Source organism: Thermoactinomyces sp. DSM 45892 (assembly GCF_900107305.1).
In the GTDB taxonomy this organism is placed as follows: Bacteria; Bacillota; Bacilli; order Thermoactinomycetales; family Thermoactinomycetaceae; genus Baia.
Window position 1 is genome coordinate 1 of record NZ_FNPL01000012.1, and the last position, 57,671, is coordinate 57,671.

A 57,671-nucleotide genomic window follows, 5' to 3' on the forward strand; every position below is an offset into this window, starting at 1 on the left:
ATCGAGCCATTATTAATGAAGTTCAAGGACTGTGTAGCTGTACAACAGCAGGATACAGGTCATTATCTTGCTTCGATGCAATTGGCGGGAAAGATTGATTGTCCGAGTGGGAAAGCGGAAGAAAATCCTTGGATAGATAAACCAGTGAGTGGCCAACTAAAATATGATTCTCAAGGTCAAAGGATATTGACTACAAATGAATTTAAAAAATTTAGGGATGAAATGGCAAAGCAGGACATAAAGGTTGTCGTTGATACGAAAGAAAAACGATTACCCAAAAATGTTGCAGCAGGATTTGATTTCGAAACAAAAGAAATTATATTAAGGCCAGATGCAACCAAAGTAAGTGCTATACATGAGTCGTATCATGTGAAGCAATACATGGAGATTGGAAAAGAAAAGTATAAACAACTACCGGCGATAGAACGGGAGGAGTATGTTTATAACGAGATTATGAAGAATAAGGGTCAATTTAATTCTGCTGAAATCCACGAATCTCAAAGAGTTATTTTTAAATATCGCAATGGATACTGGCCAACAGAAAACTGGAAAGGCTTTGGTGAATAATGAAAGAAGACATGAGCATACATGAATCAACTTCGAATGAGATCACAAAAACCTATCTAGAGAAACATGAAGTGTTTGTTGTTATGGATAAACACTCAGTGGATGAAGAATTTAACACAGTCTTAACAGCTAAACAAGCATGGAAAATTGCAAAAGATTATCAGGAAAAGTATAATCTTTCAGGAAGCATACATGATGATTTTACAAAATCTGTGATGCTTTATCAGGGATTCCCTTTAATAAAAGGGTATGCATGGTTGGTCACAGCGGAGCTTCCGCCTAATTCATTTGAAGGACTTACTGAGATGACTTATGTCATTTCAGATTGTAAAGGGACAGTTAATCATACATTGGATCATCATGGAACCCCATATTATGCACACCTCCCAAATAAAAGATAAAATAATGATTTACCCAAGTCTCTGTAATACAGGGGCTTTTTTTTTTATCTACAGAAAGCTTTGTATGCGTGATAGTAACGTAAAAAGAATCCAAAACATAACCGGCAAACAGGTGCATTCTTATATGTACAGATCGAGACACTTTGTTCATGCTGTTTGGAAGGATTGTACATAGAAACATACCAATTAACATGGGTCTTGCATCTTAAAATCTTGCGGTAGGTGACTACCGTGTCGGTTCGAGCCTCAATTTCCAGATAAATTAGATGTTAGATAGAGCAGAAGAAATTAGTTGTTTGTCAGAGGATTTCATGGTTTCATAAATTCATGGATAAAGTTTTTTATGTTGATGTACAATTAAAAAGCACATTTGCAAACAAACTGCAAACGCGTTTTAATTATGCATTCACACCTTTAAGACAAAAAGACGGCTTCAAAAAGGTTTTTAAAAGTGTTATAGATGGTATAATACGCATGAACATATTAAATATGGTTATGATTAAACCGTTACCTGATTAGAAAGGAGCAAACATAATGGCATTTAAAATGCATGAAATTCGCGAACTTATTCGATTGATAGATGAATCTCAAATCGAAGAATTTGAAATCCAAAATGAAGAAACCACAATTAAGATGAAAAAAAATAATGGGGTTACGGTACCCACTACCAGCCTTCCTGTTATAACGCAACCAGTGGTTCAACATGTGGAACAATCAACTCCAGTCGTAAGTCCTGTCACACCTGTTGCGACTGAGGTGACAAGTACAGCACCGGTAGTAGAAGCAAATCCTGCTGCAGTAGCACCAGGTGTGGAGGATGCTACTTTACATAAAATCGTCTCCCCTATGGTAGGTACGTTCTATCGCGCACCTTCCCCAGACTCTCAGCCTTATGTAAAAGAAGGCGATCAGGTTCAAAACGAAACGATCGTATGTATCGTAGAAGCAATGAAGCTGATGAATGAAATTGATGCGGATGTAAATGGTACGATTGTAAAAGTGTTAGTGGAAAATGGCCAGCTAGTAGAATATGGACAACCATTGTTCTTGGTAAAAACGTCCTGATCGTTCAGGAGGGGAACTGTGAATGTTTAAGAAGGTACTAATTGCAAATCGCGGCGAAATCGCTGTTCGAATCATCCGAGCTTGTCGTGAGCTAGGAGTTGCCACTGTAGCGGTTTACTCCGAAGCGGATCGTGAGGCATTGCATGTGAGTTTGGCGGACGAGGCTTTTTGTATCGGTCCAGCTCTATCACGTGAAAGTTATCTAAATATGACAAACCTGCTAAGTGTAGCAACGTTGGTCGGGGTAGATGCGATCCACCCTGGGTATGGATTTTTATCGGAAAATGCCGATTTCGCCGAGCTTTGTACGGCTTGTGGTATTACCTTTATCGGTCCGTCACCAGAAGCCATCTTAAAGATGGGAGATAAGACCACGGCTCGTGAAACGATGAAAGAAGCAGGAGTTCCGGTCGTTCCGGGAACGCAAGGTGTCATTGAAGATATCGATGAAGCTGAACAGATCGCTACTTCTATTGGTTATCCAGTTATCGTAAAAGCAACAGCTGGTGGCGGCGGAAAAGGAATGCGGATCGTACATAGTTCAGAAGAATTGCGCCATGCTGTTACACTAGCGCAGAAGGAAGCCGAAGCTAATTTTGGTAATCCAGGTGTGTATCTAGAAAAGTTCCTTGTAGAGCCTCGTCATATCGAAATTCAAGTATTAGCTGATTCCCATGGAAATGTCGTTCATTTAGGTGAACGGGATTGCTCGATTCAACGTCGATACCAAAAACTGATTGAAGAAGCCCCATCTCCAGCACTAGATCCAGAGTTGCGTGAGCGAATGGGTCAAGCGGCGATCGCTGCCGCACGCTCAGTCGATTATCAAGGAGTAGGTACAGTGGAGCTTCTCCTTGATCGCGATCGTAATTTCTACTTTATGGAGATGAATACTCGAATTCAGGTTGAACATCCTGTTACAGAGATGATTACAGGGATTGATCTGGTGAAAGAACAGATTCGGGTAGCTGCTGGAGAACGACTCTTAGTGAATCAAGAAGACATCGCCATCAACGGCTGGTCGATCGAATGTCGGATTAATGCGGAGCGGCCTGATAAAAACTTTATGCCATCACCTGGCACGATTAATACGTACTTAGCCCCTGGTGGTATGGGAGTTCGAGTAGATAGTGCTTGTTATCAGGGCTATCGCATTCCGCCATTTTATGATTCAATGGTAGCGAAATTAATTGTTTGGGGGAAAGATCGTGAGGAAGCACTTGATCGCATGAATCGTGCATTACATGAATTTGCGATTGATGGTGTTCATACTACGATTCCTTTCCATCAACGCATGATCCAACATCCAAAATTTCGCTCCGGTGACTTTCATATTCAGTTTTTGGAAACGACTAATATATACGAGGAGGGAACCTAAGCTAATATGGAACATCAACCAACGCAAAATAGTAACCTTGGCAAAGTAGAGATTGCACCCGAAGTATTGCAAGTGATTTCGGGTCTAGCTGCCACTCAGGTCAAAGGGGTTATCGGTCTAAGTGGTAGTGTTGTCGAGAACTTTAATCAGTTGATTGGTCGGAAAAACCTGCGCCAAGGTATTACAGTAAACTTAGATGAGTCCACTACGATTGAGGCATCGCTTGTGGTGGAATATGGGGTGTCGATCCCGGAAGTAGGAAAGCAAGTACAAGAAAGTATCAAATCGGCTGTGGAAACGATGACGGGTATAGAGGTAGATCAAATTGTGGTTCGTGTCGAAGGAATCAAATTTCCACAACCTGAAAAAACAAAAGATGGGGAATCTAACTCAAAAGTAAGGTAAGATAGGTAGTAAGAAGTTACATTGAAACCGGGCCGAAGAAGGTGGCTCGGGTTTCTTTTTGGAGGATTTTAAATGAGTCGGAGATTATCAAGAGAGATAGCGATTCAATCTTTATATCAGCAAGATGTGCATCCTGAAGCAGATCTCCAAATGATTCGTGAATTGGAGAAAAAGGTTCAAGGGGATGATTTGGATTTTTATCGCTTTCTCGTGCAAGGTGTGAAAGAACATCATCCTCAGATTGACCCTATTTTAGAACGGTATGTAAAAGAGGGTTGGAAACTGAGTCGTCTTTCTGCCGTGGATCGAGCTGTGCTACGTGTAGCTACGTTGGAATTGCTCTATCAACCAGAAACACCATCTGGTGCGGTGCTAAATGAAGCAGTAGAGCTTTCTAAAGCATTTAGTGGAATGGAAACAAGCCGCTTTATTAATGGGATTTTAGGTAAATTAGCGAAAGATCTCGATCAATTACGAGAAGAATTACAAAAGTAGGGGAGTAGAAGCGAATGTTGCTTCGCTCTCTTTTTGTATTGTTCGGATTATACTTTACAGCTTTCGTAGAAACGAATAAACTAAGATGATAATATGTGGTTCACATATCTAAAAACTACGTTCTATAAGGGTGATGACAAATGGCACAATTAATCGATGGAAAACAAATCGCTAGTGATATTCGTCAAGAGTTAAAAGAAGAAGTCACACAATTACAGAAAGCAGGAATTCGTCCGGGTTTGATGGTGATATTTGTTGGTGATAATCCAGCTTCCCAGTCATATATACGTGGGAAAGTTCGTGCTGCTACGGAAGTGGGAATTGCATCAGAAGTGCTTCGGATGGGTGCAGACATAACGGAAAACCAGCTTCTTAATAGAATTGAAGAATTGAACCAAGATGAAGCGGTTCATGGAATTTTAGTGCAATTACCTTTGCCGAAGCATATTGACGAGTTAAAAGTGATTGAAGCGATTTCACCAGAGAAAGATGTGGACGGTTTTACCCCGATTAATGTAGGTAAAATGATGACTGGATTGGAATGTTATCTACCTTGTACGCCATTTGGAATTATGCAACTTTTAGAACGTTCTAATGTTACAATAGATGGAAAGCATGTAGTTGTGATTGGAAGAAGTAACATTGTAGGGAAGCCGGTTTCGATGTTACTGCAACGTGCGAATGCAACGGTTACGATGTGCCATTCTCGTACTCCGGATTTAGCCACTTTTACCCGACAGGCTGATATTATTGTGAGTGCTGTAGGAAGAGTCGGGTTGATTACAGCTGACCATATTAAAGAGGGTGCGGTTGTGATTGATGTGGCGATGAATCGGAATGAGGAAGGCAAATTAGTGGGTGATGTGGTGTTTGATGAAGTGTTTGATAAGGCATCAGCTATTACGCCTGTGCCGGGTGGTGTAGGGCCGATGACGATTGCCATGCTGATGCATAATACGATTGAGGCGGCGAAACGTGGGAGTGAATGATTAGATAGAATTGCTAGGATTAGCATGTAGTTGTGTTTGTGTTTGGCTGTTTGAATAATCGAGGGCTAGTGGATTGATGGATTACTTTGTGGATGATCTAGGGTAGGATGTCCCGGGGCAATGTATCTGGCCACAGCTCAAAGCCAAACCCAAACTTCAACCCAAAACTTATACATATAGAGATAGCGAGGAACCAACATGCCCCATCGCAAAGAGCGCGAAATCTGGAGTGTATCGGAACTTGTTTCTCACCTCTCAGGATTAGTAGATCGAGATGAGCGCAGTAAAGCGGTCTGGATTCAAGGTGAGATTACGAATTTTGTTCATCACACTTCCAGTGGACACATGTATTTCTCCATCAAAGATCAGTCTGCTAAGATGAAAGCTGTTATGTTTAAATGGTCGAGTCGTTTTATTCTTTTTAAACCTAAGAATGGAGATCAAGTAACGATTCGTGGTGAGTTATACGTCTATGAAAAAGACGGACAAGTTCAGCTAAAAGTCTTAGAGATGAAAAATAGCGGACAGGGTGATCTATATAGTAAATATTTGCAACTGAAAGAATGTCTAGAGCTAGAAGGATTATTTACGCGTCCTAAGCGACCAATCCCCACTTATCCACGTCGTGTGGGGGTTATTACCTCCGCGCAAGGAGCAGTAGTCAGAGATATTATTACGACGATGAAAAGACGTTATCCACTTACACAGATCGTGGTGCTACCTGTGGCTGTCCAAGGGATGCATGCTGCACGGGAGATATCAGAGGCGATTTTGGAGATGAATCGACTGGCAGATGTTGATGTATTAATTGTCGGCCGGGGTGGTGGTTCATTAGAGGAGCTGTGGGCTTTTAACGAAGAAGTAGTGGTTCGCTCGATCGCTGAATCCCTCATCCCCATTATCTCGGCAGTAGGACATGAGACGGATCACACACTGAGTGATTATGCGGCAGATCTCAGGGCGGCTACTCCAACGGCGGCTGCGGAGATGGTGGTGCCTGATTTTCAAGAGATCACACAACGGTTTCAATCTCTTGATACTCGACTTCATCACGCTTCAACCAAGGTGCTTGAGAGGAAACGGAGTAAATTAGGTTCAATCTTGGAACGTCCGATTTTCCGAAATCCGGGTGAACGTTTAGAGCAATATTCGCAACGGCTTGACTATCTAGAACGGGATCTTCGTAATCATGCACAGTCTAAGATGGCTAAACATGCGTTGAAAGTGGAACAGCTATCTTCACGACTAGATCGTCTCCGTCCCCATCAGTCGATTGCGTTATATCAAGAGCAATTATCTCGATTATGCCAGAATCAACTTAGAGCGATGAAGGTTACGATGGAGCGAGAGGGAAATCGTTTGGAACGAAATGTAGAAAAATTAGATGTCCTTAGTCCATTAAAAGTATTGAAACGGGGCTATTCGGTAGTGTATCGTTTTCATCAATCAGATTTAATCACGTCTACTTCTCAAATCAAGCTAGGTGATTTATTAAAGATACGCATGCAGGACGGGGTATTAAAATGCCAAGTATTTGGAACGGAGGAACAGGGTGATGAGTAATAGCCAAAGTGTACAACCACCTGAACCCACTTCATTTGAAGAAGCAATGGAGCGTTTGGAAGAAGTGGTGAAACAATTGGAGCAAGGGGAGGTTCCGCTAGATCAAGCGATTCGTTTATTTGCTGAAGGAAACCAATTAGCTTTTTTTTGCCGAGAAAAGTTAGATTGGGCGGAGCAACAAGTGGAGATGTTAGTTCAAGAAAATGGGGAGTGGAAAAAGAAACCTTTCCAGAATGAGGAGGAGCTATAGCCGGTGGCGATGATTCGGGATTACATACAACAAAAAGCACAGCTCGTGCATGAAGAGCTTGATACATATACAAGAATGCTTACGGGTATTCCGCAACCGCTGTTAGATTCCATGCGTTATTCGTTATTAGCAGGAGGCAAACGGATCAGGCCGGTTCTTGCCATCGCAACGGCAGAAGCGTTTGGGGCTGAAGAAGATCGGGTACTTCCATTTGCGTGTGCTGTGGAGATGATTCACACTTATTCACTGATCCACGATGATTTGCCAAGTATGGATGATGATGATTATCGTCGTGGCAAATTGACTAACCATAAGGTGTATGGGGAAGCGATGGCAATCTTAGCAGGAGATGCGTTGCTGACAGAAGCATTTGGATTGTTGGCTGATGGAGCTACCAGGGCTCATTTGCCAGTGCATACTGCGATGGCGATCGTGAGAGAGGGAGCGAATTTAGCAGGTGCAAGGGGAATGGTTGGAGGACAAGTAAGTGATCTCTTAGCTGAGGATCGACAAATCCCTCTGGAAGACCTCCAATCCATTCATAAACGGAAGACAGGCGACTTGATTGCGTACTCGGTTCGCATGGGGGCTCGTGTTGCTGGGGTATCGCCCGGATCGATGAGCTTTTTAAGTCAATTTGCTTATGGGATTGGATTGGCCTTCCAGATTCAAGATGATATCCTAGATGTAATCGGTGACCAAGAGAAGATTGGGAAACGTGTGGGCAGTGATGAAGCGAATCATAAATCCACCTATCCGTCATTACTAGGGCTGGAAGAATCAAAGAAGAAATTACATCACTGTATCTCACAAGCAAAGGTAGCGCTTATGAATATTCCCGATTGCAACCCGGGGAGACTAGTGGAGATAGCGGATTACCTAATGTCGCGTGATCGTTAGATTATGGTATAATAACAATTACGTTTAAAAGCATGATATGTACATACATAGGGAATTGAGGTCGTTACCGGTTCGAACAAAGATTCGTGACCGGCGTTTTTCTGATATGATCATCTCAACCAATAAAAAAGATCAATTTAAAAATGCTATACTTTGTGTATAAAGAAACTAGAAAGAGAGGCGATCGCGATGCTCTTGGAGCAGATGCAATCACCAGACGACCTGAAAAAACTACCAGTAGAAGATTTACCTAAATTAGCGGAGGAAATTCGTCAGTTTTTAATCGAAAGTTTATCTAAAACGGGCGGGCATCTTGCCTCTAATCTCGGTGTGGTAGAATTGACCATTGCCCTACATTATTTATTTGATAGTCCAAAGGATAAGTTTTTATGGGATGTAGGCCATCAAGCTTATGTACATAAATTATTGACAGGTCGTATGGATCTTTTTCCAACGCTTCGTCAATACAAAGGCTTATGCGGTTTTCCAAAGATGAGCGAAAGTGAACATGATGTATGGGAAACGGGGCATAGTAGTACATCTTTATCGGGTGCGATGGGAATGGCGGCTGCACGTGATTTAAAAGGCGAAGATAATAAAGTGGTTGCCATCATCGGAGACGGAGCTTTAACCGGTGGTATGGCTCTTGAAGCACTTAACCATATAGGGGAAGAGAAAAAAGACCTCATTGTCGTACTAAATGATAATGAAATGTCAATTAGTCCAAATGTGGGGGCGCTTCATAATTATTTAGGACGTTTACGCACGAATAAAACGTACTCGAAAACCAAGCATGATGTGGAAGCACTCATTAAAAAAATCCCTTCCGTGGGTACTCCGTTTGCCCATCTAATTGAACGTATCAAAGATAGCTTGAAATTCTTAGTTGTAGATGGCGTTTTATTTGAAACGTTAGGCTTTACCTATCTAGGCCCGATAGATGGTCATAATTTAACGGATCTAATGGAGTGTTTACGTCAAGCGGCGCATACTAAAGGGCCTGTACTAGTACACATTGTGACTCGTAAAGGGAATGGATATCAACCTGCAGAAGATGATCAAGTGAATTATCACGGGGTAGGAACGTATAAGATTGAATCCGGAGCATTTGCCAAGAAGGTAGGCGGTCCTGTAGCCTATCCAGCTGTTTTTGGAGAGACGATGATCAAGCTGGCAGAAGAGAATCCAAAGATTGTAGCGATTTCTCCAGCGATGTTAACAGGGTCAAAACTGGAGAAGTTTCAGAGGCGTTTCCCAGATCGGACATTTGATGTCGGGATCGCGGAACAACATGCAGGTACTTTTGCAGCGGGTATTGCGACTCAAGGAATTATCCCAGTCTTTTCGATCTATTCGACGTTTTTACAACGTGCGTATGATCAAGTCGTCCATGATATTTGTCGGCAAAACGTACATGTTGTGTTCGCGATTGATCGTGCTGGGTTTGTGGGAGAGGACGGTGAGACTCACCAAGGGATTTATGATATCGGCTTTATGCGTTCCCAACCGAACATGGTTATGATGATGCCAAAAGATGAAAATGAACTTCAGCACATGCTCTACACAGCAACCCAATATGGCAAAGGGCCGATTGCGGTTCGTTATTCAAAAGCAAACGGTACAGGGGTACAGATGGATGAGGAGTTTAAGCTTATTCCTATTGGGAAATCCGAAATCGTGCAAGATGGGGAAGACGTAGCCTTAGTAGCATTTGGATCAATGGTTCAACCTGCTATTCAGGCAGCAGAACTACTCCAAAAGCAAGGAATTAGCGCTAAGGTAGTAAATGCTCGGTTCGTGAAGCCGTTGGATGAAGAAATGCTCTTATCCCTTTATCAAGACAATATGCCAATCGTCACACTGGAAGAAGGAGCCTTGCAAGGTGGCTTCGGAAGTGCAGTGTTAGAGTTTTTTGCTCAGAAGGAGATTTATGATGCCAAGGTAAAGTTACTTGCGATTCCAGACTACTTCGTGGAACATGGAAGTATGGCTCAGCAGATGGAGGAAGTAGGGCTAACACCCCCTCAAATTGCTGAGCAAGTAACCGGATTTGTAAAGAAAAAACAGGAAGTATAAGAGGATGCGTAGTGAAAGAGCGAATTGATGTGTTACTCGTACAACAAGGCTTTTATGAAAGTCGTCAGCAAGCCCAACGTGCCATTATGGCTGGGCTTGTCTTGGTTGAGCAGGAGCGAATTGATAAGCCTGGGACCAAGGTGCCAGTTGATAAGACGATTACGATTAAAGGACAAGTTTCTCCTTATGTGAGCAGAGGTGGATTGAAGCTTGAGAAAGCACTGCAAGTCTTTCCTACTTCTATTCGAGATCAAGTTGTGCTCGATATCGGTGCTTCTACAGGTGGATTTACAGATTGTGCCCTGCAAAATGGTGCAAAACAAGTGTATGCGATCGATGTTGGGTATGGGCAACTAGCGTGGAAGATTCGTGAAGATTCCCGGGTGATTGTCATGGAACGGACCAATTTTCGATATTTAGAAAAAAAGCAACTGACGGGTGAACCCCCTACCTATGCTACGATAGATGTGTCGTTTATCTCCCTTTCGCACATTTTTCCTGTTCTAACGCAGCTCCTGCCGATTGGTGGGCAAACCATTGCTTTGGTAAAACCACAATTTGAAGCGGGAAGAGAGCAGATTGGGAAAAAAGGGATTGTAAAAGATCCTAAAATTCATGAGCAAGTATTATTGAAATTTGTGTTTACAGCCAATTCCAATGGCTTTTCAGTAAAAGGAATTTCCGGTTCTCCCATCACAGGAGGCGAAGGAAATATTGAATTTATCACCCTCCTTGAAAAGCAAGAGGTACCTGTTCAAGAAGATTGGGCATCTCAGATTCCAAAAATCGTACAGGAAGTACATCAACGTTTTTCTTAAGAATAAAAGGTTTCTTTTTCATGACTCCGAATTAGTAGGGGAAGGGGGAGGTGCGTATGACACGTTCCGGAGATCCGATCGTCTTATTCCTATTAGTTGGAGTCATCTTCTACTTTTTCCTCAGAAAATGGTTTTCGTTTGCTTCAATGAAAGATTGGATTTTTAATACTCGTCCTGATCCTGAACCGCTCAGGGGAGAAATTCCTGCCATTTTACAGGAGCATGGGTATGAGGCTTATGCGGAAAAGCAGAAGATCGCCCTCCACATTAAGGTCGGGGAAGAAGGCTTTGAGAGCCGGATGTTTATCGATGTGTTTGCAATGGACGAATATGGGAACCATTATGCTGTGATCACTTCAAGGCGAAGAAGACCGCTCAAAAAAGTAGGGGCATCGTTACGAGATTCTTTTTTTGCTTCTTACTTACTAGCGAAACCGATGGGTTTGCTTTATGTGGATGTAGAGGCACGTAGTGTGGAGGAAATCACGTTTCAATATGAATTCCCCACCCATAAACGATCCCCTTTTCCGTGGAGTTATATTGTCGTGTTTGTACTGGGAATGCTTGTAGCATGGTCGATAACCAAATAGAAATGGGGTAGGAGTTGTGAAGCGAATCGGCATTATGATGAATGCCAGCAAGCCACATGCTTTGCAGGTTGCGAAGGAATTAATGCAACTCCTCTGTGAGAAAAATGCTTTTGTGTTATTAGAGCAGGACTTAGCAAGTGTGTTGGGACGAGATGATAGGGGCATTCCACTGAAAGATTTTCCCAATCGTGTGGAAATCGTATTTGTTTTAGGAGGAGATGGTACACTTTTAGGTGTGGGCCGTGAGTTAGCTGGAGCAAAGTTGCCCATACTAGGGATAAACACAGGAAACTTAGGCTTTTTGTCTGAGGCAGAACCAGAAAATCTAGGAAGTGCAGTCGATCGCGTTCTAAACAATGATTTTTGTATTGAAGAGAGGATGATGATTGATGCAGAATGTATCCGGAATGGAGAAATTGTTCACAAAGGAACTGCCTTTAATGATGTAGGGATCGCCAAAGGTTCATTTGGCAGAATCGTAAACTGTTCTGTTAGTATGGATGGGATGTTTCTAGGCAGTTACTCAGGCGATGGGATTATTGTCTCTACTCCAACGGGCTCTACGGCATATTCATTATCTTGCGGAGGCCCGATTGTGTGGCCAGGCTTTCAAGCGATTTTACTAACCCCGATCTGCCCACATACCCTTACTTCTCGCCCGATGGTGTTACCAGCAGAGAGTGAATTAGAAGTAAGAGTCTCAGCCACGCACCATGAGATGGGGATGACAATCGATGGACAAATTGGTTTTGAGATTCTGGAGGGAGATTTGATACGGATTAGAAGATCGCAAAATCAAACCTATTTAGTAAAGTGGAAAGAACGCTCTTTCTTTGAAGTAGTGCGTAAAAAGCTTCATGGCGACGAGAAGGGGTAACGACAGGAGGCAAACAACGGTGAAGGCGCAAAGGCACATCAAGATCCGGGATATTATCACTCACTGTGATATCGAAACACAAGACGAACTGGTAGAGGAGTTAAAGAAAGGTGGTTATAATGTCACGCAAGCAACCGTATCCCGTGATATTAAAGAGTTGCATCTGGTAAAAGTTCCTACCAATAGTGGTACGTATAAATACTCCCTTCCGCTCGATAACCGCTTTAATCCCAACCAAAAATTAAAGAGAATGTTACAAGAAACATTTGTGGGAATTGATCATGCAGAAAATTTAATTGTCATGAAAACCCTACCAGGAAACGCTCAGGCGATTGGAGCCTTAATGGATAATTTAGAGTGGGACGAGGTAATTGGCACCATTGCGGGTGATGATACCATCATGTTGATTGTACGTCACAAGGAACTCGTACCCGTTATCGTTCAACGATTTTTAGATATGCTTTAGGAGACGATGAACATGATTCGGCAGTTATCAATTCGTCACTTTGCCATCATCGAAGAATTACATATTGATTTCTCTCATGGATTTCATGCGTTGACAGGAGAGACAGGCGCTGGAAAGTCCATCTTAATCGATGCTCTTGGGCTAGTGGTGGGTGGTCGGGCTTCTGCTGATTTCGTCCGTCATGGGAAGGAAAAAGCCGAGATTGAGGCTGTATTTGATTGTGAGCCTAATGAGCAACTATCAACCTTGTTTGAGGAGCAGGGACTTGAATTAGAAGAGGGCAGCTTATGGATTCGCCGAGAAGTGTTGGCAAATGGCAAAAGTAGTTGCCGTGTAAATGGCAGGTTGGTTACGCTGGGGATTCTCAAACAGATTGGCACTCATCTCATTAATATTCACGGTCAGCATGAATCACAAAAATTAAATCAAATTGATATGCATCTTGAGTGGATTGACCAATATGGAGGCACGGAGCTTCTTACCATACGGACAGATTACCAAGAAAATTATGAAAAATATACCCAAATAGAGCGTAAATTAGCAAAGTTAAATCAGGATGAACGGGAGCTGGTCCAACGGATTGATCTCTTAGAGTACCAATTACAAGAGATCCAAGATACTCAGCTCGTTTTAGGTGAAGATGAAGAATTAGAAACAGAGTGTAGGAAACTAGCGAATACAGAAAAATTGATGGCTCATGTAAACCGTTCATACCAGTGCCTATATGGGGAGCAACGAGGGTTGGATTTTCTTCATCAAGCTTCGTCCGAGCTTGCGAGTGTAGCAGATCTAGACCCGAAACTGCAAGTACTACAGGAGCAATTGCTTAGCGTGACAGATCACTTGGATGACATAATTCGAGATGTAAGCCATTACCAAGATACATTATATTTCGATCCGAAGCGATTAGCAGAGGCTCAAGAGAGAGCTCACCATATCAGACAGCTAAAGCGTAAGTACGGGGAAACGATCCCAGATATCTTAAAGTATCAGGAAATGATTTCATCAGAGCTATCAGAGCTATTGGACCGAGACATGCGTCGGGATGACTTAGAAAAAAGTCGAGATCAGTATAAGGAACGTCTAGCTGTACTTGCCTCGCACATCACACATCTTCGAAAGAAGGCTGCGCGTAACTTAGAAGTGGAGATGGAGCGTGAATTAGCAGACTTGCATATGGGGACCACTTTATTTCGTGTACATTTTCACGATGGAGACGATTCACAGAAACGGCTAACCCGTACAGGACAGGATGAAGTCGAATTTCAAATCGCACCCAATCTTGGAGAGCCACTTCGTCCATTAGCAAAAGTCGCTTCAGGTGGTGAGATGTCTCGTATCATGCTGGCGCTCACCTGTATCTTTGCCGATATCACCCAAGTTGATACACTTATTTTTGATGAAGTGGATACGGGAGTAAGCGGACGGGCAGCGCAGGCCATCGCAGAGAAAATAGCCTATATTGCGAGACGTTGCCAAGTGTTATGTGTAACTCACTTACCTCAAGTGGCCTGTATGGCAGATGATCATTATGGTATCTCCAAACAGAGTTCCGATTCTGTTACTCGAACTAAAGTGGACCGCCTAGATCACTCTGCCCGTGTTTTAGAGCTGGCGAGAATGTTAGGTGGAGCTGAGGTTACAAATAAAACCAAAGACCACGCCACCGAGATGATTCGTTTGGCAAATATGGTAAAAGAAAAGATAAAACAGACGGCTGGAAGCTTTTGATTAACATAAACAGGGTCCGTTAAGGTTACTTTAAACGTATGGTACAAGTAGTTGCTTGGGCTGGTGGTTTGGCGGGAAGCTCAGGAGAGTGATTCATACGTGCGTAAAGACAGACAACGAATCAAATGTTTAGGTGTTCTCCTGGTGCTTCTCCTCGTAATGGGAAGTACATCTTCTTTTTTTCAACAGTATTTCTCCTTTCCTCGAAATCATAACTTGATTCAGGGAAGGGAAGGTCTCGTATTTTTGTCAATTCCGATTACGGCTACAGTAAGTCCCGCTGCTCGAAGTGCTCTGCATAGGAGTGGTAGGACTTCTGTACAGACGATGGCAGGGCTCCAAAAAAGTGGAGATGATGCCAAACAGCATCCAAATCTACAGGTGATCCCTGGTGGGCAATCCATTGGAGTAAAGCTAAAATCGTCGGGGATCTTGGTGGTGGGGCATCACTTGGTTTCAACCAAAGAGGGTGATAAATCTCCGGGTGAGCAGGCGGACATTCATGTTGGAGATTACTTGGTTGAAATAAATGGTCAACAAGTGAGAAGTACACAAGATGTAGCCAAGATTGTCAAAGATGCAGGAAATACCACAAAGTCGCTACAAATCGTGCTGAGACGTGACGACAAGCAGTACAAAGTAGTCCTTCCGCTAGCGCTTGATGAGAAGGATCAACAGTACCGAATGGGCCTATTTATTCGTGATTCTGCCGCGGGTGTAGGAACGCTTACGTTTTATGATCCACAAAGGAAAGTGTATGGTGCACTCGGCCATGTTATTTCTGATTTGGATACAGGACAGCCGATTCAAGTTGGAGATGGGAAGATCGTCCATTCCAATGTGACTTCGATTCAAAAGGGTGCTTCTGGCAAGCCTGGAGAGAAGAGAGCCATTTTTTTTAACGAAGATCAGGTGCTAGGAAACATAAAAAGAAATACGCCTTTTGGCATCTTTGGCAACATGGGTGAGAAGCTTCAAAATCAAGGTGATCCGATTCCAGTCGGTTTTTCTGATGAAGTAAAGGAAGGTCCTGCGAAGATCTATACCGTTGTAGAGGGACAGAAGGTGGAGGAATTTGATATTCAAATTACTCACGCCATGAAACAGAAGTTTGCTACCACGAAAGGACTTATCATTAAAGTGACAGATCCTCGTCTCCTTGCCAAAACGGGGGGTATTGTTCAAGGAATGAGCGGGAGTCCGATTATTCAAGATGGAAAGCTAGTGGGAGCTGTTACTCACGTTTTTGTAAATGATCCAAGCTCTGGATATGGAACTTATATCGAATGGATGCTAAAAGATGCTGGAGCATTAGAAAACCAATCAGCGGAGACCTTAACAGGTAGCCGCTTTTTATTTCGTCATCAAAAAATGGAAAAGTTAGGGAATTAAATATAAATAGAAGGAATGATTTGGTAAGTTGTCGAAAATGTACTTTATCCAGTTCTCGGGACAGGACCAACGAGGGGAGAAAGGTTATGAATCAAATACGAGTTGTATTAGCAGATGATAATCGAGAATTTACTGAGCTTGTAAAGGAACATCTATCATCACAACCGGATCTAGAAGTGGTTGGTGTAGCTTATAATGGTGGAGAAGTCATTGAAATTTTAAAAAAAGAGGTACCTGACGTACTTGTCTTAGATATTATCATGCCTCACTTAGATGGATTAGGTGTATTAGAACAAATCCAAGAATTACAACTTCAACCGATGCCAAAGATTATTATGTTAACAGCGTTTGGACAAGAAGAAGTGACTCAACGAGCTGTTTCGTTGGGGGCATCTTACTATATCTTGAAGCCATTTGATATGGATGTACTTACAGAGCGGATCAGGCAGATGAAAGGAGTAGGCAGTGTCATCAGACCGCGTACCAATACGATGACTACTTCGTCGGTATCATCTCGCCCTAATCATCTCGATGCTAGCATCACCAGTGTGATCCACGAAATAGGCGTACCAGCTCATATCAAAGGGTATCTCTATTTACGAGAAGCGATTACAATGGTATATAATGAAGTCGATCTTCTAGGTGCGATTACGAAAACTCTATACCCCCGGATTGCAGAGAAGTTTAAAACAACCCCTAGCCGAGTAGAGCGTGCGATTCGCCACGCGATTGAAGTAGCTTGGAGTAGAGGAAACATGGATTCGATCCGCACTTTGTTTGGTTATACCATCAATGTAAACAAAGCAAAACCAACGAATAGTGAGTTTATCGCTATGGTTGCGGATAAATTACGAATTGAACATAAAGTGGGGTAAGTTATTCAACTTTAAAACACACTTAAATCCAAAGTGATTGGATTTAAGTGTGTTTTGGCTTAGTATAAAAAAATTCATAAATTAAATGTATTGCTAACCGAAATGGAGTATGATACATTCAAAATAACAACTTTATACGATCAAATGGGAGCCTGGAGATAGCCAAGCTGAGAGGGTGGAGAACTCTGCCACCGACCAATAACCTGATCTGGATAATGCCAGCGTAGGGATGGACAAGATTCGCTTTTACTTTTTAGCGAAACTTTTCTGATCTTGTAGACTTCTAATACTCGAAATTAGGAAGTCGTGCGCTACTGGCGTGCGGCTTTTTTTATGCCTATTCAACTGGAATTCTGGGCTCTAGCTTGCGTATATGAGTTGATTTGGATGGATGAGAGGAGAAATGGACGTGAATGCATACCCATTTCCAGCTAGTACGAAAGTTTATTTGCAAGGGTCTAAGTCGGACCTTCGTGTCCCGATGCGTCAGATCGCATTATCACCTACTAACGATTGGCGAGGTGAAACGGAGAATGAGCCTGTTCAAGTTTATGACACCAGCGGTCCTTATACAGATCCAGAAATAGTGATTGATATTAACAAAGGCTTATTTCCACTTCGGCGCAACTGGATTTTAGAACGGAATGATGTCGAAGAATATGAAGGACGAGAAATACTCCCAATCGACAATGGTTACCGTTCTGAAGAAAAAGCAAATCAAGCTATTTTTCCCTCGAATCATATTCACCCATTACGTGCCAAACCAGGTCGAAATGTAACCCAGATGCACTATGCTAGACAAGGAATCGTCACGCCTGAGATGGAGTTTATTGCGATACGTGAAAAAATGAGTCCTGAGTTTGTAAGGGAAGAAGTAGCAGCTGGACGAGCTATTATTCCGGCTAATATCAATCATCCTGAGCTAGAACCCATGATTATCGGAAAAAACTTCCACGTTAAGATTAATGCCAATATTGGGAACTCAGCGGTTAGTTCATCCATTGAAGAAGAAGTAGAGAAAATGACATGGGCTACACATTGGGGAGCAGATACGATCATGGATCTGTCTACTGGGAAGAACATTCATACCACTCGTGAATGGATCATCCGAAATTCGCCTGTACCGGTAGGCACGGTTCCCATCTATCAAGCACTGGAGAAAGTAAACGGAAAACCTGAAGAACTCACTTGGGAAGTTTATCGGGATACATTGATTGAGCAGGCAGAGCAAGGTGTGGATTATTTCACCATTCATGCAGGCGTAAAGATTGCTTATATTCCTCTTACTGCGAAGAGAGTAACCGGAATCGTTTCTAGGGGCGGCTCGATCATGGCAGCATGGTGTCTAGCTCATCACCGTGAGAGCTTCCTCTATACCCATTTTCGTGAAATCTGCGAGATTCTAAAAGAGTATGATATATCAATCTCGCTTGGGGATGGACTTCGCCCGGGTTCGATCGCAGATGCGAATGATGAAGCTCAATTTGCTGAATTAGATACGCTTGGAGAATTGACCAAGATTGCTTGGGAATACGATGTGCAGGTGCTCATTGAAGGGCCCGGCCATGTTCCGATGCATAAGATCAAGGAAAATGTAGATATACAGCAGGCAGTTTGCCAGGAAGCACCCTTTTATACACTAGGGCCTCTTACCACTGATATTGCTCCTGGATACGATCATATTACTTCAGCGATCGGTGCCGCGATGATTGGATGGTTTGGGACAGCCATGCTTTGCTATGTAACACCGAAGGAGCATTTAGGATTACCCAATAAAAACGATGTGAAAGAAGGGGTTATCGCTTATAAGATCGCGGCCCACGCTGCTGATCTTGCAAAAGGGCATCCCGGAGCACAAGTGAGAGATGATGCGCTATCCAAGGCTCGTTTTGAGTTCCGTTGGGTAGATCAATTTAATCTTTCGTTAGACCCAGAGCGAGCTCATCAATTCCATGATGAGACATTACCTGCCGAACCAGCAAAAACGGCTCATTTCTGTTCGATGTGTGGTCCGAAGTTTTGTAGCATGAGAATTACACAAGACATTAGGCAGTATGCGGAGCAGAAGGGACTTAGTTTAGAGGATGCGATGCGGGAAGGGATGAAAGAAAAAGCAGAGGATTTCCAAGAGAGTGGCGGCAAAATTTATAGTTAACAGGGTTAGGAGTGATCGAGATGAGGTTGCATTTAATTACACCTGAGAACAGTTCATTTCAAACTTTGATTACGACGATACCGCCCATACAGGATGCTTTTGATATGCTTCACTTGCGTCTCCATACTTTTTCTGATCAGAAACTATTTTCCCTTGTAAGGGAGCTTCGAAATCAATCCTTTCCAGACTCTAAATTCATTCTTCATGACCGTCCGCATCTGGTTGCAGAACTGGGGCTTTCTCATGTACAAATCGGCTTTCGAAGTCCGCGATTTGAAGTGGTGAAGAAACGTTATCCTTTTTTGAAAATCGGTGTCTCCGTACATTCACCCATGGAGATGGAGCAGGCAAAAGAAGCAGATTTCTTCATGCTAGGTCACATTTATCCGACCGCTTCGAAGCCAGATAAACAGCCACTAGGCGAAAAAGAAGCAGAGAAAATCATGAAAACCATCAATCAACCCGTTATAGCGATTGGTGGGATACAGCCTGCTCATATCGCTACCCTACATCAGATTGGCTTCCACGGAGTTGCGGTAATGGGTGGAGTTCTAAATGCGGACAAGCCTATCGAAGCACTCGCCTCTTACAATCGAGCAAGGAGGGAGCTGGATGTATGATGTGATCATCGTGGGTGGTGGGGTCATCGGAGCTTCGATCGCGTACCATCTGTCACTATTTCAGAAACGAATCCTTGTGATCGAACGAGATAAAATCGGTTCCCATGCTTCATCCGCAGCTGCAGGCATGTTAGGGGCACAAGTGGAATTGAAGCCGGATCATCCGCTATTACATCTAGCAACAGAGAGTCAGCTTCGTTTTGTGGATTTGGTTAGGGAATTAGAGAATGCGACCTACGAAAAGCTTCACTTAAACCAAAATGGCATCATCCGCCTCGCTCGTACAGAAGAAGAGTTGATGGAGTTAGCTGAACTGCATCAGGCTCAGTTGGCAATCGGACTTTCAAGCAAGTTCCTCACCTATGACCAAATTTGTGATCGGGTAGAAGGGATCTCTCCTATAGTAAAAGGTGGAATCCATGTTTCAGATGGGCAATTAGAAGCATCTCGCCTTGCGCCATCCTTAATGAAAGTGGCAGTGGGTCAAGGAGTCGAAGTGTATGAGGATACAACGGTCTTGTCGCTAGAAATTCACCAACAAGAAGTTCGAGGTGTCCATACGACGAATGGGACGTATTATGCTGAAACGGTGGTACTAGCAGGAGGTGCTTGGACAAACGAACTATTGCCTGAGGATTATCACGTTCCGCTCTATCCTGTAAAGGGAGACGCCTTTTCCCTTCGACTCTCAGAAACGAATCTGATGTATTCCTTGTATACCCACGATTGTTACATCGTTCCTAAATCAGGAAACCGTTTGCTAGTAGGTGCAACAGAATCCCCATATGAATGGGAGCCTCACGTGAAGATGGAAGGATTATTTCAACTATTCCACAAAGCAGCTAAGATGTATCCGGCGATTCTGGATGGAGAGCTTGAGAAGACTTGGTCAGGAATCCGTCCGCAAACCAAAGACGGACTTCCTTATCTAGGATTGGACCCCGATCTCCCCGGACTCATTTATGCAACCGGACACTATCGAAATGGAATTTTACTTAGTGCCATCACGGGTGAAATCGTAGCGGACCTCATTGTACACAGGAAGAGTTCGTTTGATCTACAGCCTTTTGCACCAGAGAGATGGAGGAATAAACATGCTATATCTGAATGATTCTTTACGAGAACTTACCCCGATGCCAGAAACAATCGAACAGCTTCTCATCCAGTTAAGTCTAGAAAAAAAGAGGCTCATCATTGAACATAATGGTACCGTTATTTCACCTGAAAAATATGACGTTACATTCCTTACAGATCGAGATCGAATTGAAATTATTCATTTTGTGGGAGGTGGCTAACATGTTACAAATCGGACCTTATTCCTTTCAATCACGTTTATTATTGGGAACAGGTAAGTTTCCGGATGCTCAAATACAGAATCAAGCGATTGAGATATCAGAATCGGAAATTTTAACCTTTGCTGTCCGTAAATTGCCGTTAGATAATCCAGATATGCCTAACTTCTTAGAAACCATTGATTTAGAGAGATTTCATTTGCTTCCGAATACGGCTGGGGCCAAAACAGCGGAAGAAGCGGTTCGAATCGCTAGATTGGCTCGTCAATCAGGATTATGTCATATGATCAAAGTAGAAGTGATTGGCGACGATCGTACCTTGTTGCCAGATCCGTTTGAAACCCTGCGTGCCTGTGAGCAATTGTTGGAAGACGGGATGATCGTGCTACCGTATACTTCCGATGATGTAGTACTAGCCCGTAGACTTCAAGAACTCGGGGTACATGCCATTATGCCAGCTGGAAGTCCGATTGGTTCTGGAATGGGGTTACTTAATCCGCTTCATCTTTCCTTTATTATCGAACAGGCTACCGTTCCTGTTATTATCGATGCGGGGATTGGTAGCCCAGCAGATGCTACGTTAGCGATGGAGCTAGGAGCAGATGGAGTGTTATTAAACACAGCCGTATCAGGTGCACAAGATCCTGTTAAGATGGCACTTGCCATGAAATATGCGGTTATGTCTGGTAGGCTTGGCTATGAAGCAGGACGGATTTGTAAGCGCCCTTATGCCACAGCAAGTAGTCCTGAGAGTGGAATTCCTGTATGATAACCGAAAGGTATTCGAGGCAGGAGAGATTCGGGCCCATTGGTATTCATGGACAAGCTATATTGAAAAAAAAGCATGTTCTCATCATCGGGATGGGGGCTTTAGGAAGTTCTCTGTCTGAGATGCTTACTCGTTCTGGGGTTGGAACGATTACAATTGTAGATCGGGATTATGTGGAGTTGAGTAATTTACAACGCCAAACTTTGTATACAGAGCAGGATGTAGCAGAAAGGTTGCCTAAAGTGATTGCTGCAAAAAATCGGTTGAAGCAGATGAATTCAGAAGTGATGATTTATGCCTATGTTAGCGATGTTACGGCTGATAATATCTTCTCTTTTGTGGAGCATGTGGATCTCATCTTCGATGCAACCGATAACTTCGAGACTCGGTTTCTAATCAATGATGTATCTCAAAAGAAGCAGATCCCATGGATTTATGGAGCTTGTGTAGGGAGCTACGGAGTTACTTATAGCATTCTTCCCAGGATTACTCCTTGCTTACGTTGTTTGTTAGAAGACGAACCAATCGCAAGTGAAACATGTGATACAGCAGGTATTATCGCGCCAGCAGTACAGAGGGTTGTGGCGGAACAAGTCACAGAAGCATTCAAAATATTACTCGGTCACACCAAACATTTACGCCAAAAGCTTTATTCTTTCGACGTTTGGAAGAATGAGGTTTCTGCTGTTCCAGTCGGGCATTTAAAACGGAAAGACTGCCCATCTTGTGGCCCAGATGCAACGTATCCAACTCTTCAAACAGAAAATAAAGCTAAAATAACCGCCCTTTGCGGGAGGGATACTGTTCAAATTCGATCTCTCAATCATCAAGTCTTCGATCTTACTCGTTTACAGCAACTGCTTCAGAAAGAAGTAGAGCATTTTCACTCAAATGACTACTTGCTAACTTTTAAAGTACATCAATACCGATTTGTCGTATTCCGAGATGGCCGTGTGTTAATCCACGGTATTCATGATACGAAAGTAGCAAACAATTTATATCAAAAATATATTGCTGTCTATAAATAAAGAAGCCAATAAAGGAACAGGCCTGTAAGAGGGGATTGTTCCTTATTGGTTTAGAATACAAATGATCATGATCAAAAGATCTTCTTCTTACCCCGCTCATCTTTCAGGATATCCACCGCCTCTCGGAAACGTTGGGAGTGGACGATTTCTCTTTCTCTTAAAAACTTCAAGGAGTCATTCAAATCAGGGTCATCCGATTGATCGATAATCCACTGATAAGTAGCCCGGGCCTTCTCCTCTGCAGCGATATCCTCATACAAGTCTGCAATGGGGTCGCCTTTGGCTTGTATATAGGCAGCTGTAAAGGGAACACCCGCAGAATTACTGTAAAATAAGGCACTGTCATGGGCTACATAATGTGAATCCAGGCCTGCGGCTTTTAACTGTTCGGGTGTAGCGTCTTTTGTAAGTTTATAAATCATTGTGGCAATCATTTCAAGATGAGCGAATTCTTCTGTGCCGATATCGGTTAATAGGCCGACTACTTTATCGGGAATGGTATACCGCTGATTGAGATAGCGGAGTGCTGCGGCGAGTTCACCATCTGCCCCGCCGTATTGTTCAACGAGTAGTTTGGCTAGGTAAGGGTTGCATGTACTTACTTTTACGGGATATTGCAGTTTTTTCTCATATACCCACATGGACCGGGAACCTCCTTTTTATACTTGCCAAGGCCAAGGAGGCTTGCCCCAAGACCAATTTTCATCGGAGTAACTACGACCGAATTGTAAGAGGGGACCATATCGTGCTTCGTATTCTTGGGCTATTTTTTTTCGTTTTTTGGCTAGTCCGTTAAATTGTCGAATGGAGTCTATGTCTTTTGGGTGGGTATCAAGGTAAAGGGTTAGCTCTACTAAGGCAAAGTCAACAGCTTGTAATTCTTCCAACAGTTTGTAATATTCTGGTGGGAGGGGTGAGTTCATCGTAGTCCTCCCCCTTTTTTATATGGATTTTCGTAAGGGTCATATAACGCTCTCCATAGGGTTCCGCGGAATAGAGCTTCTCGAATGGGGAATTGCTCTAAACAACGTGGCTGAAAACCCATATAGAGATGAGGAGGAGTGGAGTAGTATTTATGCCCAATGGGTGGGCAGGGGTCAAAAGGGCCATGGTATACGCTATATGTTTTCATGGATGTATGATGGCAATGATCTTTTTGATTCAAAAAAATCCCTCCTTGTTGAGAATGATTATTTAGAATTTATGATAAGATTATATTTGATATTCGAATAATATTACTATTTCAGTCTTTTATTATTTAAAATAGAAATGTACTGTTTAAATAAGGAATGGAAGTCGCTTTATTTAGGAGGTTATCTCATGAAAGCCAGAGCGTTAAAGCTGGGAGATACAATTGGGATTATCGCGCCTGCAAGTCCGACGAATTATGAGGAGCAAGAGCAAGCGTTGGAGATCTTTTCTGAGTTTGGTTTTCATCTTAAGTTAGGAGATTCACTCTGGGAACAGCACGGATATTTGGCGGGACATGACTGGAACAGGGCGAAGGATTTGAACCGGATGTTTGCAGACCCTGAAGTAGATGCGATATTTTGCATGAGGGGTGGTTATGGGACGCCCCGTATTCTTGATCTAATTGATTATAGAGGCATTAGGAAAAACCCGAAAATATTTGTAGGTTATAGTGATATTACAGCATTGCATCTAGCAATTCACCGTTTTACGGGTTTGGTTACGTTTCATGGGCCTATGATTACGGAGCTCGCGAGGAAGCCAAATTTTCATTCATGGTCTACTCTATTTCAACACTTAACCAGCCATGTTCCAGTTGCTAGATATGAAGAACCTATAGAGAAACATTGCATTGTAGTAGGAGCAGGGAGAGGGCCATTAATTGGTGGTAATTTATCATTGCTTGTTTCAACACTTGGAACTCCATTTGAGATTGATACAACTGGAAGAATTTTGTTTATTGAAGACGTAGACGAAGATCCATACCGGGTGGATCGCATGCTGACTCAGTTACGGCATGCTACTAAACTTCAAACTGCGGCAGGTATTGTGTTTACTGATTTCACCGATTGTACAGCGGAAAACGAAGAGAAGAGCTTAACGATTCGAGAGATCCTAGATGACATTGTAAAACCACTTGGAATCCCTTGTTATTACGGACTAAACGTAGGACATACTCAGCCTAATTGGACATTACCCATCGGGGTACTTACCGAAATCAATGCAACGGAGGGGTGGATTCAGTTTCAAGAAGGTTCTGTAGAATCGCTTTGAAGGAAACTATTACAGAAGTGGAGTTAAATTATCATTAAGTTTTTGTAAATATATATCTTCTGAATTATATAACTGTTATAATTAGTTTGTATTTCAAATACAATAGTAGAAGTGAATTGAATGAAAAAGTTTTTTTCCATGTGTTTAGCATTCGCATTAATGTTAAGTGTTGGGCTTGTTGCCTCCAGTAACGGTGTTATGGCAAAAGAGCAAGCAAAGCCAGGGATTGGAACACAAGCTATTGATATCACAGGTGTCTGGCGAGGCAATGATGGTGGATATTACTATATCCGTCAAATTGGAAATACGGTTTGGTGGACAGGTTTGAGCAACCATGGAGTCGGAACCAACTGGACCAACGTGTTTAAAGGACAATTAGCTGGAGATAAAGTCACCGGAACTTGGGCTGACGTACCAAGAGGTGGGATTTTAAGCCACGGAAACTTGTCATTTAAAGTTGTCTACACACAGACAGGTATGCGATTGCATAGAACTGCCGTTTCGGGTGGCTTTGGTGGTAGCTTGTGGCACAGATAATTATATAATATATCATAAAATATTTGTCAATATACTAGCATCCAAATGGGTGCTCTTTTTTGTTATCTAGCGGGTGAATAAGGTATAATTTTTGGCAAGTAATATTAAAAAGAATACAGAATAGGGGATTCGATGACACAAACAAGTGAAAGAACAGTGGGTTGGAACTTTGATAATAGTTATGCGAAATTACCTCACGTATTTTTCTCTACGGAGGTATTGAATCCTGTACGTACCCCAGAGCTGATTCTCCTAAATCATTCACTAGCAAACTCTCTGGGATTAGACACAGAAGCTTTGCAAAAGGGAGAGGGAGCAGAGGTATTTGCCGGTAATAAGGCTCCTGAAGGTGCAATGCCACTAGCCCAAGCCTATGCAGGACATCAATTTGGTCATTTTACTATGTTAGGAGATGGCCGGGCTATATTGCTAGGAGAGCAAATCACACCTAGTGGGGAGAGGTGTGATATCGTATTAAAAGGGTCTGGTAGAACGCGATATTCCCGAGGAGGAGATGGTCGTGCGGCGCTTGGTCCGATGTTACGGGAGCACATCATCAGTGAATCCATGTATGCCCTCGGAATTCCTACCACTCGTAGTTTAGCAGTTGTGACGACCGGAGAAATGATTGTCCGTGAGATCGATTTGCCAGGGGCGATCTTAACTCGAGTAGCTAAGAGTCATCTTCGTGTAGGCACCTTTCAATATGCAGCTAGATGGGGGAGTAAGGAGGACTTACGAGCTTTAGCAGATTATACGTTGCAACGTCATTTCCCTGGGGTTGTTCTAGATGAAAGGCGATATCTTTCTCTATTAAAAGAAGTGATCAAACGTCAAGCGTCATTAATTGCTAAATGGCAACTGGTTGGCTTTATACACGGAGTAATGAATACGGATAATATGACCATTAGTGGCGAGACAATTGACTATGGTCCGTGTGCCTTTATGGATACATATCACTTGGAAACGGTATTTAGTTCTATTGATCAGCAAGGTCGTTATGCTTATGGAAATCAGCCTCGTATTGCTGGATGGAATCTGGCTCGATTGGCAGAGGCACTCCTACCATTACTCCATGAGAAGGAGTCTGAGGCAGTGGAGATAGCCCAAGAGGCGATATCTCACTTTCCTGATATTTATCGAAATGATTGGCTGGATGGGATGAGAGGGAAGCTCGGGCTCTGTCATGCGGAAAAAGGGGATGAATCGTTGATTGAAAGCCTTCTTTACATGATGCAGAAGTACCAAGCCGACTATACCAATACATTTCGTGCACTCACGCTAGATCAATGGGAGGAGCTAGCTTTTTATGGAAAGCCAGAATGGGATCAGTGGACTCAGAAATGGCAGAAAAGATTAGAGAGAGAACAAGTTTCTAGATCAGATTCAAAACAGTTAATGAAGAGTTGTAATCCGGCGATCATTCCACGAAATCATCGAGTAGAGGAAGCGTTAGAGTCTGCCATGCGAGGAGATCTTAGTGTGATGAATCAGCTTCTAGGGGCTCTTTCCGACCCGTATGCTTATACATCAAGACAAGCTACATACTGTTCATTACCTGATCTGAATTCACATCCCTATCGAACTTTTTGTGGGACATAGGGGGAGAGTGTTTGCCTCCTGTCCCACAAAAAATACATAAACGAGCCCTTTTTTGATTTTATCATCTATCTAACTATCACTTGTCTATCTAAAGAGAATAACATATATGAGTTGAGCTAATAGAAAAGAAGAGTGACAATACCTTTCCGGTATAAGAGATGGGAAGAATGAAATTGGCTATTCGTTTATCACCTGAACAAAACATTTACCATCTGGATCATAGAAAGGTTTGTTTTATTCATGTTCGTACTCTGAGTTTTTGGCAGGATGTACTAGATAAAAAGCTAGAACGATTGCTCTCATCGGGATTATATCAAAAAGTAAATGCTATTTTTATTAATTTTGTTGTAGATGATTTGCATAATACCCAATTTATTGAAGAGCAAATTGTAAAACCTTTGAGTCATTTTGATGATACAGTTCAATATAGGATTCTTCCTGAGGAACATCAGTATGAACGAGCAACCTTGCATTGGATTCACCAGTATTGTAGCGCAAGTGTGAATAATGTAGAAGTACTGTATCTCCACTCCAAGGGAGTAAGACATGGTGAGGTACCCAATAAAGCTTGTATAGAAGATTGGGTTAATTTGATGGAGACTGTATTAGTTGACTACCATGAAGTGAGTTTCGAATATCTAAAAAAAGTGGATGCTTGTGGAATTAACTTTTTCCTTCACCCACCGTATCCACCTCATTACTCTGGAAATGTTTGGTGGGCAAATAGTCACTATATTAAACAGTTATCAGGAACGGTCCCTCCGGACTGGTTAGCGCCAGAAATGTGGATTTTATCTCATCATACTGTTACATTTGCTGAGATATTTAATTCTGGATATCCCCTCGCGGCTCATTATCTACACCGATTTCCTAAAGAGAACATTCCTTCACAATTTCAACCGATTGTGTACCAAAAGGACGGAGATGGAGTAAGAGTCTGTCCTATATAGGTTGATTCATGTACCACTTAGCTAGAAGCTGTCTATCTAAGTGGTACTTTCTATTCTATGATTTGTGTGATCCAATCAATGAGATCGTGGAAAACCTGTTCGCGATTTTTTTCATGTAGCATCTCATGTCTCTTGTTTTTATACAGCTTCATGGTTACGTTTATAACGCCACAGTTACGATAGGTGTCGTATACTTCTTTCACCCCTTTTCCTTTATCTCCAACAGGATCAAGATCCCCTGAAAACAAGTAAATAGGGAGATGTTTGGGCGTTTTTTTATATTCTTTGAGTTGATTTACGATGAGTACTCCTTTAAATAGCTCGCGATAAAAGCTGGTTGTGCAGGTAAATCCGCATGCGGGATCTGCTATATAGCGATCCACTTGGCTAGTATCAGAAGATAGCCAATCAAAATCAGTGCGTTTTGGTTTAAATTGAGAGTTAAAAGTGCCAAATGACAACAGTTTCAGTATGTTGCTCTTTGCTTTTGCTCCACGTATTTTCATTTCCAGAGTAGCGAAAAGATGCCCTATTTTTCCTAGAAGGCCTGGGTTTCCACCTGTACCTGAAAGAAGGAGTCCATCACATACATTACTCTGGAGCTGTACCGCCCGTCTTGCTAAAAAAGATCCCATACTGTGTCCGAGCAAAAAGAGCGGGCAGGAGTGCTTGTTACGAATGAGGTCAGAAACGAAGATGATGTCCGTAACAGCTTGATCCCATCCCACATCCGGCTCGAAATATCCATAGTCGTTTTCTTGTTTCACCGTTTTCCCATGTCCGCGATGATCGTGAGCGTATACTCCAAATCCAGCTGATAGTAAGGCATCTATACATTCGTTGTATACTCCGATATGCTCAGTCATACCGTGTGCAATTTGAATGATTCCTCTGGGCTCTGCAGGTAGCCATGTGTATAAATAAATTTCCGTTCCGTCTATCATGTGAATAAATCCTTCTTGAATATCCATATGTATGACCCCCTTCTATTTATTATAAGCGGCTCGGAAGGTATGTGAGAAATCATTTCTGAAAAAAGGAAAAGAGCATAAAAGGAAGAAATTACCATTGTTCTATTATTTTCTCATAGGGAGGTACGTATGAAGCGAGCTTTTTATTTCATGATGGGACTGCCTGTACTCGCTCTATCGCTGTCAGGATGTAATGATTCTACCCCGACTATGAAACCACAACTTCCAGCTTCAGTAGAAAAAGCGCAAGCCGAAATCATAAGCAGTAAAGGCGAAAATATCGGAAAAGCGGAATTCTGGCAGGAACAGGATTATGTGATGGCGAGGATAATGGTAAAAGATCTACCTGAAGGACCACATGGAATTCATGTCCACACAGTAGGTAAGTGTGATATTCCTACGTTTGAAACTGCTGGGTCTCATTTTAATCCAGCACATAAAAAACATGGAACTGAAAATGTGGAAGGACCCCATGCTGGAGATTTACCCAACTTAGAAATAAATGATAAGGGTGAGGGAATAGCTGAGTTTTCACTAGAAAACGTTACCTTAAAAGGAAGTGGAGACAATTCATTATTCCATCCTGGCGGAACAGCGATTGTGATTCATAAAGACAAAGATGACTATAAAACGGACCCATCAGGGAACTCCGGGGTGCGCATCGCCTGTGGAGTAATCCAAAAACTGTAGTAATAAAAGGAGTATACGGGAGGACTGTATCACGGGCTATCATCCCAAGAGATTCACAAACTTAATGAAAGCTCAATACATGTCCTTCTTTTTTATTAAGAATAAATTTATTAATCGTGTATTATTTAAAAAATATTATGTTATCTATTGATTAAGAAATAAATGAGTGATACAATTTATATACGAACATATATTCTTGTCAATGCAAAAGGGGTATGAACATCTTGGATAAAGTCACCGAAAAAAGTACAAAATCTACTATTCTAACAGCACTACGTAATGCAGAAAAGAAGATTGCTGAATTAGAAAAAGGAAAACTGAACGCAGTTGCTGAAACGGAGGCGAAGAAATCAACCGAGACGATTCAAAAAGCAAATGCTGTTATGGAAGTAAGCATTGATGATAAAATCAAAGATTTATCTAAAACAGTTACACAGATGTTGTTGCAAATGAGTGATGAGATTACAACGCAAACAGATAATCTTCAAACAGTAAAAGATGCGATCTCATTAAAAGAAGAAGAGCTTAAGGAACTATATGAGATTGAGAAAAAAGCGCATACCTTAGCTGGTTTAGTGAATGCTCATCAAGAATTAAAACTACAACAAGAGAGAGAACTTGTTGAAGCAAAAGAAAAAGCAACAACAGAACTCAATGAAATTGTAGAAAAAATAAAGAATGCTCGTGAAGAGTATGAGCTTCTCGTGAAAGAGCAGAAGGAACAACTTACACAGACGAAAAAACGAACGGAAGAAGAATTTACATACGATTTTGCACGTACTAAGAAACAATCTCATGATGAATTGGAAGATGAACTTATTAGCAAGCGTAAGGAATTTCAGAACGAATTAGACCAAAAAAATAGTGAGATGGCCGATCACAAGAAAGCATTAGATGAGAGAGAGAAAGAACTAGAGAAACGTGAATTAAAAATGACTGATCTGGAAGCAGAAGTAGAGGCATTCCCGAAAAAGGTAGAAGAGTTGAAAGCAGAAGCAAGTGCGAAGGCCGATGCCGAGATTAAGAAGGTACTAGCTATTCGAGAGAACTCTCTTAAAAAGGAAATTGAAGCAGATAAAAGAATTCTCGAATCAGAAAGAGACAGATTAGAGAGTCAGTTAGAGGCTGCTAATGATAATATTCACGCATTACAAACCAAGTTGGATGAGGCTTATAAACGGATTCAAGAAATGGGTATCCAGATGGTATCTAGTTCAAATGAGACGAAAGCATTTGATAAGATCACTGCCCTTATCTCTGAAAAAAATAGTAAATAAAGAAGAGCCTGAGGCCTGTTCTATCGTAGAGCAGGCTTTTAGCTTATTAGTAGATTCACCTGGTTCTTGATTATGGCTAATTTCTCTCGATAGTTGCCAAATATGATCCCTTTTTCGGTGATAATAGCTGAAATATACTCGTGTGGTGTGATATCAAAAGCAGGATTGTAAACTTGAATTCCCTCAGGAGCAATCCGTTTCCCAGCAAGATGAGTAACCTCTTCTGGGGGACGTTCTTCGATTGGAATACATTCACCAGTAGAGGTATCTAAATCAATCGTAGATAGGGGAGATGCGACATAAAAAGGAATCCCCAACGCTTTGGCTTGGAGTGCAAGCCCAAAGGTTCCGATTTTATTAGCAGTATCCCCATTTGCAGCGATACGATCGCAACCTACGATGATGGCTGAGATTTTCTTGGTACGCATGGTATGAGCTGCCATGTTATCTGTGATGAGGGTGACATCCAGTCCAGCTTGCTGTAATTCCCAAGTAGTGAGACGAGATCCTTGGAGTAGTGGCCTCGTTTCGCAAGCATAAACAGATAGGGGAACTCCTCGTTCTTGAGCAAGATAGAAGGGAGCGAGTGCGGTTCCGTAACGTGCAGTGGCGATTGATCCTGGATTGCAAATGGTTAAAATGCGGTCACCTGGTTGAAGTAAGCTAAGGGCATATTCGCCGATTTGTTGGCAAGTGATTTCATCTTCTCGTTGAATCGTGAGGGATTCGATTTCCATAAGGTAAATGGCATCTTGGACCGTCTCAGCATGTTGAATAGATTGCACAACACGATCCAAAGCCCAACATAAATTTACCGCCGTTGGACGAGCAGAGGAAAGATAATTACGCTGGATTTTTAGTTGATGTGCAAAAATCCGTAAGTCTGCCTCTTCCTGTTGTTGATTTGCCCACAGCGAAAGTCCAAAAGCGGCTGCAATCCCAATAGCAGGAGCACCTCTCACTTGTAAAGAGTGAATCGCATTCCATAGTTGTTCGGTTGTTTCGATTCGAATAAAGCTTGTTTGGTGTGGAAGCTCATGTTGGTCTAGAAGGAGTAGATGATCTCCCCGGTATTGTACAGATTGAATAGGTGTATGTATGCTCATGATCGCAACGCTCCTTTTATACGTTGAATAAAGTGGGCTAAGCTATAGAGTTGGGTACGGGATTTAATCAGATCCGAACCAAGCTGAATGGCGCGCTTTTTGATTTCAATTTGGGTGTGAAAGTCTTCGATTGTGTCAAGATCTGCTACATGGGCTAATCCGATCGTACGGCGAATGATTTCACAACCAGCGAATCCGATTGCATCCGTCCAAATTTTTAGTAAGAAACGCGGCAATATACCGTTTACATTCGTATAGATTTCATGATTTGATTTGTCCCAAAGTTTGGTGAACTCTTGTACAAAGGTAATCCACGTTCGTTCTATGGTGCGTAGAAGCTCATTTAATAGTGTGGAACGTTGATTCGTAATAGCGAGTTTGGATAGTGCATTTAAAATGATGTTGGCGAAGAATTGTCCCAGATCAAAGCCGATCGGTCCGAAGAAGGCAAACTCTGGGTCAATGACTTTTGTCGACTGTTCTGTGACGAAGATGCTTCCTGTGTGTAAATCGCCGTGTAGAAGCGCTTCTGCTTGAGTGAGAAATTGAAATTTTAAGACTCCTATTTCAGTGAGTAATGTTTCGTCAGCCCAAAGTTTTTCGACTGCGGGCCTAAGTTCTATTGGAAAATGGTTGGTTGGGTGATCGAAAAAAGGGTCTGTAAAGACAAGATCTTCTGTAATTTTGCATAGGTCTGGATTGGTGAATTTTTGTACGAGCTCTTTTTTGACAAATGGATGGAGCGCGAAATCACTAGTGGTAAATAAAGTATGTGCGACATAACGTCCTATGTGCTCAGCCAGTAACGGATAGTGACGGTTGGAAATCAGTTCGGTTCGTAGAATACTATGGTCGGATAGGTCCTCCATCACCGTACATGCTAATTCGTAATCTGTGTGCAAAACGCGAGGTACCAGATCGGGTACTACCTTTGCGTTGATGTGTAGTGATTCTGACTCAATCCTTGCTCGATTGAGGGATAATGGCCAACTTTCTCCTACGACCTTCGCATAAGGAAGAGCTTGTTTGACGATGATGGAACGACTGGTTTCTAGTTCAGTGAGTTGAAAAACAAGATTTAGGTTGCCGTCACCAATTTCTTTGACAGTGAAGTTGTTAGGATGATCAAAGATGGAAAGCGTTTTTACAAACTCCACCACGGTTTGTGTGGTAAAAGGAGCATATTGGTTTAAAACAGACTGTTGTGTCATGATCATTTCCTCCCCGAACGATAGTGATATGATACGGGGGCAAATAAAAACTGCCCCTTTCGTATGAAAGAGGCAGGGAATGATGATTCCGCGCCTCTTATCTTGCGAACGTCTAAAAAATACGTTCCGCTGGAATTAGCACCGTGCCGTGTTTGACTAGGTCAAGGCTCCCACTCCTACTGACGTGGACGCCCCATCTCGCGATGGTATTACGGTCGGTTGCTGGGCTTCATCGGGCCAAAATCCCTCCACCTGCTCTTGATAAGAGACCAAAAATATATAATTGAGTGTTAAATTGGACTTTTCAAATGCAATCATATAGGCTTTCGGAATTTGTTGTCAATAGAAAAATTTCTTGACTGGGATGAATCTAATATATTTCTGGACGACGGTCCGCGAAGATCGGGATAGTGGAGCGTATTTTGGTTACTTGATCGGTGTCAATTTCGACTTGGATAATGGCGGCTTTTTCATCTGCCTCAGCCAATACTTCGCCCCATGGATCGACTACCATGGAGTGTCCAGCAAATTGGTTGTTTGGATCACTTCCTGAACGATTGCAAGCGATGACATAACATTGGTTTTCAATTGCCCGGGCAATACAAAGACTTCTCCAGTGTGAAAGACGTTGGATGGGCCACTGAGCTGGAATATAAAGTACCTCAGCACCGTTAAGAACGGCTTTTCGAATCCACTCAGGAAAGCGTAGATCATAACAGATAAAACCTGCGCTCACTACTTCATCCAGCGTGAATGGTTTTAGACTAGAACCAGCTGTAAGATAGAGGTGCTCATCCATCAATTGAATGAGATGTGCTTTGTTGTATTCATTTACTACTTTCCCTTGTCGATTGAAGACATAGAGTGTGTTGGTAATTCCTGTTTTGGATTTTTTTGGAATCGACCCTGCGACGATATGAACTTGATATGTTTTTGCTAGTCGCGAAAAAAGAGATTGTGTTCGTTCTCCATCTGGGTCCGAAATTTCTGGTAGCCGTTTCAGATCATAGCCAGTCGTCCATAACTCTGGTAGCACGATCACATGAGGTGGATTCAATTGTTTCATGACTTGGTGCATGAGGTCCTTTACTTGCTTTATATTAGCCTCTGGATCTCCAAATGTAATATCCATCTGAATCAGGCAAATGGCTTGCTTCATTCTAAAATCCTCCCCTTTGACAACTTCCTCTACACGTTATAACATATATCATTATCATTTCAAGAATGTTCGAAAGTCACAGGGAGTGATGGATAATGGCGCAATTCGCACAAGCAGATGTATTAACAAAACTACCGAAGCAATTCTTTGCCAATCTCGTTCAGAAGGTGAATCATCTTATTGCAAGCGGGGCAGATGTCATCAATCTTGGGCAAGGTAATCCCGATCTCCCAACCCCACATCATATCGTTCAGGCAATGCAGGAAGCGACTGCGAAATCAGAGCATCATCGCTACCCTCCCTTTCGGGGACACCGTTTTCTCAAGGAAGCCGTAGCCCATTTCTATGCTCGTGAATATGGAGTGGAACTCAATCCTGACCGTGAAGTAGCGGTTCTCTTCGGGGGGAAAGTGGGCTTAGTGGAAATATCCCAGTGCTATTTAAATCCAAATGATATCGCTCTTGTACCCGATCCAGGCTATCCTGACTATTGGTCTGGAATTGCTATGGCACGAGCGAAAATGGTGCAAATGCCATTGTTAGAAAAAAATCAATTTTTACCTGATTTCACGCAAATCTCAGATGAGGTATGGAATCAGGCAAAATGTATGTTTTTAAACTATCCCAACAATCCAACGGCTGGAATAGCTACTACAGAATTTTTCGAGGAAACGGTTGCCCGTGCTAGGGACTATCGGGTACTAGTTGTACATGATTTTGCCTATGGAGCGATTGGATTTGATGGCCAGAAACCGATTAGTTTTATGCAAATCCCAGGTTCCAAAGAGGTGGGGATTGAAGTATATACATTAAGCAAGACCTATAACATGGCAGGATGGCGGATCGCATTTGCTGTAGGGAATGAGCAAGTGATTGAGTCGATTCAATTGATTCAGGATCATTTTTATGTCAGCATTTTCGGAGCGATTCAGGAGGCGGCGGCAGTAGCACTGAATCATTCTCAGGAGTGTGTGGATGAATTGGTAGGGGTTTATGAAAGTCGCCGAAATGCTTTTATATCAAGGATTCAGGAACTGGGAGTGGAGGATATTCATGCACCAAAAGGCTCTTTTTTCTGTTGGTTACCTACTCCAAGTGGTCTAAGATCGCAAGAATTTGCTGATTTGTTGTTGGAACAAGAGCATGTTGCGGTAGCTCCTGGCGTTGGATTTGGAGAAAGCGGAGATGGATATATTCGTGTTGGCTTATTGACCACAGAAGAGAGATTGATCGAAGCGGCAGAGAGAATGGCTCGTTGTTATCATCAGCTAAAAATAGATTGACATCGCAAATGCATTCAGTCATAATCAGATTAATTAAATAATTGAATACAGATATTTCTCTTATCAAGAGTAGGTGGAGGGACTAGCCCTTTGAAACCCGGCAACCGACTTATCTAACGATAAAAACGGTGCTAATTCTTGCAGTTCAGAAATGGACTGAGAGATGAGAGGAAGATGACGAATTTTTTGCGCCTCTTCCTCGTATGGGAGAGGTTTTATTGTTATATAGGCACTAGGAGGTTTGATAAATGACACGGTTGATTGCCACTTATTTGGTTCATGACAAAAAACAAGATTTGGTGAAAAAAGCAGAGTCGATCGCACTGGGGTTGACGATTGGTTCGTGGACAGAGTTACCTCTTTTGATTCAAGAGCAATTGAAACTTCATAAGGGAGAAGTAGTAGAGGTAATAGAGCTAGATGAAGACTTAGGGGCAAATCAATATTTAGGGGGAACATGTACTCGGGGTCTATTAAAAATTGCGTATCCGGCAGTTAATTTTTCTAACGATCTACCAGCCATTCTTACTACGGTGTTTGGGAAGTTATCGTTAGATGGTGAGGTGAAGTTAGTCGATCTCCATTTCTCGGATGAGTTGCTTTCGTCTTATCCAGGTCCGAAATATGGAATACAGGGGGTTCGAGAAAAGGTAGGGGTTATCGATCGGCCACTTTTAATGAGTATTTTTAAGAGTGTGATGGGAAGAGATCTGGATTATTTCCGGGAACAGTTGAGACTGCAAGCTTTAGGTGGGGTTGACCTTGTTAAGGACGATGAAATCTTATTTGATAACCCACTAACTCCATGGGAAGATCGTGTTCGTACAGCAGTGAACGTATTAAGTGAAGCAGAGTCACTTACAGGAGAGAAGACGTTATATGCGGTTAATATCACAGGCCGTAGCTCTCAATTACGGGATCGTGCGCGAAAAGCAATAGAATTAGGGGCTAACGCTCTCCTGTTTAATGTTTTTACCTATGGTTTGGATGTTTTACAGGAGCTGTCGGAAGATCCAGAAGTAGCAGTCCCGATCTTAGCCCATCCGGCTTTTTCTGGAGCGTTTACATCATCAGCGTTTTATGGTGTGAGTCATTCATTAGCACTTGGAACATTACTTCGTGTAGCAGGAGCTGATTTGTCGTTATTTCCTTCTCCTTATGGTAGCGTCGTTTTAGCAAAAGAGGAAACACTCCGAATTGCGCATTCGCTACGTACGGATCAACTTGCATTACGCCCAGCTTTTCCCGTTCCCTCAGCAGGAATTCATCCCGGGATTGTACCGCGACTGATTCACGACTTTGGGATGGATAGCGTTATCAATGCGGGCGGCGGGGTCCACGGTCACCCCAGCGGGACAGTAGCAGGTGGAAAAGCATTTCGACAAGCGATTGAGATAGCACTTGCTGGGAAGGCATGGACAGAGGTAGCTTCGGATAAGAAGAACTATTTCGAGTTAAATCAAGCGATTTCTCTATGGGGAGGCAAGTAGATGAAGAAGAAACCTGTTATTTTTTGCGATTTTGATGGGACGGTGACAGAATCGGATAATATTATTGCGATTATGAAAGAGTTTGCTCCCAAGGAATGGGTCGCGATAAAAGACGATATCCTAGCACAGCGCATTTCGATTCGTGATGGAGTTACCAAGTTGTTTCGACTATTACCTAGCTCGCAGAAAGAAGAGATTGTCGCGTATAGCCTTCAGAACATGAGACTTCGTGAAGGCTTTAACGAGTTTGTAAGTTGGACGGAAGAGGTGGGAACCCCGCTCTGGATTGTGAGCGGAGGAATCGATTTTTTTGTGTATCCGTCGCTGGAAGGACTTGTACAGCCAGAGAATATTTATTGTAATCGCAGTGATTTTACAGGTGAACGTATTGAAATCTTATGGCCTCATACTTGTGATCATCGATGTCAAAATGATTGTGGATGTTGCAAGGTAACGATTTTGCGTCAGTTTGATTCTACGGTGATCCATCGTATTCTCATTGGCGATTCGATAACCGATTTACAAGCTGCGAAGATGGCTGATCAAGTATTTGCCAGGGATTTTCTAATTGAGAAATGTGAGGAGCAGAAGATTCCATACTGCCCATTTGAGACATTCCACGATATTCGCTTTGTTTTAGAGCAAGAGGAGGTATTTCAACCCATATGATCGAGGTGGCGAAAAAATGGAGTACATTGGCGGATATCAAAGATGAACTTGCAGCACGTGATTGGTTTTTAGGGACTAGTGGGAACTTATCGATTAAAGTCCGTGAAGATCCGCTTACGTTTCTCATTACTGCTAGCGGCAAAGATAAGAGAAAGCGTACAGAAGAAGACTTTTTGCTAGTAGATCAAGATGGTAAACCGCTAGGAAACACGCATCTTACCGCATCGGCGGAAGTGGGAATTCACGCAGAGATTTATCAGAAAACGGGTGCATCCTGTTGTCTGCACGTACACACGTTAGATAACAATCTGATCTCTGAGTTGTATGCGAACGAGGGACGAGTCACTTTTCGCGGACAGGAGCTTATTAAAGCATTTGGGATCTGGGAAGAAGATGGAGAGACATCGATTCCGATTATCCCTAATCATGCTGATTTAGATCTTTTAGCTAAGGAGTTTGGGGATCTTCTTCTACAGGATCCTCTTTTGAAGGGGGCCTTGATTCGAAACCATGGGATTACAACATGGGGAGCTACACCGCTCGAGGCGAAGAAGTATTTAGAAGCATTTGAGTTTTTATTTTCCTATCATATTAAGCTTCGTCTTCTGCAACCAAATAGATAAGCGAAATGGGGAGAAGATTTTCATGGCACAAATACGATTTCATCATACTAATGAATACGTTTCGGCTCAGGACCAAGTCAGTTCTTATTTACAATCTCAAGGAGTCATTTATGAGCATTGGGATATTGAGAAGTTACCTGCAAGCCTTCGAGAGAATTATCATTTAACCGAGGCGCAAAAAACAGAGGTTCTTGATACTTTTCAAATTGAAATAGATGCCATTTCGGCTCGTCGAGGGTACACAACAAATGATGTTATTTCTCTTTCGCCAGAGACACCGAATCTCGATCAACTGCTCCAAGGTTTCTTAGCTGAACACCACCATAGTGATGATGAAGTACGTTTTATCGTGAGTGGGCATGGTATTTTTGCTATACAGAGTCTGGAGGGTCATTTTTTTGATGTGGAATTAGAGCCGGGGGATCTTATTTCAGTGCCGGAGGGATATCGACATTATTTTACATTAATGGAGGATTGCCAGGTTGTAGCGATTCGGATTTTTAAAACGAAGGAAGGTTGGGTTCCTATCTATTAAAAGGAGGAGAATAAAAAATGAACGAGGTCATGGAAAACGGACTTTGTTCATTTTTTATTTGTTTAGGGTAATATTTTTTATAAAAGTTTCAAAAAAATGAATATTTAATATATTAAAATGTAATATGATAGGTAAATAAGGATGTGTAGTAAGGAGATGATGTAAATGGAAGCGATAGATAGAGGATATGCTCATTCATTGGTGACCCGTATAGCGAAGACGAGAGAAGAGAAAGCACAAGTTTATCAGTTACAGCAGCTACAAAACTTGCCTAAACAAGATTATGATCTTTACAGCGATCATCTGATAGTAGTCGATGAGACTGTCAATCAAATAGTAGGTACTTATCGTCTTTTACCTGGTAAAAGAGTGATCGAACTGGGGGGACTCTATTCGCAATCGTTATTTGAGTTTCATCATTTTACCGAACACATACCCCAAGTACTAGAAATAGGAAGGGGCTGTGTGGCTGCTGGTTATCAAGATGGTAAGGTGACTCAGAAGCTATGGAAGGGAATCAGGGATTATCTAAACGGAAATACATATCGATATATAGTAGGTTGTACTAGTTTACCTCTTATGGAGATTCAAGAGATAAACGAGTTATATAGTTTCCTTGTATATAGTGGTTTTGTAATCGATCGTTACCGAATTGAGCCAAGAGAAGAGTTTCGCATCCAAGGGTTACATTTGATTAGTCCCGATAAAATGGTTTCACATAGAATACAACGTAAGCTTTCTGCTTCATTAAAAAGATGTTATTGGGTCGGTGGAAAGATTGCTAGTGAACCCATTATAAACCCCATTTTGCAAACGATCGACTTTTTTGTCGTACTCGAGATAGGGAAAATGATACGTCACTATAGGCGAAAATAGTTTAAGAAATGATAGCCTGTTGTGTAACAATATGACATCATTTTTTTCTGTAAATTCACTTGCGAAAGGTAGTCCATTATTGTATAATATCTTTCTTTCAATAAGAGAGGTGAATCATTCCCATGGACGAAATCTACCAAAATGAGCAAGCAAAGTTGCAAGAAACACTTTCTTTCATTCGAAAACAATTGCAAGAACTTCAATTGATTCCGCGATATCAAGGCTCCGATTTGGTGGAACAGCTTCTGGATGACCAAAGGAGGCAAACAGTTCATCGACTACAGTTGTCGGAAAAATCCCCCTATTTTGGTCGTCTTGATTTTGAAGAGGACGGGAAACAACTTACACCGCTCTATCTAGGCAAAGCAGGGGTAGAAGATCCAGATAGCCATCAACCGATTATTATTGATTGGCGTGCTCCTGTGGCTAGTATGTTTTACTCCTTTACAGGACAAGGGGATCGTGCTGGATATGTATCTCCTGATGGTGAGGTAGAAGGGACAGTCCATCTAAAACGGAATTTGGCTGTTGAAGAACAAACGTTAAAACGAGTGGTTGACAGTTATGTTAGAGGCGGGGAGAATTTACAGGTTACGGATGAATTTCTCCTTTATCGTTTAGGGGAGAACAAAGATCATCGACTAAGGGATATTGTTTCGACGATCCAAGTGGAACAAGATAAGATTATAAGGTCTGAGCGGAATCAATCCCTCATTATTCAAGGGGTCCCAGGTTCAGGGAAAACCACGGTGGCTCTTCATCGTCTGGCTTATTTATTATATCAATATCAAAATCAAGTCCGGGCAGATCGCATCATGATTTTCGCCCCTAATAAGATGTTTTTAGATTATATCTCTAACGTGCTTCCAGAACTAGGAATTGGTGGTGTGAAGCAGACTACTTTTATAGAGTGGGTACTCGATTTATTACCCGAACCCATAACCCTACGGAACCAAACGGCTCGGGAGGAATGTTGGTTTGAAACAGGTCAGTCAACTGATCTGGAACGTGAACAACAAGAGAGTCTGGCACGCTTTAAGGGGTCTTTTGTATTTTTGGAGTATCTCCAGCAACAATTAGCTGCTATGGAAAGAGAGTTTGTACCACAAGTTGGATTTGCCATCTGGGATGAGAAGAAATTGACGGCTGAAGAAATTTCTCATTGGTTTCACGTAGAGTATCGACATGAACCGTTGCGTAAGCGTCAAGAGAGAATCTTTTCCCGAATGAAACGCTGGATTGAGATAGAGCATCGCGATATCCGAAACCGAGATCCGCGAAATGAGATGAAGAAGAAAGCGATGGAGAAGTTTCGCCAATACAAAAATCTCTGGGATCGTCGAAAAGTGACCCAAATGTATGTTGATTTGGCTAAGAAATCCGAGATGGTTCAGCCATTTATCATCGAACGGAAAAAGATCCTTTTTGATCCAGAAGATTTAGCTCCATTGTTGTATATTTACAATTTCCTATATGGAATTGAGACGGAGTATCGCTTTGACCATGTGGTCATCGATGAAGCTCAAGACTTTTCTCCCTTTCAAGTGTTTGTATTAAAGGATCATGTAAGAGGAAATTCATTTACGATTCTGGGGGATTTGCTACAAAATATTTATGCTTATAAAGGAATTTACGACTGGAATGAGTTTGTACAGTTGTTTCCTAAGGAACAGGTATCCTATTTCCAATTAGATAGGAGTTATCGTTCTACAACGGAGATTATCCAATTTGCTAATCAGGTAATTTCCTCCTATCAAGGGAGTCTTACCCCAGCAACTCCCGTATTCCGGAGCGGAGAGCCTGTTTTAGTGGAGCAGATACGGAATCAAGACCGTACACTAGCTGTAGCGAGATGGATTCAAAAACGATCTTCTCAAGGAATGAAATCGATCGCCATCGTGACTCGCACTGAAAAGGCAGCATCTATACTATCGGCCGATTTGCTCGCAAATGGGATCAAACATCATTTGATCACTCCAGATCGAAGCCAATATGCGGGCGGTATTTCAGTAGCGCCGATCTACTTAGTAAAAGGGATGGAATTCGATGCGGTCATTTTAGTTGATGTTGATAGCGAGCAGTATCCAGATGATGCTCTGACAGCAAAGTTACTTTACGTGGGATGTACCCGTGCTCTCCATTCACTCGTTGTGCTTACTTCCGATAATCGGTCTCCCCTGTTACCCGTAACAGTACCGGAGATGGTTTAATTTCCGTTCATGTAGTTAACAATAAAGAAGGATGCTATCAAACTCTCAATGCATATGATGTAATTGATAGAGATGTTTGATAAAATGTAAATTAGGGTTTGCTATGTGCAGAAAGTGGGGTTCTATTCGAAAGCTTTCGCATATAGTATGAAGAGTAAGCAAAGGAGGTCAAGTTTCATGATCGAAACACTCATCAAGGCAAGACGATTTGAGACTTTGCTAAAAGCGAAACAGGAATTTGTATCAAAAAGTAGTACCGAAACAGAATTCGACAGTTTCCTTAAAACGTTCCAGGAATTTGAAAAGCACATGGAGGCTATAGAAAATATGCCTTCAAAAGAGCGATTATATGGTAGGCCGTATCAAGTCTAATTTTGAATAAAGGGGTAATGAAAATGGATCAACCACAAGTACCCCCATCTCTTTCTCTCTTCTTACCGAATCAACCGCTTACACATGCGGTGAATCGTGATCGGTATGACAGACAAGCTTTTATCAAAGAGATTGAGAAAGTAACTGGGCGCAGAGTCATTGTATATATGTCGAGTCTGAATCACTCAGATAGTGCGATTTTGCGAGAAGATATCGCACCGTTTAATGAGATTATTGCAAGCATCGATAAAGATAGTGATGTGGATTTTATTATCCAAAGCCCTGGTGGAGATCCGAATGCAGCGGAGATTATCGTTCATACGCTTTTATCACGAACGAAACATTTGCGAGTTGTTGTTCCACAAGCAGCGAAGAGTGCGGCTACCTTAGTTAGTTTGGCAGCAGATGAAATTGTAATGAGTAACACCTCTGAATTGGGGCCGATTGATCCACAAGTGACGATCCCAACTTCATTTGGACTAGCATTTAGGCCTGCTCAAGCATTTCTGAATGGACTCGAGATGATTAAAAAAGAGCATGCGAACGGCCAAGCGTTAAATCCAGCGTACTATCCATTTTTGAAAGGCGTGGACGCAGCTTTGATTGATTATTGTTTAAAATCGATCGAACATTCGAAACGTTTGGCGGTTAAGTGGCTTTCTCGTTCGATGCATAAAGGTAATCTAAAAGAGGCTCAGCGGATTGCCGAGGAATTGATTAACATTGAGAAGTACCCGAATCATGGGCAAGTGATCGATCATTTTGATGCAAAAAGCATAGGTCTGAAAGTTGTGTACAAGCCATATGGAGATGAGCTCTGGCAAGCTTGGTGGCGTCTCTATGTTAACTATATAGTGATGATGAGAGAAAGAGAAGTAGTAAAGATATTTGAGTCAAGTGACGCTTCGGTTATGCTGTAAAACCAAAAAAGCATTTGTATCTCGATAAAGAGATATAAATGCTTTTTTCTAATACCTTGATTTATTGAATTGTGATGGTTATCACAAAGCAGTGGATAGAGAAGCGGATGATACGTAATCGATTACGTCTGTGACGGTATTTTTGCCTTGATCGATACAATCGGGAATCCCTGAGCCAGCATAGGATGAGCCGGCAAGAAACAGACCCGGGTATTGATTGCCGATTTGCTTCTGTACATTGGAATACCATGTTTTATGTCCAGGCACAAACTGCGGCATTGCTCTTCTCCAACGCGTTACATAATGAAATTCTGGTTCACTTGTAATGTTAGATAACTTTTTGATATCTTGAATCACTCTATCTACGATCTCGGAATCATCTAGGTCGACGATTTCTTCTTCGTTTGCACGTCCTACATAGCAACGTAGCAGGGTTTTCCCTGGTGGAGCAGTATGAGGCCACTTCTTGTTCGTCCATGTACAAGCGGTGATCGAGTATCCTTCTTCACCACGTGGAACCAAGAACCCTGTCCCCTCTTTATCCAATGTGATCGCTTCTTGTGGATACGCTAAAATAGCTGTTGCCACAGAGGTGGGACGATCGTGAAGAGGCTTTAAAAAGTCAGGATTACCTAAGACTTTGCGGGTGATTCCGTGTGGAGTAGTTAGGATGACACTGTCCGCTGTCAGTTGTCCACCATTTTGAAGGGATAATGTATATTGTTTCCGATCTCGCACAATCTTCTCTACAGAAATTCCTTTTTTTACATTTACTTCTGTTAACTGTGTTTCTATTTCATTTACTAACGAGGAGAGTCCAGATTTTAACGTTTGAAAGATTCCTGCAGGCTTTTGGTGTGCCTGCTTTTTTGGACGTGAGGATTTCATACCGAGAATCAAACTACGATGTTCTTTTCCCATCTGAGCAAATTGAGGAAAAGTTGTCATGAGACTCATTTGATCAATATTGCCCGCATAGACCCCGGAGAGAAGGGGTTCGATGATATTTTCGACAACTTCATTCCCCAAACGTTGGCGGAAAAACGTACCTACGGACTGATCTTCCTCCTGCAGTATTTTGGATGTAGGGAGGAGCAAGTCAGCAGCGGCTCTCATTTTTCCGATGGGGGATAAGAGAGAAGTAGTGACAAACGGCTTTATTTCTGTAGGTACCCCCATTACCGCGCCTTCAGGAATCGGGAGGAGCTGGCCATGCCGCAGAATATAAGCTTGTCCTACTTCATTACGTACTAGATCTCTTTCTAGGCCTACATCGCGAACTAACTGCGTCGCACTTGGTTTCCGTGATAGAAATGAATCAGGTCCTCTCTCCATGATATAGCCGTCTCGAACGATGGTTTGGATTTTACCACCTAGTTGATGATTCGATTCGAGCAAAGTAATCGTCCAAGGAAGATTCTTCACTCGGAGCTCTTTTTGTAGGTAAAACGCTGCTGAGAGTCCTGTGATACCACCGCCTATGATGACGATATGTTTAGAGGGGGCTGAGTTCATAGTTAGTCCCTTTCCCGACGGATAAACGCTTTTCTATGACATCTGCTAGTCCGTCGATAAACGTAGGTTCTGTATTGGGCATCTCTGGACGATAGTAATTTGCTCCGATTTCGTCCGTTACAACTTTACACTCATAGTCGTTATCATATAAAACTTCCAGGTGATCGGATACAAAACCAACTGGACAATACACGAAGGAAGTATATCCATGCTTGTCATGTAATTCTCGCGTCAGATCCTGCACATCGGGACCAATCCAAGGATCACGTGTGTTACCCGCACTTTGCCAGCCGATGGCATAGTGAGGAATGTTGGACGCTTCGGCGATTAGTTCGGCAGTTTGCTCTAATTGAACTGGATAGGGGTCCCCCACTTGAAGAATTTTCTCTGGTAAACTATGGGCTGAGAAAATAACGATTGTTTTCTTTTGCTGATCGGTTGGGATAGAAGAGAATGTTTTTTGTAACTGGGAGACCCAATAGGAAATAAATTTGGGTTCTGTATGCCAATCATCTACGGAATAAATGGTGAGTCCGCCTAGTTTGGCTGCTTCTTCTTGGGCTCGTTTATTGTACGATTTTACACTAAAGGTAGAGTAGTGTGGTGCAAGTACGATACTGACCGCCTCTTTAATCCCATCTGCGTACATTTGCTGTACAGCATTTTCAATAAAAGGGGTGGTATGTTTTAAACCAAGATATACTTTAAATGTTTTCTCACTATTTCTTGCATTTAGAGTCTTTTCTAAGGCATATGCCTGCTCTTCTGTAATTCGAGCAAGGGGGGAAACCCCGCCAATCATCTCATAGCGATTCGTTAGATCTTCTAAAAGATCTGGCGGCGGTGTATGCCCACGGCGGATATGTGTGTAATAAGGTTCGATCTCCTCAGAACTCCTAGGAGTACCATAAGCCATTACTAATAATCCAATTGTGGTGTTTGCCATAATCGATTACCTCTTTGTATATTCATGGATAAAAGCAGCTAGTTTTTGTAGGTTTTCCACAGGCACGTCTGGGAAAATTCCGTGTCCTAAATTAAAGATATAACCAGGTTGTTCCATCCCTTGATCCAAAAGAGCCTTCGCCCGTTCCTGAATGACTTCCCATGGTCCGAGTAGCAAAGAAGGGTCTAGGTTTCCTTGTATCGCTTTTTCGATGCCCTTCGCCCGTGCTTGTTGGATCGATGTGCGCCAGTCTAGCCCCAGTACATCTACAGGGAGCTTGTTCCATTCGGTAAGAAGATGTCCTGTGCCAATTCCGAAGTAGATGGTTGGTACACCGGTATCCTTTAGATCTTGGAAGATTTTGTGCATAATGGGTGCCACATATAGCTGATAATCTTGTTCATTAAGTGCACCAACCCATGAGTCAAATACCTGAATAGCATGTGCACCAGCTTTTACTTGAGCTTTCAAGTAGGAGATGGTCATCGTACCAAGCTTCTCCATCAAGGCTTTCCATGCAACAGGCTCGGCATACATAAAGGCTTTGGTTTTATGATAATTTTTTGAAGGGCCTCCTTCAATCATGTAGCTTGCTAGTGTAAAAGGAGCACCTGCAAAGCCGATCAAAGGTACCGACAATTGTTGATTTAAGATACGAATGGCTTCCAAAGTGGTTGCCACATGTGTCTCTGGATCAATCTCCGTCAACCGTTCCACATCTTTTTCAGAACGGATCGGGTTATCAATGACAGGCCCGATGCCGGAGCGGATCTCGACATTTACGCCAATATGTTGCAAAGGAGTCATAATATCCGCAAATAAAATAGCTGCGTCTACTCCTAGCTGTTCGACAGGAAGACGAGTTACTTCTGCACAAACCTCTGGAATCTCACTCATCTCGAAGAAGGTATATTTTTTTCGAATCTCGCGGTATTCGGGTTGGTATCTACCCGCTTGGCGCATATACCACACTGGAACATGCGGAGTTTGTTCTTTTCGACAAGCTTTTAAAAACGCATCATTAAATGGTTTACTCATTCAAAATCCACCTTTTCACCAGCTATACAGTTATGTAGAGAAAGGAACAACGTATAGTTGATGGATAATCTTTTGGATATGTTATAGTCAATTACGCATAATATCATATCATTTTTGAACTTACTATATCAGGATCTTGAACAAACTGTCGTAAAGTAAGGTAGTTTGGTTTTTTCTGTTAAAAATCTACTATATCTAGTATAGGATATAAATCGAATTTCAAGACAGAATCATGCTATGATAGTATCAAAAAATAATCTTATACATAGGGGGTATTATTGTTGCAAATCTTGGTGATAAGTGGAAGTGCTAGAGTCGAATCGAATACAAGAAAGGTAGCAAATCTCGGTGCGAAATATCTCAGTGAGCTAGGGGCAGATGTTACTTTTTTTGACGTAGGGCATGATATTCTTCCTCTTTATTCTGGGGCAGAAGGAGAAGACTTGCTGCCAAATGTCCAAAAGTTGCGTGATTATGCCAGTCAAGCGGAGGCATTTTTGATTCTGACTCCTGAATATCACAGTGCTATGAGTGGGTCGTTGAAAAATGCTCTTGATTTTCTTGGATCATCTTATTTTCGTCAAAAGCCAGTTTCGATTGCTGCAGCAGGCGGGGGTGGAAAAGGTGGTATCAATGCGCTTAATAATGTACGCACGGTTATTCGTGGGATACTCGGACTTGGGTTGCCTCAACAAGTTGTCATTGACCCAGCTGACTTAACCGAAAATGGACAATTGACGGATGGAGCAGATCAACGCTTCCGTGGTGTGATTGAGGAATTGGTTACTTTTACGAAAGCGGTTTCTGCAAGTAAGGTTTTATAAGTTTTTTAGACATTGTTTTGTAAACAAAAAGAGAAGTGAGCCTCTGAGCTCGCTTCTCTTTTTGTTGTTATGGTAATGGTCGATTAGAAGGGCCTTGTTGATTTTCCTGTTGCTGAGGTTGTTGCTGTTCATCTGGATTAGGTTGCCTGTTAGGACGATCTTGATTAGATGGGGATTGATCTGGCTGCCTAGGTGTAAATGGTTTCGGTGGTTGATCGGGTTGTTGTGGCCTAGACTGGTTCGAATTGATGTCTACTTTTACTGGGGATGAAGTATGCTCTTCCCTAGTTTGAGGATCAATGGCGTTGACACGGTAATAGTACGTTTTTGATTGACCACCCGTGAAGTTATAGCCGGGAATTTGGATGCTCTGATCGGTATAGCTTGTTTCTGCCCCTTCGAAGATCGTGCTAAAGTTACTTCCATCTTCCGAACGCTGTAATTGATACGTAACCCGCTCAGATGGACTGCTCCAGTTTGCCTGTATTGCTTGATATTCCTTGCTATAGGTTGCCTGTAGCTGCGGAGCCTGAAATGTATAAGGGGGAATTGGTTCTTCGACTCCGGCTGGTTTGGAAAATCCTACAATGGGAACCCCTGATAATGCCTTGTCCATGACATCTTTGAAAATGGTGGTGGCATAATGTCCGCCTGTTAAATCGTTTACACGATTTTCTAAGGGTGTTTTACTTGTATTGTATACCATTGCAACGGTTACATACTGTGGGGTATAACCTGCGAACCAAGCGGCAATGTTGTTATTCGTTGTTCCCGTTTTCCCGGCGGCTGGTCGTCCGCCTGCAAGTTGTGCCGAGCGCCCTGTTCCGCTGTCCACTACCTGCTCTAGGAGCCGGGTCATGTAGTAGGCGGTTTTGGGACTAAAGACTCGTTTTTTCTCTGGCTCGGATTGAGGACGAATGCTCTTCTCCATTCCATTTTCAGTAACTTTTACTTCCTTTACTGCATGCGCTTTTATGACGACTCCGTTATTAGCGAAAGCGGTGTATGCTTGTGCAAGTTGTAGGGGGCTCACTCCTTTAGTAAGTCCACCTAAGGCAAGGGGTGCGATATTCTGGTCCGCTTTTTCAAGTGGAAGGCCAAGTTTTTGAGCGGTTTGAAAAGAATTTGCAACCCCCACTTTATTGTCAAGTAACCAAACGGTAGCAGCATTTAAGGAGTTTTTTACTACTTCGGATAGGGGTACATCTCCTCTAAAGATGCGATCATAGTTACGAGGACTGTACCCATTAATGGTAATAGCACGATCTGGAATGATGGTGTATTCGTTGATGTCACCACCTGATTTTTCGATGGCAGGCGCATAAACGGTTAAGGGCTTGATAGCTGAGCCGGGTTGAATGGGAAGCTGTCCATTTATGCGAAAACCTTGACCTTCGTAGTGCCGACCTCCTCCAATGGCAGCAATAAGACCCGTACGAGGATCAACCGTGGCAGATCCTCCGTCTAAAATGGCACGTTTTTTATATGTGGAGTCTTGTTTGAGAACACGATCCGTTTCTGCTTGTGCTCGAGTGTTAATCCCGGTGTATATTCGAAATCCTCGATTTTCCACATCAGAAGGGATGATGCCAAATCGCTCTGTCAGTTCCTTCAGTACAAATTGTTTATACGGTTGATAGCGATCTTTTTTACCATAGCGGACAAGATACTTTTCATCTGTTCCGAGCGTCTGGTGTAGGGCTTTCTGTTTCTCTTCTTCAGTGATGAGTGCATTCATTTCATTTTTTTCAGCCATTTCGTTTAATACGATTTTTCGGCGTTCTACTGCCCTTTGAGCAGACTTTTCGGAGGCATATGGATTGTATGCTTCAGGAGCTTTGGGCAAACCGGCTAAGAAAGCAATCTCTGGAATCGTAAGACGATCTTTTACTACATCTTTTCCAAAATAAATTTTCGAAGCCATTTGGATTCCTCTGACGTTATTGCCAAAGTAAATGTAATTTAAATACGCTTCCAAAATCTGATCTTTGCTATATTTTTGTTCCAAATTCCAAGCTGTTGCGATTTCTTTGATCTTACGGGTATAGGTTTTTTGGCGATCTTCGAGGATTACATTTCCAGCTACTTGCATCGTAATCGTGCTGGCCCCTTGGGATTTTCCACGCTGGATAAGGTTAGCGTAGACGGCTCTCCCCAATGCATAGTAATCAATGCCACTATGCTGATAATATCGGACATCTTCTACTTTGAGAAAAGCTTGAGGGAGAAGAGGATTTGTTTTTTTGATATCCTTTAGAGATACAATTTCTCGTTGGAAATTTCCTAGTTCCGCTACTTTGGTTCCGTCGAGATCGTAGATAGCAGAATTATTTTGGATATTTCCTAATTGATTAAGGTCAAATGTTTTGCCTTGTACGATGACAGCTGTAATACCACCGGCTATTAACAGGACAACTGTTAATAGGGTTAAGAAAATCAATTTCCGCTTTTTACGTTTAGGTCTGTTTGTTTTTCTCCGTGATCTATCCATCTCGAACCCCTAATTTCATGTTATAAATACGTATGAGTAGCATGCCACATATATCCAAAATTAAGTCTACATAAAATAGTTATTGCAGGTTTTTTTGTGTTCATGTAGAATTACTTCAAGTATCCTAAATGGATTATATATTTCAACCCTCATCAAATAAGGTGGGGTAGAGGTCGCGGTTTTGAAGAGTACTTTGTATGAGATGGAGAGTTTCGACACAGCTTACGTCGTAGTAAACATCAAGGACTACTTAGGAAAGGCACAACCGCCGAAGCAAACTACATACTCTCGTGTAGTGTTGCTGGGACTGTTACCGAATAGGGGCAGGACTGTCACAAACCATGTCGCATATGGTTTGTGTTGAGCTATCTTCGCGAAATGTTGGTGTGGGTGAGGAAACCCTACCGCCTGTATTGTTGGCGGTTATTTTTATACCCAAACCAGCTTTCGCGTGATAAACACGAACACAGGGAGAGGGTTATTTTTATGTCAACGAATGAGAATCAATTACGCAGAGGGCTAAATGCTCGTCAACTATCCATGATTGCAATCGGTGGATCAATCGGAACAGGTCTTTTTATAGCTAGTGGGGCTTCGATTGCAAATGCAGGCGCAGGTGGGGCACTACTTGCTTATATTATCGTAGGAATCATGGTTTACTTCTTAATGACAGCTTTAGGGGAGATGGCCTCTTACCTACCGGTTTCGGGTTCGTTTAGTACGTATGGAACTCGTTATGTAGATCCTGCATTTGGATTTGCATTAGGCTGGAATTATTGGTATAACTGGGCGATTACGCTTGCGTTTGAACTGGTAGCGGCCTCATTAATTATGAAGTTTTGGTTCCCTGAGAGTTCTTCATTACTTTGGAGCGGACTTTTTCTTTTCCTAATCATCGGGCTTAATCTCTTGTCTGTGAAAGGATTCGGAGAATCAGAGTTTTGGTTTGCTTTTATTAAAGTGGCTACTGTTATTATTTTCATCATACTTGGTTTAGCGATGATCTTTGGGATTCTAGAGGGCCATACTGCAGGCTGGAGCAATCTAACGGCAGGAGATGCCCCTTTTAATGGAGGGATTTTAGCTGTTGTCGGAGTCTTTATGGTGGCTGGTTTTAGCTTTCAAGGGACTGAGTTAATCGGGGTCGCGGCTGGTGAAAGTAAAGAACCAGAGAAAAATATCCCGCGTGCCGTCAAAAGTATTTTTTGGCGTATTTTATTATTCTATGTAGTAGCGATCGCGATTATTGGGGTTCTCATTCCACATACAGATCCAAATTTATTAAGTAACGAAGTTGAAAATGTAGCGGTTAGTCCGTTTACGTTGGTATTTAAAAATGCAGGGCTAGCATTTGCCGCTTCTGCTATGAATGCCATTATCTTAACAGCGGTCTTATCAGCAGGAAACTCTGGAATGTATGCTTCTACCCGTATGCTTTACACCCTCGCGAAAGAGGGGAAAGCTCCTCGTTTCCTAGCAAAAGTAAACCGCTATGGAGTGCCTGTAGCTGCTTTATTTGCTACAGCTGCTGTTGGAGCGTTAGCTTTCATTGCTTCCTTGTTTGGAGATGGTGTTGTATACACATGGTTGTTAAATGCATCGGGCTTATCAGGTTTTATTGCTTGGTTTGGGATTGCGTTTAGTCATTACCGTTTCCGTAAAGCATTTAAAGCACAAGGGCGAAGTTTGAGCGAATTACCTTACCGGGCACGCTTTTTTCCTTTTGGCTCCCTATTTGCGTTCGTCCTATGTACGATCGTAATCTTTGGCCAAAACTATCAAGCCTTTTTAGAAGATAAGATTGATTGGTATGGAGTAACGGCTTCTTATATAGGGTTACCTTTATTCTTAATCGTCTGGTTGGGCTACAAAGTGGTGAAACGTACCAAAGTTGTTCCACTGACACAGTGCGATCTGCGTAGAGAATAATCATCTGGATGGTCTTTATGTGTCTGAGCGACAATCCATAATCAGAAGTGAGTTTTAGAAAAACAAAGCATCCGTACTGGAGATAATCCCAGTACGGATGCTTTGTTTCATAATGCAAGCTATCTGATAAATTGTTGAGTCCAGTACACACCATAAGATCCGCCTTTTGCAGATCCGACTCCGATTTTGGTGAAATCTCTGGATAAGATGTTAGCACGGTGACCAGGACTATTCATCCAACTCTTCATTACTTCGGCTGGAGTTGGATGTCCACATGCAATATTCTCCCCAGCGGCTTGATAACGAATTCCAAATTGCCGCATCATATCGAATGGAGAACCATATCTCGGTGACTGGTGGTCAAAATAACGTAAATCGATCATGTCTTGCGATTTTGTTCTTGCTACTGAAGAGAGTTTGGTGTCCGCCACTAGGGGCTGTAGTCCTGCCTTTTGTCGCTCAATATTAACTAATCGAACAACTTCGTTCTCAACGGAGGAGAGGGCGCGGTTACTACTGCTTGAAGATGGCTTAGCAGGTGAAGACGGTTTACTTTTTTCTTGAGTTGCAGGTGTTTTAGAAGGAGTAGAGCTTTCTGTCGTACTGTTGGTTGGTTTTGCGTTTTTTTCTTTTTGATTTGCCTCAGAAGTACTATTATTTTTATCTTCTTCTTTACTGCTGGCCTCGTCGGGTTTGGCTGGGTCACTCGAATTCGTAGATAGGGAACTGGTAGATTCGGTTGGGATAGGTGTTACTTGGGTTGCATCAGTGGAGGTAGCTGGTGCTTTATTCCCCCCAGAGTCAGCTGCTGAAGTACAAGCAACGATAACGAGAGAGAAGATTAGAACCGATGTTACAATAGGAAGAATACGTCGCATGGTCTCTTTGCTCCTTTCGGCAATCTATATCCTATTCTATATGTAAAATACAGAAAAAAATAAGGAAAATATTAGAATCCTTAAAATGGAAATGATCTTTATGAATATAAATGGCATTACGCTCATAAATTGTAGAGCACTTTATTCTGTCTGTTAAACCAAGAATGGAGGGTTCTGTTTTATGAATAAACAATGTGCAGTTGGCTTTGGTGCCTTATTGTTAGTATGGGGGATTGTTGGTTTCTTTCTTCCTGATTCAGGAATGATAACAGAAGCTGTAGCCCCGAGTTTGTGGAGCAATTTATTATATGTTGTAACAGGAGTTGCGTGGCTGGCCTCCTCTTCATCAGAAGAAGCCAGTAAAATGGGTGCGCGAGTGATTGGAGTCGTTTATGCTCTCCTAGCATTATCTGGTCTTTTTACAGATGAGATATTAGGAGTTATACAGGCGACTCTAACGAACGAAATCATTATGGGTGTTTTAGCACTCGTCTCACTATGCACAGGATTTAGTAAATGTTCGTGTGGTGCTACTTCTAAAGATCTTGTTTCTAAAGATGCGGTTCCTAACGATTCGGTTTCGAAAGATCCGATTTCTAATGAAGACCTTGTTTCTAAAGATGCGGTTCCTAGCGATTCGGTTTCGAAAGATCCGATTTCTACTAAAGATCCTGTTTCTCAAGATTCGGTTCCGAAAGATCCTGTTTCTAATAAAGATGAGCAGGCATGATAGAAGAAGATCATTCTAAGAGGGCTTATGCTCTCTTTTTTTATGGTTAATTATTCAAACAGGTCAGAAATGATATCAATGAATTCCTCACCTCTTAGCGCTTTTCAGCGTAGGTGGCGGGAGTGTTCATGGTTTGAAGTGTCTCGAAATGTTATCTTTCATGTTCATATAAAAGAAATTGTTTTCTTTATTTTTATTTGTGGCCATCCCGATTTTAGCCGAATAGAATGTAAAACTGGTTATGAAGGGAGTGGATAGGGGTGAAATGGAAAGGAATGCACGTACTGGTAACAGGTGCAGGAGGATTTATCGGAAGTCATTTGATAGAAGAACTAGTGAAGCTTGGTGCAGATGTTACGGCTTTTATTCACTATAACTCCAGTGGAAGTAAAGGGTGGTTGGATCGGATCCCACAGGAGATACAAAGCCAAATCCGTTTTTACACAGGGGATCTAAAAGATCAAGACGCGGTCCGGAGCGCTGTGCGGAATCAAGAGGTAGTCATGCACTTGGGAGCATTGATTGCCATTCCATATTCATATCAGAACCCCACAGATGTATTCCAAACCAATGTTCTTGGTACGTTGCATGTAGCACAAGCAGTTCGTGAGTATGGGATATCGCGAATGGTGCATACCTCCACAAGTGAGGTATATGGTTCTGCTCAAATGGTTCCGATTCCTGAATCTCATCCACTCCAAGGGCAATCTCCTTATTCAGCTAGTAAAATTGGTGCAGATAAATGTGTAGAAAGTTTTTATTGTTCTTTTGATTTACCAGTCGCAACAGTAAGGCCTTTTAATGCGTATGGACCACGCCAATCTATGAGAGCAGTGATCCCAACCATTATTAATCAAGCTCTCCATCGGGATGAGATCGTCTTAGGGAACTTAGAAGCGACCAGGGACTTTACCTATGTGAAAGATACCGCCAGAGCGTTTATTCATGCTGCTACTAGTGAACAAGCTATTGGTACAACTGTGAACGCAGGATCTGGAAGAGAGATTCGTATAGGGGATCTTGCCACGTATATTACACAAATTATTGGAAGAGACTTACCAATCCGAGTAGCGAATGAACGTTTACGACCTCCTAAGAGTGAAGTAGACCGTCTCTGCTCAGACTCATCAAAGGCGCTCAATATGATGGGTTGGGAACCTCAAGTCTCACTACGAGAGGGATTAGAAAGAACAGTCGAATGGATTTCCTCAAATCCTGAGGGATATCGTCCTGATCAATATGTAGTGTAATAAAAGTACATTTTCAGGAGGGGGATTCGATGCATGCTGTTATTATGACGGGTGGTAAAGGAGAGCGGATGCGTCCTTATACGCATGTACTTCCTAAAGGACTACTCCCTATTGATGGAATTCCTTTATTAGACATACTGGTGAGGCAGTGCCAGTATTATGGGTTTAACCGCGTAACGATGACTTGTGGATATCTAGCTACCATGATCCAAAACTATTTTGAAAATGGCTCGAAGTGGGGATTAGAGATTGATTACCTAACGGAAGATGTTCCACTAGGAACGGCAGGGTCACTTCGCGATGTATCATGTGAAGAGGGGTCCATGATAGTTATGAATTGTGATGTCTTAACAACCCTCCATTTCCGGGATTTTTATGAGCAACATATCAATCAAAAATCGATGTTAACCATTGCTTCACATGCGATTGAAGTACCAGTGGAGTTTGGAGTGTTAGCGGTTGAGGGAGAGCGAGTCCTTCAGATTGTAGAAAAACCAACAAACCATTCATTAGTAAGTATGGGTATATATGTTGTACATCAAGATGCTCTTAAATATATTCCAAAAGAAGGAAAATTCGATATTCCTGATCTGATCCATACATTGCTTGATCATAAAGAGAGGGTAACCCATCATCACACTGATTCATTTTGGATTGATATTGGGAAGCCGGATGACTACGAAAAAGCTAATCAAATTTTTGAACAGTTTAAGGCTCAAATTCTTCCAAAGGAATCTGGACATGAGTATTGATAAATGGATCTTTATTACAGGAGCAAATGGATTTGTAGCACAGCATTTGATTCAAAAGTGCTTGGAAGAAGAAAATACACAGATAGTAGGAGTCGGACGTTCTATTTCGAGAGAGAGGGTTGCACAAGATTCACGGGTTCATTATCAAGTCGCTGATTTAACTAATTCGAAAGAGATGGATACTATTCTTCGTCAACACTCTTGGAAAAGAATCTATCATTTAGCTGGAGAAAATCGTGCCGATCTCGACCACTCAAATGTTTGGAAGGATAATGTGTATGCATCTCTTTTATTCCTAGATGCGCTTCGTAAACTGGAACTAGAGTCTTTGGAAAGTGTTGTCATGATCGGAACAGCGATGGAATATCAAGAGCAAGAGATGGTGATAACCGAAAATTCGATTGTGGAGCCAACTAGCTCATATGGATGGAGTAAGCATCTGGTTACGAGTAGTGCGCAGTGGTTTGCTAGAAAATATCATTTGCCTATCATATGTGTTCGTCCCTTTAACCTCATCGGACCTGGGGCCAAGGAAGGAATTATACCATGGATAGCGCAGCAATTAAAAGCACAGTATCCATTTGTAGAGTTGCCTGTTACCATTCATTTACGTAGTTTAGGTGGGATTCGAGATTACATCGATGTTCGGGATGCTGTACAGGCTTTGTATATGCTTTCAGAGAAGGCGAGTATATGTGTTGGAGATTGTTATCAAATTTGTTCACAAAAAGGGGTCTCAGTCTCACAGCTAGTTTCCACTTGGGAAGAAGTGATTCAATATCCGATTAAGGTTATTACCCAAAATATGACCTCTTCTAAGGGAGAGGATTGTTTTATAGGAAGCTATGAAAAAATCAGGAGATTTACTGGTTGGAAGCCCACTTATACACTAATAGAAACGTTGAGTGATCTCTGGAAGGAAACGTTTCGATGAGAACCTGTTTGACTTGATGATGAAGGGGGTTTACAGATGTCAAAACATTTGACTAGTATCGTGATTCCAGTTCATAATCAATGGCCTGTAACCCAAATGTGTTTACGATCGCTCTTTCGACATACGCGTGTCCCGGTAGAAGTGATTGTTGTAAATAATGCCTCAACAGATGGAACAGGACAAAAATTGACAAGAGAATTTCCTAGGGTTAAACAGATTGAGAATTCTTATAAAAATGGGTTTTCAGCATCATTAAATCAGGGGTTTCGAATGGCCACAGGGAAGTACCTAGCAACCATTAATAATGACACATTGCCCTCTCATAGATGGTTAGGCAATATTCTACGTGTATTGAAAGATCGCCCTTTATGTGGCATAGCAGCTCCTTTGTCAAACAATACGTTACCCGATCAATACCTCCAAACGGACTTGAAACGAGCGCGAGACATTCATATGTTTAGCAAAAGATTTAACCGTCACAATCAGAAAAAATGGAAAGTATCAGATCGATTATCTGGATTTTGTTTGGTTTTCCCTCGAAAAATCTGGAACACTGTGGGGGATTTTGATGAAAACTACGGTATGGGCTATTATGAAGATATTGATTTTACCTATCGCGTTCGTTTAATGGGTTATAAATGTATAATTGCTGGTGATACCTATGTTCATCATTATGGAAGTAAAAGTTTTATTCAGAACAATTCGGATGAGTTGGCTAGAAAGTTATCAAAAGAAAATCGTGAATATTTTATGAAAAAATGGAAAAGAGATCCAGATTTGCCTCTTGATCTTCCGAATTAATTATTTTTTCTATTATTTATTATTTCTTGGAAAGTACAAATCATGCTTTGAGTAAATTGTTCTAGAGAAAATTGTTTTGCCATTTCCATACCATGAGAAGCGAGTTGATTCGCTAGCTTTTGGTTGTGTAGTACATTCAGAATCCCCTTTGCAATC

General features: G+C 42.1%; 59 protein-coding genes and 4 riboswitches (1 of these 63 running past the window's edge). Of the genes, 46 read left to right on the forward strand and 13 right to left on the reverse strand.

What is annotated here, in order from left to right:
- From BLU58_RS10570 to BLU58_RS10690, 24 genes are all read left to right on the forward strand, one after another.
- Positions 1 to 567: zincin-like metallopeptidase toxin domain-containing protein (locus tag BLU58_RS10570; RefSeq protein ID WP_304442033.1), on the forward strand; the 567-nt coding region annotated here is incomplete at its 5' end.
- Positions 568 to 650: 83 nt separating this feature from the next.
- The gene (locus tag BLU58_RS10575; RefSeq protein ID WP_176786620.1) at positions 651 to 968 is read left to right on the forward strand and encodes a hypothetical protein; all 318 of its coding nucleotides are present in this window, start codon (positions 651 to 653) and stop codon (positions 966 to 968) included.
- Positions 969 to 1,502: 534 nt separating this feature from the next.
- Positions 1,503 to 2,033: an acetyl-CoA carboxylase biotin carboxyl carrier protein gene (gene accB / locus BLU58_RS10585; protein ID WP_093292189.1), complete on the forward strand. Its 531-nt coding sequence runs from the start codon at positions 1,503 to 1,505 to the stop codon at positions 2,031 to 2,033.
- Positions 2,034 to 2,055: 22 nt separating this feature from the next.
- Positions 2,056 to 3,411: an acetyl-CoA carboxylase biotin carboxylase subunit gene (accC, locus tag BLU58_RS10590; protein WP_093292190.1), complete on the forward strand. Its 1,356-nt coding sequence runs from the start codon at positions 2,056 to 2,058 to the stop codon at positions 3,409 to 3,411.
- Between the two features lie 6 nt (positions 3,412 to 3,417).
- The gene (locus BLU58_RS10595) at positions 3,418 to 3,816 is read left to right on the forward strand and encodes an Asp23/Gls24 family envelope stress response protein (RefSeq protein WP_093292191.1); all 399 of its coding nucleotides are present in this window, start codon (positions 3,418 to 3,420) and stop codon (positions 3,814 to 3,816) included.
- Between the two features lie 72 nt (positions 3,817 to 3,888).
- Positions 3,889 to 4,311: a transcription antitermination factor NusB gene (gene nusB, locus BLU58_RS10600; protein ID WP_093292192.1), complete on the forward strand. Its 423-nt coding sequence runs from the start codon at positions 3,889 to 3,891 to the stop codon at positions 4,309 to 4,311.
- A gap of 140 nt (positions 4,312 to 4,451) precedes the next feature.
- Positions 4,452 to 5,300, forward strand: a complete 849-nt coding sequence (gene folD / locus BLU58_RS10605) for a bifunctional methylenetetrahydrofolate dehydrogenase/methenyltetrahydrofolate cyclohydrolase FolD (protein WP_093292193.1) — start codon at positions 4,452 to 4,454, stop codon at positions 5,298 to 5,300.
- Positions 5,301 to 5,498: 198 nt separating this feature from the next.
- The gene (gene xseA / locus BLU58_RS10610; protein WP_093292194.1) at positions 5,499 to 6,863 is read left to right on the forward strand and encodes an exodeoxyribonuclease VII large subunit; all 1,365 of its coding nucleotides are present in this window, start codon (positions 5,499 to 5,501) and stop codon (positions 6,861 to 6,863) included.
- Positions 6,856 to 7,113, forward strand: a complete 258-nt coding sequence (xseB, locus tag BLU58_RS10615) for an exodeoxyribonuclease VII small subunit (RefSeq protein WP_093292195.1) — start codon at positions 6,856 to 6,858, stop codon at positions 7,111 to 7,113. The genes xseA and xseB overlap by 8 nt, the downstream gene beginning before the upstream one ends.
- 9 nt (positions 7,114 to 7,122) lie before the next feature.
- On the forward strand, positions 7,123 to 8,013 hold the full coding sequence (locus tag BLU58_RS10620; protein ID WP_093292303.1) for a polyprenyl synthetase family protein: 891 nt from the start codon (positions 7,123 to 7,125) through the stop codon (positions 8,011 to 8,013).
- 189 nt (positions 8,014 to 8,202) lie between these two features.
- Positions 8,203 to 10,089 carry a 1-deoxy-D-xylulose-5-phosphate synthase gene (dxs, locus tag BLU58_RS10625; RefSeq protein ID WP_093292196.1) on the forward strand — a complete coding sequence of 629 codons (1,887 nt, stop codon included), beginning with the start codon at positions 8,203 to 8,205 and terminating at the stop codon, positions 10,087 to 10,089.
- An 11-nt stretch (positions 10,090 to 10,100) separates the two neighbouring features.
- Positions 10,101 to 10,907, forward strand: a complete 807-nt coding sequence (locus BLU58_RS10630; protein WP_255404678.1) for a TlyA family RNA methyltransferase — start codon at positions 10,101 to 10,103, stop codon at positions 10,905 to 10,907.
- Between the two features lie 56 nt (positions 10,908 to 10,963).
- Positions 10,964 to 11,497: a hypothetical protein gene (locus BLU58_RS10635; protein WP_093292198.1), complete on the forward strand. Its 534-nt coding sequence runs from the start codon at positions 10,964 to 10,966 to the stop codon at positions 11,495 to 11,497.
- 16 nt (positions 11,498 to 11,513) lie between these two features.
- Entirely contained in the window at positions 11,514 to 12,374 is an 861-nt protein-coding gene (locus tag BLU58_RS10640; protein WP_093292199.1) for an NAD(+)/NADH kinase, read from the forward strand.
- Positions 12,355 to 12,840 carry a transcriptional regulator AhrC/ArgR gene (gene ahrC, locus BLU58_RS10645; protein ID WP_093292200.1) on the forward strand — a complete coding sequence of 162 codons (486 nt, stop codon included), beginning with the start codon at positions 12,355 to 12,357 and terminating at the stop codon, positions 12,838 to 12,840. Before BLU58_RS10640 ends, ahrC begins: the two co-directional genes overlap by 20 nt.
- A 12-nt stretch (positions 12,841 to 12,852) precedes the next feature.
- The gene (gene recN / locus BLU58_RS10650) at positions 12,853 to 14,571 is read left to right on the forward strand and encodes a DNA repair protein RecN (RefSeq protein WP_093292201.1); all 1,719 of its coding nucleotides are present in this window, start codon (positions 12,853 to 12,855) and stop codon (positions 14,569 to 14,571) included.
- A gap of 99 nt (positions 14,572 to 14,670) precedes the next feature.
- A complete protein-coding gene (gene spoIVB / locus BLU58_RS10655; protein WP_093292202.1) occupies positions 14,671 to 15,963 on the forward strand; it encodes a SpoIVB peptidase in 1,293 nt (430 codons plus the stop codon).
- A gap of 86 nt (positions 15,964 to 16,049) precedes the next feature.
- Positions 16,050 to 16,838 (forward strand): sporulation transcription factor Spo0A, encoded by a 789-nt coding sequence (gene spo0A, locus BLU58_RS10660; protein WP_093292203.1) that lies wholly within the window; start codon positions 16,050 to 16,052, stop codon positions 16,836 to 16,838.
- Positions 16,839 to 16,972: 134 nt separating this feature from the next.
- Positions 16,973 to 17,085: riboswitch (TPP riboswitch) on the forward strand.
- 162 nt (positions 17,086 to 17,247) lie between these two features.
- Complete coding sequence (gene thiC, locus BLU58_RS10665) at positions 17,248 to 18,993, forward strand: phosphomethylpyrimidine synthase ThiC (protein ID WP_255404679.1); 1,746 nt, start codon at positions 17,248 to 17,250, stop codon at positions 18,991 to 18,993.
- Between the two features lie 20 nt (positions 18,994 to 19,013).
- Positions 19,014 to 19,613, forward strand: coding sequence for a thiamine phosphate synthase (locus BLU58_RS10670; RefSeq protein WP_093292205.1), 600 nt, complete (start codon positions 19,014 to 19,016; stop codon positions 19,611 to 19,613).
- A complete protein-coding gene (gene thiO / locus BLU58_RS10675; RefSeq protein ID WP_176786621.1) occupies positions 19,606 to 20,724 on the forward strand; it encodes a glycine oxidase ThiO in 1,119 nt (372 codons plus the stop codon). Before BLU58_RS10670 ends, thiO begins: the two co-directional genes overlap by 8 nt.
- On the forward strand, positions 20,708 to 20,908 hold the full coding sequence (gene thiS / locus BLU58_RS10680; protein ID WP_093292207.1) for a sulfur carrier protein ThiS: 201 nt from the start codon (positions 20,708 to 20,710) through the stop codon (positions 20,906 to 20,908). Before thiO ends, thiS begins: the two co-directional genes overlap by 17 nt.
- 1 nt (position 20,909) lies before the next feature.
- Entirely contained in the window at positions 20,910 to 21,674 is a 765-nt protein-coding gene (locus BLU58_RS10685) for a thiazole synthase (RefSeq protein WP_093292208.1), read from the forward strand.
- Positions 21,674 to 22,702: a ThiF family adenylyltransferase gene (locus BLU58_RS10690; RefSeq protein ID WP_093292304.1), complete on the forward strand. Its 1,029-nt coding sequence runs from the start codon at positions 21,674 to 21,676 to the stop codon at positions 22,700 to 22,702. The genes BLU58_RS10685 and BLU58_RS10690 overlap by 1 nt, the downstream gene beginning before the upstream one ends.
- A gap of 71 nt (positions 22,703 to 22,773) precedes the next feature.
- On the opposite strand, the gene BLU58_RS10695 is transcribed toward BLU58_RS10690, so the two are convergent.
- From BLU58_RS10695 to BLU58_RS10705, 3 genes are read right to left on the reverse strand one after another with little or no spacing between them, the layout of a single operon-like run.
- Positions 22,774 to 23,343 (reverse strand): manganese catalase family protein, encoded by a 570-nt coding sequence (locus BLU58_RS10695; protein ID WP_093292209.1) that lies wholly within the window; start codon positions 23,341 to 23,343, stop codon positions 22,774 to 22,776.
- An 18-nt stretch (positions 23,344 to 23,361) separates the two neighbouring features.
- Positions 23,362 to 23,625, reverse strand: coding sequence for a spore coat protein CotJB (locus BLU58_RS10700; RefSeq protein ID WP_093292210.1), 264 nt, complete (start codon positions 23,623 to 23,625; stop codon positions 23,362 to 23,364).
- A complete protein-coding gene (locus BLU58_RS10705) occupies positions 23,622 to 23,834 on the reverse strand; it encodes a spore coat associated protein CotJA (RefSeq protein ID WP_093292305.1) in 213 nt (70 codons plus the stop codon). The genes BLU58_RS10700 and BLU58_RS10705 overlap by 4 nt, the downstream gene beginning before the upstream one ends.
- A 188-nt stretch (positions 23,835 to 24,022) precedes the next feature.
- On the opposite strand from BLU58_RS10705, the gene BLU58_RS10710 reads away from it, so the two are divergent.
- From BLU58_RS10710 to BLU58_RS10725, 4 genes are all read left to right on the forward strand, one after another.
- Positions 24,023 to 24,946: a S66 peptidase family protein gene (locus tag BLU58_RS10710; RefSeq protein WP_176786622.1), complete on the forward strand. Its 924-nt coding sequence runs from the start codon at positions 24,023 to 24,025 to the stop codon at positions 24,944 to 24,946.
- Positions 24,947 to 25,066: 120 nt separating this feature from the next.
- Positions 25,067 to 25,483, forward strand: a complete 417-nt coding sequence (locus BLU58_RS10715) for a hypothetical protein (protein WP_093292212.1) — start codon at positions 25,067 to 25,069, stop codon at positions 25,481 to 25,483.
- Between the two features lie 132 nt (positions 25,484 to 25,615).
- Positions 25,616 to 27,085, forward strand: coding sequence for a protein adenylyltransferase SelO (locus tag BLU58_RS10720; RefSeq protein ID WP_093292213.1), 1,470 nt, complete (start codon positions 25,616 to 25,618; stop codon positions 27,083 to 27,085).
- 173 nt (positions 27,086 to 27,258) lie between these two features.
- The gene (locus BLU58_RS10725; protein WP_176786623.1) at positions 27,259 to 28,035 is read left to right on the forward strand and encodes a hypothetical protein; all 777 of its coding nucleotides are present in this window, start codon (positions 27,259 to 27,261) and stop codon (positions 28,033 to 28,035) included.
- 50 nt (positions 28,036 to 28,085) lie between these two features.
- On the opposite strand, the gene BLU58_RS10730 is transcribed toward BLU58_RS10725, so the two are convergent.
- On the reverse strand, positions 28,086 to 29,006 hold the full coding sequence (locus BLU58_RS10730) for an alpha/beta fold hydrolase (protein ID WP_093292215.1): 921 nt from the start codon (positions 29,004 to 29,006) through the stop codon (positions 28,086 to 28,088).
- A 129-nt stretch (positions 29,007 to 29,135) separates the two neighbouring features.
- Between BLU58_RS10730 and BLU58_RS10735 the strand changes: the two genes are divergently transcribed.
- Both BLU58_RS10735 and BLU58_RS10740 read left to right on the forward strand, forming a co-directional pair.
- On the forward strand, positions 29,136 to 29,696 hold the full coding sequence (locus BLU58_RS10735; RefSeq protein ID WP_093292216.1) for a superoxide dismutase family protein: 561 nt from the start codon (positions 29,136 to 29,138) through the stop codon (positions 29,694 to 29,696).
- A gap of 224 nt (positions 29,697 to 29,920) precedes the next feature.
- The gene (locus BLU58_RS10740; RefSeq protein ID WP_093292217.1) at positions 29,921 to 30,973 is read left to right on the forward strand and encodes a coiled-coil domain-containing protein; all 1,053 of its coding nucleotides are present in this window, start codon (positions 29,921 to 29,923) and stop codon (positions 30,971 to 30,973) included.
- A gap of 38 nt (positions 30,974 to 31,011) precedes the next feature.
- Here the strand turns inward: BLU58_RS10740 and mtnA are convergent, their stop codons facing one another.
- The 3 genes from mtnA to BLU58_RS10755 all read right to left on the reverse strand — a co-directional run bounded on the left by mtnA (position 31,012) and on the right by BLU58_RS10755 (position 34,449).
- Positions 31,012 to 32,079 carry an S-methyl-5-thioribose-1-phosphate isomerase gene (mtnA, locus tag BLU58_RS10745; protein ID WP_093292218.1) on the reverse strand — a complete coding sequence of 356 codons (1,068 nt, stop codon included), beginning with the start codon at positions 32,077 to 32,079 and terminating at the stop codon, positions 31,012 to 31,014.
- Positions 32,076 to 33,296 carry an S-methyl-5-thioribose kinase gene (gene mtnK, locus BLU58_RS10750; protein WP_093292306.1) on the reverse strand — a complete coding sequence of 407 codons (1,221 nt, stop codon included), beginning with the start codon at positions 33,294 to 33,296 and terminating at the stop codon, positions 32,076 to 32,078. The genes mtnA and mtnK overlap by 4 nt, the downstream gene beginning before the upstream one ends.
- A gap of 88 nt (positions 33,297 to 33,384) precedes the next feature.
- A riboswitch (SAM riboswitch) is annotated at positions 33,385 to 33,558 on the reverse strand.
- A 102-nt stretch (positions 33,559 to 33,660) separates the two neighbouring features.
- Positions 33,661 to 34,449 carry a carbon-nitrogen family hydrolase gene (locus BLU58_RS10755; protein WP_093292219.1) on the reverse strand — a complete coding sequence of 263 codons (789 nt, stop codon included), beginning with the start codon at positions 34,447 to 34,449 and terminating at the stop codon, positions 33,661 to 33,663.
- 95 nt (positions 34,450 to 34,544) lie between these two features.
- Here BLU58_RS10755 and BLU58_RS10760 point away from each other — a divergent pair, with 95 nt between their 5' ends.
- From BLU58_RS10760 to BLU58_RS10800, 9 genes are all read left to right on the forward strand, one after another.
- The gene (locus BLU58_RS10760; protein WP_093292220.1) at positions 34,545 to 35,732 is read left to right on the forward strand and encodes a pyridoxal phosphate-dependent aminotransferase; all 1,188 of its coding nucleotides are present in this window, start codon (positions 34,545 to 34,547) and stop codon (positions 35,730 to 35,732) included.
- 57 nt (positions 35,733 to 35,789) lie between these two features.
- Positions 35,790 to 35,902: riboswitch (SAM riboswitch) on the forward strand.
- A gap of 78 nt (positions 35,903 to 35,980) precedes the next feature.
- The gene (locus BLU58_RS10765) at positions 35,981 to 37,222 is read left to right on the forward strand and encodes a 2,3-diketo-5-methylthiopentyl-1-phosphate enolase (protein WP_093292221.1); all 1,242 of its coding nucleotides are present in this window, start codon (positions 35,981 to 35,983) and stop codon (positions 37,220 to 37,222) included.
- Positions 37,223 to 37,891 (forward strand): 2-hydroxy-3-keto-5-methylthiopentenyl-1-phosphate phosphatase, encoded by a 669-nt coding sequence (locus tag BLU58_RS10770; RefSeq protein WP_093292222.1) that lies wholly within the window; start codon positions 37,223 to 37,225, stop codon positions 37,889 to 37,891.
- Complete coding sequence (locus tag BLU58_RS10775; RefSeq protein WP_093292223.1) at positions 37,888 to 38,514, forward strand: methylthioribulose 1-phosphate dehydratase; 627 nt, start codon at positions 37,888 to 37,890, stop codon at positions 38,512 to 38,514. Before BLU58_RS10770 ends, BLU58_RS10775 begins: the two co-directional genes overlap by 4 nt.
- A gap of 22 nt (positions 38,515 to 38,536) precedes the next feature.
- A complete protein-coding gene (locus BLU58_RS10780) occupies positions 38,537 to 39,049 on the forward strand; it encodes a 1,2-dihydroxy-3-keto-5-methylthiopentene dioxygenase (protein ID WP_093292224.1) in 513 nt (170 codons plus the stop codon).
- Between the two features lie 165 nt (positions 39,050 to 39,214).
- Positions 39,215 to 39,925 (forward strand): GNAT family N-acetyltransferase, encoded by a 711-nt coding sequence (locus BLU58_RS10785; protein WP_093292225.1) that lies wholly within the window; start codon positions 39,215 to 39,217, stop codon positions 39,923 to 39,925.
- Positions 39,926 to 40,047: 122 nt separating this feature from the next.
- Positions 40,048 to 42,135 carry a HelD family protein gene (locus BLU58_RS10790; RefSeq protein WP_093292226.1) on the forward strand — a complete coding sequence of 696 codons (2,088 nt, stop codon included), beginning with the start codon at positions 40,048 to 40,050 and terminating at the stop codon, positions 42,133 to 42,135.
- Between the two features lie 177 nt (positions 42,136 to 42,312).
- Positions 42,313 to 42,507, forward strand: a complete 195-nt coding sequence (locus BLU58_RS10795; protein ID WP_093292227.1) for a hypothetical protein — start codon at positions 42,313 to 42,315, stop codon at positions 42,505 to 42,507.
- Positions 42,508 to 42,530: 23 nt separating this feature from the next.
- Positions 42,531 to 43,427 (forward strand): SDH family Clp fold serine proteinase, encoded by an 897-nt coding sequence (locus BLU58_RS10800; RefSeq protein WP_176786625.1) that lies wholly within the window; start codon positions 42,531 to 42,533, stop codon positions 43,425 to 43,427.
- Positions 43,428 to 43,508: 81 nt separating this feature from the next.
- Here BLU58_RS10800 and hemY read toward each other — a convergent pair whose 3' ends face one another.
- Genes hemY through hemE form a run of 3 tightly spaced genes read right to left on the reverse strand, consistent with a single transcriptional unit; the run spans position 43,509 to position 46,926 of the window.
- Entirely contained in the window at positions 43,509 to 44,942 is a 1,434-nt protein-coding gene (gene hemY, locus BLU58_RS10805; protein WP_093292229.1) for a protoporphyrinogen oxidase, read from the reverse strand.
- Entirely contained in the window at positions 44,923 to 45,888 is a 966-nt protein-coding gene (gene hemH, locus BLU58_RS10810) for a ferrochelatase (RefSeq protein ID WP_093292230.1), read from the reverse strand. Before hemH ends, hemY begins: the two co-directional genes overlap by 20 nt.
- A 6-nt stretch (positions 45,889 to 45,894) precedes the next feature.
- Complete coding sequence (hemE, locus tag BLU58_RS10815) at positions 45,895 to 46,926, reverse strand: uroporphyrinogen decarboxylase (RefSeq protein WP_093292231.1); 1,032 nt, start codon at positions 46,924 to 46,926, stop codon at positions 45,895 to 45,897.
- Between the two features lie 281 nt (positions 46,927 to 47,207).
- On the opposite strand from hemE, the gene BLU58_RS10820 reads away from it, so the two are divergent.
- Positions 47,208 to 47,750 (forward strand): NADPH-dependent FMN reductase, encoded by a 543-nt coding sequence (locus tag BLU58_RS10820; protein ID WP_176786626.1) that lies wholly within the window; start codon positions 47,208 to 47,210, stop codon positions 47,748 to 47,750.
- Positions 47,751 to 47,817: 67 nt separating this feature from the next.
- Here the strand turns inward: BLU58_RS10820 and BLU58_RS10825 are convergent, their stop codons facing one another.
- Positions 47,818 to 50,241 carry a transglycosylase domain-containing protein gene (locus BLU58_RS10825; protein WP_093292233.1) on the reverse strand — a complete coding sequence of 808 codons (2,424 nt, stop codon included), beginning with the start codon at positions 50,239 to 50,241 and terminating at the stop codon, positions 47,818 to 47,820.
- Between the two features lie 159 nt (positions 50,242 to 50,400).
- Positions 50,401 to 50,617: riboswitch (Lysine riboswitch) on the forward strand.
- Positions 50,618 to 50,727: 110 nt separating this feature from the next.
- On the opposite strand from BLU58_RS10825, the gene BLU58_RS10830 reads away from it, so the two are divergent.
- A complete protein-coding gene (locus tag BLU58_RS10830) occupies positions 50,728 to 52,170 on the forward strand; it encodes an amino acid permease (protein ID WP_093292234.1) in 1,443 nt (480 codons plus the stop codon).
- 119 nt (positions 52,171 to 52,289) lie between these two features.
- Here the strand turns inward: BLU58_RS10830 and BLU58_RS10835 are convergent, their stop codons facing one another.
- Entirely contained in the window at positions 52,290 to 53,048 is a 759-nt protein-coding gene (locus BLU58_RS10835) for a CAP domain-containing protein (protein ID WP_093292235.1), read from the reverse strand.
- A gap of 181 nt (positions 53,049 to 53,229) precedes the next feature.
- On the opposite strand from BLU58_RS10835, the gene BLU58_RS10840 reads away from it, so the two are divergent.
- From BLU58_RS10840 to BLU58_RS10860, 5 genes are all read left to right on the forward strand, one after another.
- The gene (locus BLU58_RS10840) at positions 53,230 to 53,778 is read left to right on the forward strand and encodes a DUF4383 domain-containing protein (RefSeq protein WP_093292236.1); all 549 of its coding nucleotides are present in this window, start codon (positions 53,230 to 53,232) and stop codon (positions 53,776 to 53,778) included.
- 260 nt (positions 53,779 to 54,038) lie between these two features.
- Entirely contained in the window at positions 54,039 to 55,028 is a 990-nt protein-coding gene (locus BLU58_RS10845) for an SDR family NAD(P)-dependent oxidoreductase (RefSeq protein WP_255404680.1), read from the forward strand.
- A gap of 29 nt (positions 55,029 to 55,057) precedes the next feature.
- The gene (locus BLU58_RS10850; protein WP_093292237.1) at positions 55,058 to 55,780 is read left to right on the forward strand and encodes a sugar phosphate nucleotidyltransferase; all 723 of its coding nucleotides are present in this window, start codon (positions 55,058 to 55,060) and stop codon (positions 55,778 to 55,780) included.
- Positions 55,770 to 56,714 carry an NAD-dependent epimerase/dehydratase family protein gene (locus tag BLU58_RS10855; protein WP_176786627.1) on the forward strand — a complete coding sequence of 315 codons (945 nt, stop codon included), beginning with the start codon at positions 55,770 to 55,772 and terminating at the stop codon, positions 56,712 to 56,714. The genes BLU58_RS10850 and BLU58_RS10855 overlap by 11 nt, the downstream gene beginning before the upstream one ends.
- A 36-nt stretch (positions 56,715 to 56,750) precedes the next feature.
- Positions 56,751 to 57,515, forward strand: a complete 765-nt coding sequence (locus tag BLU58_RS10860; protein WP_093292239.1) for a glycosyltransferase family 2 protein — start codon at positions 56,751 to 56,753, stop codon at positions 57,513 to 57,515.
- Here BLU58_RS10860 and BLU58_RS10865 read toward each other — a convergent pair.
- A protein-coding gene (locus tag BLU58_RS10865; protein ID WP_255404685.1) for a glycosyltransferase family 4 protein crosses the window boundary here: on the reverse strand, positions 57,512 to 57,671 show its final stretch. It continues 839 nt past the right edge of the window; the window shows 160 of its 999 coding nt (coding positions 840-999); its start codon lies off the right edge, out of view; its stop codon occupies positions 57,512 to 57,514. The genes BLU58_RS10860 and BLU58_RS10865 overlap by 4 nt on opposite strands.

Coding starts and splice junctions, on each gene's coding strand:
- BLU58_RS10780 (WP_093292224.1), top strand. CDS start 38,537: ATGGCACAAATACGATTTCATCATACTAATGAATACGTTTCGGCTCAG.
- BLU58_RS10735 (WP_093292216.1), top strand. CDS start 29,136: ATGAAGCGAGCTTTTTATTTCATGATGGGACTGCCTGTACTCGCTCTA.
- BLU58_RS10715 (WP_093292212.1), top strand. CDS start 25,067: ATGAAAAAGTTTTTTTCCATGTGTTTAGCATTCGCATTAATGTTAAGT.
- BLU58_RS10695 (WP_093292209.1), bottom strand. CDS start 23,343: ATGTGGGTATATGAGAAAAAACTGCAATATCCCGTAAAAGTAAGTACA.
- folD (WP_093292193.1), top strand. CDS start 4,452: ATGGCACAATTAATCGATGGAAAACAAATCGCTAGTGATATTCGTCAA.
- BLU58_RS10855 (WP_176786627.1), top strand. CDS start 55,770: ATGAGTATTGATAAATGGATCTTTATTACAGGAGCAAATGGATTTGTA.
- accC (WP_093292190.1), top strand. CDS start 2,056: ATGTTTAAGAAGGTACTAATTGCAAATCGCGGCGAAATCGCTGTTCGA.
- mtnA (WP_093292218.1), bottom strand. CDS start 32,079: ATGAGCATACATACACCTATTCAATCTGTACAATACCGGGGAGATCAT.
- BLU58_RS10825 (WP_093292233.1), bottom strand. CDS start 50,241: ATGGATAGATCACGGAGAAAAACAAACAGACCTAAACGTAAAAAGCGG.
- dxs (WP_093292196.1), top strand. CDS start 8,203: ATGCTCTTGGAGCAGATGCAATCACCAGACGACCTGAAAAAACTACCA.
- BLU58_RS10755 (WP_093292219.1), bottom strand. CDS start 34,449: ATGAAGCAAGCCATTTGCCTGATTCAGATGGATATTACATTTGGAGAT.
- spo0A (WP_093292203.1), top strand. CDS start 16,050: ATGAATCAAATACGAGTTGTATTAGCAGATGATAATCGAGAATTTACT.
- thiS (WP_093292207.1), top strand. CDS start 20,708: ATGCTATATCTGAATGATTCTTTACGAGAACTTACCCCGATGCCAGAA.
- BLU58_RS10720 (WP_093292213.1), top strand. CDS start 25,616: ATGACACAAACAAGTGAAAGAACAGTGGGTTGGAACTTTGATAATAGT.
- hemY (WP_093292229.1), bottom strand. CDS start 44,942: ATGAACTCAGCCCCCTCTAAACATATCGTCATCATAGGCGGTGGTATC.
- BLU58_RS10765 (WP_093292221.1), top strand. CDS start 35,981: ATGACACGGTTGATTGCCACTTATTTGGTTCATGACAAAAAACAAGAT.
- accB (WP_093292189.1), top strand. CDS start 1,503: ATGGCATTTAAAATGCATGAAATTCGCGAACTTATTCGATTGATAGAT.
- nusB (WP_093292192.1), top strand. CDS start 3,889: ATGAGTCGGAGATTATCAAGAGAGATAGCGATTCAATCTTTATATCAG.
- BLU58_RS10760 (WP_093292220.1), top strand. CDS start 34,545: ATGGCGCAATTCGCACAAGCAGATGTATTAACAAAACTACCGAAGCAA.
- BLU58_RS10705 (WP_093292305.1), bottom strand. CDS start 23,834: ATGAAAACATATAGCGTATACCATGGCCCTTTTGACCCCTGCCCACCC.
- hemE (WP_093292231.1), bottom strand. CDS start 46,926: ATGAGTAAACCATTTAATGATGCGTTTTTAAAAGCTTGTCGAAAAGAA.
- BLU58_RS10775 (WP_093292223.1), top strand. CDS start 37,888: ATGATCGAGGTGGCGAAAAAATGGAGTACATTGGCGGATATCAAAGAT.
- BLU58_RS10670 (WP_093292205.1), top strand. CDS start 19,014: ATGAGGTTGCATTTAATTACACCTGAGAACAGTTCATTTCAAACTTTG.
- BLU58_RS10790 (WP_093292226.1), top strand. CDS start 40,048: ATGGACGAAATCTACCAAAATGAGCAAGCAAAGTTGCAAGAAACACTT.
- BLU58_RS10840 (WP_093292236.1), top strand. CDS start 53,230: ATGAATAAACAATGTGCAGTTGGCTTTGGTGCCTTATTGTTAGTATGG.
- recN (WP_093292201.1), top strand. CDS start 12,853: ATGATTCGGCAGTTATCAATTCGTCACTTTGCCATCATCGAAGAATTA.
- xseB (WP_093292195.1), top strand. CDS start 6,856: ATGAGTAATAGCCAAAGTGTACAACCACCTGAACCCACTTCATTTGAA.
- thiO (WP_176786621.1), top strand. CDS start 19,606: ATGTATGATGTGATCATCGTGGGTGGTGGGGTCATCGGAGCTTCGATC.
- BLU58_RS10830 (WP_093292234.1), top strand. CDS start 50,728: ATGTCAACGAATGAGAATCAATTACGCAGAGGGCTAAATGCTCGTCAA.
- BLU58_RS10785 (WP_093292225.1), top strand. CDS start 39,215: ATGGAAGCGATAGATAGAGGATATGCTCATTCATTGGTGACCCGTATA.
- BLU58_RS10635 (WP_093292198.1), top strand. CDS start 10,964: ATGACACGTTCCGGAGATCCGATCGTCTTATTCCTATTAGTTGGAGTC.
- BLU58_RS10850 (WP_093292237.1), top strand. CDS start 55,058: ATGCATGCTGTTATTATGACGGGTGGTAAAGGAGAGCGGATGCGTCCT.
- BLU58_RS10700 (WP_093292210.1), bottom strand. CDS start 23,625: ATGAACTCACCCCTCCCACCAGAATATTACAAACTGTTGGAAGAATTA.
- ahrC (WP_093292200.1), top strand. CDS start 12,355: ATGGCGACGAGAAGGGGTAACGACAGGAGGCAAACAACGGTGAAGGCG.
- BLU58_RS10685 (WP_093292208.1), top strand. CDS start 20,910: ATGTTACAAATCGGACCTTATTCCTTTCAATCACGTTTATTATTGGGA.
- BLU58_RS10595 (WP_093292191.1), top strand. CDS start 3,418: ATGGAACATCAACCAACGCAAAATAGTAACCTTGGCAAAGTAGAGATT.
- BLU58_RS10795 (WP_093292227.1), top strand. CDS start 42,313: ATGATCGAAACACTCATCAAGGCAAGACGATTTGAGACTTTGCTAAAA.
- BLU58_RS10575 (WP_176786620.1), top strand. CDS start 651: ATGGATAAACACTCAGTGGATGAAGAATTTAACACAGTCTTAACAGCT.
- BLU58_RS10770 (WP_093292222.1), top strand. CDS start 37,223: ATGAAGAAGAAACCTGTTATTTTTTGCGATTTTGATGGGACGGTGACA.
- BLU58_RS10860 (WP_093292239.1), top strand. CDS start 56,751: ATGTCAAAACATTTGACTAGTATCGTGATTCCAGTTCATAATCAATGG.
- BLU58_RS10835 (WP_093292235.1), bottom strand. CDS start 53,048: ATGCGACGTATTCTTCCTATTGTAACATCGGTTCTAATCTTCTCTCTC.
- hemH (WP_093292230.1), bottom strand. CDS start 45,888: ATGGCAAACACCACAATTGGATTATTAGTAATGGCTTATGGTACTCCT.
- mtnK (WP_093292306.1), bottom strand. CDS start 33,296: ATGATCATGACACAACAGTCTGTTTTAAACCAATATGCTCCTTTTACC.
- BLU58_RS10730 (WP_093292215.1), bottom strand. CDS start 29,006: ATGGATATTCAAGAAGGATTTATTCACATGATAGACGGAACGGAAATT.
- BLU58_RS10620 (WP_093292303.1), top strand. CDS start 7,123: ATGATTCGGGATTACATACAACAAAAAGCACAGCTCGTGCATGAAGAG.
- BLU58_RS10800 (WP_176786625.1), top strand. CDS start 42,531: ATGGATCAACCACAAGTACCCCCATCTCTTTCTCTCTTCTTACCGAAT.
- BLU58_RS10710 (WP_176786622.1), top strand. CDS start 24,023: ATGAAAGCCAGAGCGTTAAAGCTGGGAGATACAATTGGGATTATCGCG.
- xseA (WP_093292194.1), top strand. CDS start 5,499: ATGCCCCATCGCAAAGAGCGCGAAATCTGGAGTGTATCGGAACTTGTT.